The organism is Fodinibius roseus (assembly GCF_900129315.1).
Taxonomy (GTDB): Bacteria; Bacteroidota; Rhodothermia; order Balneolales; family Balneolaceae; genus Fodinibius; species Fodinibius roseus.
The window spans coordinates 1-57,671 of sequence record NZ_FQUS01000024.1 but is presented as its reverse complement, the minus strand read 5'-3'; the positions used below and the strand labels follow the sequence as shown (position 1 = coordinate 57,671).

38 protein-coding genes (1 of these 38 running past the window's edge) are annotated in these 57,671 nt (G+C 47.0%); 5 read left to right on the top strand and 33 right to left on the bottom strand.

All coding sequences use genetic code 11. The features are described from left to right. A protein-coding gene (locus BUB16_RS17675; RefSeq protein WP_073067544.1) for an esterase family protein crosses the window boundary here: on the bottom strand, positions 1-144 show its beginning. It extends 570 nt beyond the left edge of the window; the window shows 144 of its 714 coding nt (coding positions 1-144); the start codon lies at positions 142-144; its stop codon lies off the left edge, out of view. Between the two features lie 284 nt (positions 145-428). Here BUB16_RS17675 and BUB16_RS17670 point away from each other — a divergent pair, with 284 nt between their 5' ends. The 4 genes from BUB16_RS17670 (at position 429) to BUB16_RS17655 (ending at position 5,954) form a co-directional block, all read left to right on the top strand. Beyond that, positions 429-2,918, top strand: coding sequence for a serine/threonine-protein kinase (locus tag BUB16_RS17670; RefSeq protein WP_084088412.1), 2,490 nt, complete (start codon positions 429-431; stop codon positions 2,916-2,918). Between the two features lie 252 nt (positions 2,919-3,170). Then, a complete protein-coding gene (locus BUB16_RS17665; protein WP_084088411.1) occupies positions 3,171-3,632 on the top strand; it encodes a hypothetical protein in 462 nt (153 codons plus the stop codon). Positions 3,633-3,864: 232 nt separating this feature from the next. Next, complete coding sequence (locus BUB16_RS17660) at positions 3,865-4,257, top strand: (2Fe-2S) ferredoxin domain-containing protein (RefSeq protein WP_073067590.1); 393 nt, start codon at positions 3,865-3,867, stop codon at positions 4,255-4,257. Between the two features lie 11 nt (positions 4,258-4,268). After that, positions 4,269-5,954 (top strand): hypothetical protein, encoded by a 1,686-nt coding sequence (locus BUB16_RS17655; RefSeq protein WP_073067540.1) that lies wholly within the window; start codon positions 4,269-4,271, stop codon positions 5,952-5,954. 204 nt (positions 5,955-6,158) lie between these two features. On the opposite strand, the gene BUB16_RS17650 is transcribed toward BUB16_RS17655, so the two are convergent. The 32 genes from BUB16_RS17650 to BUB16_RS22305 form a co-directional block, all read right to left on the bottom strand. Next, positions 6,159-7,625 carry a sulfatase gene (locus BUB16_RS17650; RefSeq protein ID WP_073067589.1) on the bottom strand — a complete coding sequence of 489 codons (1,467 nt, stop codon included), beginning with the start codon at positions 7,623-7,625 and terminating at the stop codon, positions 6,159-6,161. 111 nt (positions 7,626-7,736) lie between these two features. Further along, complete coding sequence (locus BUB16_RS17645) at positions 7,737-8,540, bottom strand: sialate O-acetylesterase (RefSeq protein ID WP_073067538.1); 804 nt, start codon at positions 8,538-8,540, stop codon at positions 7,737-7,739. A 282-nt stretch (positions 8,541-8,822) separates the two neighbouring features. Then, positions 8,823-11,207 (bottom strand): alpha/beta hydrolase family protein, encoded by a 2,385-nt coding sequence (locus tag BUB16_RS17640; RefSeq protein ID WP_170864455.1) that lies wholly within the window; start codon positions 11,205-11,207, stop codon positions 8,823-8,825. A 180-nt stretch (positions 11,208-11,387) separates the two neighbouring features. Beyond that, a complete protein-coding gene (locus BUB16_RS17635; protein ID WP_073067536.1) occupies positions 11,388-13,118 on the bottom strand; it encodes a RagB/SusD family nutrient uptake outer membrane protein in 1,731 nt (576 codons plus the stop codon). A 24-nt stretch (positions 13,119-13,142) separates the two neighbouring features. Then, the gene (locus BUB16_RS17630) at positions 13,143-16,670 is read right to left on the bottom strand and encodes a SusC/RagA family TonB-linked outer membrane protein (protein ID WP_073067535.1); all 3,528 of its coding nucleotides are present in this window, start codon (positions 16,668-16,670) and stop codon (positions 13,143-13,145) included. A 33-nt stretch (positions 16,671-16,703) separates the two neighbouring features. Continuing rightward, positions 16,704-17,804: a FecR family protein gene (locus BUB16_RS17625; RefSeq protein ID WP_073067534.1), complete on the bottom strand. Its 1,101-nt coding sequence runs from the start codon at positions 17,802-17,804 to the stop codon at positions 16,704-16,706. Positions 17,805-18,241: 437 nt separating this feature from the next. Next, a complete protein-coding gene (locus tag BUB16_RS17620; protein WP_073067533.1) occupies positions 18,242-18,829 on the bottom strand; it encodes an RNA polymerase sigma-70 factor in 588 nt (195 codons plus the stop codon). A 308-nt stretch (positions 18,830-19,137) separates the two neighbouring features. After that, the gene (locus tag BUB16_RS17615) at positions 19,138-20,187 is read right to left on the bottom strand and encodes a dihydrodipicolinate synthase family protein (RefSeq protein WP_073067530.1); all 1,050 of its coding nucleotides are present in this window, start codon (positions 20,185-20,187) and stop codon (positions 19,138-19,140) included. 20 nt (positions 20,188-20,207) lie between these two features. Beyond that, positions 20,208-21,224, bottom strand: coding sequence for an NAD-dependent epimerase/dehydratase family protein (locus BUB16_RS17610; protein ID WP_073067528.1), 1,017 nt, complete (start codon positions 21,222-21,224; stop codon positions 20,208-20,210). Next, on the bottom strand, positions 21,221-22,447 hold the full coding sequence (locus BUB16_RS17605; RefSeq protein ID WP_073067527.1) for an Nramp family divalent metal transporter: 1,227 nt from the start codon (positions 22,445-22,447) through the stop codon (positions 21,221-21,223). Before BUB16_RS17605 ends, BUB16_RS17610 begins: the two co-directional genes overlap by 4 nt. A gap of 392 nt (positions 22,448-22,839) precedes the next feature. Beyond that, the gene (locus BUB16_RS17600; RefSeq protein ID WP_084088407.1) at positions 22,840-24,420 is read right to left on the bottom strand and encodes a PQQ-dependent sugar dehydrogenase; all 1,581 of its coding nucleotides are present in this window, start codon (positions 24,418-24,420) and stop codon (positions 22,840-22,842) included. 110 nt (positions 24,421-24,530) lie between these two features. Next, positions 24,531-25,832, bottom strand: coding sequence for an enolase C-terminal domain-like protein (locus BUB16_RS17595; protein ID WP_073067525.1), 1,302 nt, complete (start codon positions 25,830-25,832; stop codon positions 24,531-24,533). A gap of 238 nt (positions 25,833-26,070) precedes the next feature. After that, positions 26,071-27,099: a Gfo/Idh/MocA family protein gene (locus BUB16_RS17590; RefSeq protein ID WP_073067523.1), complete on the bottom strand. Its 1,029-nt coding sequence runs from the start codon at positions 27,097-27,099 to the stop codon at positions 26,071-26,073. Between the two features lie 266 nt (positions 27,100-27,365). Continuing rightward, positions 27,366-28,187, bottom strand: a complete 822-nt coding sequence (locus tag BUB16_RS17585) for a 3-keto-disaccharide hydrolase (protein WP_211483223.1) — start codon at positions 28,185-28,187, stop codon at positions 27,366-27,368. Positions 28,188-28,585: 398 nt separating this feature from the next. Next, positions 28,586-29,920 (bottom strand): Gfo/Idh/MocA family protein, encoded by a 1,335-nt coding sequence (locus BUB16_RS17580; RefSeq protein ID WP_073067521.1) that lies wholly within the window; start codon positions 29,918-29,920, stop codon positions 28,586-28,588. 191 nt (positions 29,921-30,111) lie between these two features. Next, the gene (locus tag BUB16_RS17575; RefSeq protein ID WP_073067519.1) at positions 30,112-30,912 is read right to left on the bottom strand and encodes a glucosamine-6-phosphate deaminase; all 801 of its coding nucleotides are present in this window, start codon (positions 30,910-30,912) and stop codon (positions 30,112-30,114) included. Between the two features lie 98 nt (positions 30,913-31,010). Further along, positions 31,011-32,114: an alpha/beta hydrolase family protein gene (locus tag BUB16_RS17570; protein WP_139240365.1), complete on the bottom strand. Its 1,104-nt coding sequence runs from the start codon at positions 32,112-32,114 to the stop codon at positions 31,011-31,013. 450 nt (positions 32,115-32,564) lie between these two features. Next, entirely contained in the window at positions 32,565-34,415 is a 1,851-nt protein-coding gene (locus BUB16_RS17560; protein ID WP_084088405.1) for a RagB/SusD family nutrient uptake outer membrane protein, read from the bottom strand. A 50-nt stretch (positions 34,416-34,465) separates the two neighbouring features. Next, entirely contained in the window at positions 34,466-37,576 is a 3,111-nt protein-coding gene (locus tag BUB16_RS17555) for a SusC/RagA family TonB-linked outer membrane protein (RefSeq protein ID WP_211483222.1), read from the bottom strand. A gap of 552 nt (positions 37,577-38,128) precedes the next feature. Further along, entirely contained in the window at positions 38,129-39,391 is a 1,263-nt protein-coding gene (locus BUB16_RS17550) for a BNR-4 repeat-containing protein (RefSeq protein ID WP_073067512.1), read from the bottom strand. A gap of 94 nt (positions 39,392-39,485) precedes the next feature. Further along, a complete protein-coding gene (locus BUB16_RS17545; protein ID WP_073067510.1) occupies positions 39,486-40,271 on the bottom strand; it encodes a hypothetical protein in 786 nt (261 codons plus the stop codon). 149 nt (positions 40,272-40,420) lie between these two features. Beyond that, positions 40,421-41,536, bottom strand: a complete 1,116-nt coding sequence (locus BUB16_RS17540; protein ID WP_170864454.1) for a lanthionine synthetase LanC family protein — start codon at positions 41,534-41,536, stop codon at positions 40,421-40,423. 68 nt (positions 41,537-41,604) lie between these two features. Further along, a complete protein-coding gene (locus BUB16_RS17535; RefSeq protein ID WP_073067506.1) occupies positions 41,605-42,945 on the bottom strand; it encodes an HlyD family secretion protein in 1,341 nt (446 codons plus the stop codon). 5 nt (positions 42,946-42,950) lie between these two features. Continuing rightward, positions 42,951-45,149, bottom strand: a complete 2,199-nt coding sequence (locus BUB16_RS17530; RefSeq protein WP_073067504.1) for a peptidase domain-containing ABC transporter — start codon at positions 45,147-45,149, stop codon at positions 42,951-42,953. A 19-nt stretch (positions 45,150-45,168) separates the two neighbouring features. After that, positions 45,169-46,356: a 6-bladed beta-propeller gene (locus BUB16_RS17525; protein ID WP_073067502.1), complete on the bottom strand. Its 1,188-nt coding sequence runs from the start codon at positions 46,354-46,356 to the stop codon at positions 45,169-45,171. A 263-nt stretch (positions 46,357-46,619) separates the two neighbouring features. Next, positions 46,620-46,817 carry a hypothetical protein gene (locus BUB16_RS21275; RefSeq protein WP_139240364.1) on the bottom strand — a complete coding sequence of 66 codons (198 nt, stop codon included), beginning with the start codon at positions 46,815-46,817 and terminating at the stop codon, positions 46,620-46,622. Positions 46,818-46,905: 88 nt separating this feature from the next. Beyond that, complete coding sequence (locus BUB16_RS17520; RefSeq protein WP_073067500.1) at positions 46,906-48,588, bottom strand: vitamin K epoxide reductase family protein; 1,683 nt, start codon at positions 48,586-48,588, stop codon at positions 46,906-46,908. Positions 48,589-48,824: 236 nt separating this feature from the next. Further along, positions 48,825-49,046, bottom strand: a complete 222-nt coding sequence (locus tag BUB16_RS21270; RefSeq protein ID WP_139240363.1) for a hypothetical protein — start codon at positions 49,044-49,046, stop codon at positions 48,825-48,827. A 742-nt stretch (positions 49,047-49,788) separates the two neighbouring features. After that, positions 49,789-51,411 carry a vitamin K epoxide reductase family protein gene (locus BUB16_RS17515; RefSeq protein WP_073067498.1) on the bottom strand — a complete coding sequence of 541 codons (1,623 nt, stop codon included), beginning with the start codon at positions 51,409-51,411 and terminating at the stop codon, positions 49,789-49,791. 1,305 nt (positions 51,412-52,716) lie between these two features. Beyond that, positions 52,717-53,259 (bottom strand): OmpH/Skp family outer membrane protein, encoded by a 543-nt coding sequence (locus BUB16_RS17510; RefSeq protein ID WP_073067496.1) that lies wholly within the window; start codon positions 53,257-53,259, stop codon positions 52,717-52,719. A gap of 1,342 nt (positions 53,260-54,601) precedes the next feature. Continuing rightward, positions 54,602-55,027: a helix-turn-helix domain-containing protein gene (locus BUB16_RS17495; RefSeq protein WP_073067490.1), complete on the bottom strand. Its 426-nt coding sequence runs from the start codon at positions 55,025-55,027 to the stop codon at positions 54,602-54,604. A gap of 614 nt (positions 55,028-55,641) precedes the next feature. After that, the gene (locus BUB16_RS22305) at positions 55,642-55,800 is read right to left on the bottom strand and encodes a response regulator transcription factor (RefSeq protein ID WP_434083894.1); all 159 of its coding nucleotides are present in this window, start codon (positions 55,798-55,800) and stop codon (positions 55,642-55,644) included. 962 nt (positions 55,801-56,762) lie between these two features. Here BUB16_RS22305 and BUB16_RS17485 point away from each other — a divergent pair. Then, positions 56,763-57,632 carry a glycosyltransferase family 2 protein gene (locus tag BUB16_RS17485; protein ID WP_084088403.1) on the top strand — a complete coding sequence of 290 codons (870 nt, stop codon included), beginning with the start codon at positions 56,763-56,765 and terminating at the stop codon, positions 57,630-57,632. Positions 57,633-57,671 lie beyond the last annotated feature (39 nt).

Genomic DNA, 57,671 nt, shown 5'->3' with positions numbered 1-57,671 from the left:
CACCATCCCGAACTCTCCCCATTGATGGCAGGAAGCTCCCCTGGTGGGCAGGCCGAGAACCGGGGTCCCGGACGATCCATAAATAACCAACTCCATATCTTTGCCAAGGCTGGGACTACGCCATTTTTTCACCTTTTTGTTCATTACATTCCTCTGCAGCTTAATAGGATATCTAACTATTATAGGTACGGAATATAACAGTTAGCGTTCTTTAGTGTAAATACAGATGTAAAATATCTTGCGGTATTGGTCAGGCCTTATAAAAGAGGGCTTTGAAAACCGCTGTTTTGCCAACATGCTGCATTTTTGCATTTCAACATCCTCACCTGTAGCCTATAATTGTACCGGGCCCATTTCAAAACCCCGGCATTCAGGGAGAGAAATAGGAGTTAGAAGTTGATTGCGTTTGTCTGTAACTTTATCCATCTATGTCAAACCAAGATAACCATATGGAAAGGATCCATCATTACGATATCAAGTATGAATTGGGATCGGGCCAGCACGGCACGGTTTATTACGCTACAGATACCAGGCTGATGCGTCCTGTAGTCATAAAGATTGTACACCCCAGGCGTGCTGCCGAAAAACATATCAGGAAACGCATACTCGAAGAAGCCCGTATTGCCTCCGCTATCCAGCATCCCAATATCAGTGCCATTTATGAGGTAGGGGAATATGAAAAACGTCCCTATATCGTCATGCAGTATGTGCCGGGACGCACGCTGAAGGAGCTCCTGGAAAAGGGTCCGCTGAACCTGCAGTTCGCCCTTTCCATCAGTATCCAGATTGCAGACGGACTGGCGGAAGCGCATAAAATAGGAATCCTGCATCGCGACCTGAAGCCGGCCAATATTATGGTGACCGACGGTGGACTGGTCAAAATCCTGGATTTCGGGCTGGCAAAACGAAAGGAGTCGCCGGAAACATTGCCGGTCACCCATGATCCGAATGGTAAGACCACTGCAGGAGAAGGACAAGAGCTTCAATCCTCGCGCTTTGGGACTACAGCCTATATGGCCCCGGAGCAGTTTGTTACCCTGAGAAGCAGCAAACAGTCCGATATATTTTCCCTCGGCGTCATACTCTATGAAATTATTACCGGCCGGCATCCCTTTTTGTCGTCCCGCCAGACTGATCAATCACTCATCATACACGCCATACGGTCCGGTAAGCCCACGGCTCCCACTGTGTACCGGGAGGAAGTTCCGGAAACCCTTAACAGCTTGATTCTGAAGGCTCTTGACAAACAGCCTTCCAATCGCTTTAAATCCGTTACCGAGCTGCACGAGGCCCTCAAGATGCTGATGAAAAGTATGGAGTTCGAACAAGGGATGATACCGGGTGAAAGCTCTGCCCTTCTTCCCTCACCCTCTCCACGGCAGCAGGACGGCAAGGGTAAAAAAGACGACAAGCGTACCGGTGTTTTTTCTATGCTCACCGAATTCTTTCTGCAGAAAGATGATGAAGATATCCCGGAAAATTCTATTGCCGTACTGCCCTTTAAACAGGTGGAAGGCAATGACCGAAACCGTTATTTCGGGCTGGCCATGGCGGATGCCATAGCTACGCGTCTTTCCCAAAATGCATCAGTGGCCATACGTCCCCCGGGTACCTTTTTATCCCTTTCCGACCAGTCGATTGACGATATCGAAGCGGGACACAGGTTGCAGACCGAATACGTGCTGACCGGTTCTTTTTTTACGGCTGAAGAAGGATTTACGCTCAACTGGCAACTGGTGGAGATCGCTACCAAAACCATACAGGCGGGCAATACTATTTCGGTGCCCTCTTTTGACCTCGTCAAGGTGCAGGGCGAACTGACCGACGAGATCTTTGAAACCCTCTTCAACCTCGGAAAATTGGAAGGGCGGCAGGAAAAGACATCGCTGGATAATCTCTCCATTGATCTGTCGGAACAATACCTTGAAGCACAGGCCCTGCTTTCCCGTTTTCTGTGGGGATCGAACAATCCCAAAGATCTCGGGGAAGCAAGGATTAAATTCGAGGAAGTCCTTGACCAGGCCCCGGATTTCGCCGCCGCTCACGGGGGACTCGGCCGGACACATCTGAATTATGTGACCAACGGGCTGGGGGGACCTACTCATTTCATGAAGGCCCAGCGGCACCTGGAGCGGGCGCTCGAGCTCGACCCGGACAATGTAGAGGCCAAACTACAGCGGGCCTACACCTACCTGTGGCGGGGCGAAAAAGACCAGGCCCGCCGGGATATTCAGTATTTGCTTAAACATAACGGCCGCAATTCCGAGGTTTTGCTGGGTGCCGGCATCATCATACAGCTGGACGGCCTGCACAGAGAAGCGCTGCGACTCCTGGGCCGGGCCCTGCAGAAAAACCCAGCTGCGGCCACCCAGATCTATAACCGGCGGGCCCGGCTGAACCACTACCTGGGACAGATGGATTTGGCATGGCTGGAAGTCAACAAAGGGCTCACTCTTGAGCCCGACCACTCGTTGCTTCGTACCACCGAGGGATATCTCTACTTCCGCGAGGGCGGCTATGAAAAAGCGATCCCCATTTTAGAATCAGTCATTGCGGACGATCCCAACCGGCGGGTCACCTATCCCACCCTGGCCATGTGTTATGTACGCAACGGAGAGCGGGAAAAAGCGGAAGCGCTGATTACCGACGAACTGCTGACCATCGCTTCAACCGACTGTGAAATGGCCTTCCGCCTGGCATCCTACTGTGTGGTCGACGGCAACAGCACCGAGGCGCTGCACTGGCTGCGAAAAGCGATCTACCTCGGGTACGAAAATTATCCCTGGATCGCTGAAAATCCCGTTTGGCAACCGATGCATGACGATGACGATTTTAAAGCTATTCTTTCGGACCTCAAGCGTGTTTATGAAGACAACGCCGGGCGATGGGAAAAATTCCTGGAGGAGTTCTGGGAGTAATCAAAAACAACCGCATCCACGGCTTCCGTGCAGGTGGATATATCCTCTGTTTCCTCGATACCGCAAACAACCGGCTCCGCTCCAAGCTTGCGCAAATCGACGGCCTGCTACTTTAATTGGGAAAAAGTGCGTGCTAAACGAATTATATTATGGCCATAAATTCAATTTTCTTAACTTAAGGCGGTGTTACTTATCGTGACGTTACCAATATTCTTATCCACCCAACCCATTGAACTAATAACGCTTCCGATCATGAAAAAGATACTGCTTATCCTTCTCTTCTGCGGATCTCTGCTCTCTGTCAGTCACTCTGCCTTAGCCCAGGAAACAAGAATTGGCGTCGGCGCCATACTGAATGATCCCACGGGGCTAAGTGCCAAAGCCTGGATAAGTGAGGACTTGGCTATCGACGGCGCTCTCTCTTTCAGTCTGGGGGAAGACATCTCACAAGTATACCTGCACACGAATGTCCTGGAGCACCGGGACATGGTTATCGATAATTTCCAGCTTTATTATGGACTCGGTTTGCGACTGTTATGGACCGATGTGAGTGATGATTTTGTTACCGGACTCCGTGTACCGGCAGGTACGGTCTACTCCATCGAGGATTCTGATCTCGAAGCCTTCTTTGAACTCGCTCCCATCATCGACTTCAGCCCGTATTTTCGCTTTCATTTTGCCGGGGCGCTGGGAATGCGATTATATCTTAATTAAATAGAAACTACTGTTGTAACATATACAGGAGGTGCACTGTAGCTCTCCTCCTGATAGAGGCTTTGAAAAGCCAGGAATTTTGGCCAATACAACCCCTGAACGCATTCAAAACCGCAGCATAGGAAGGCATAGTGGAGGATGTTGAATGCGCGAAAATGCAGAGATCGGCCAAAAGAATGGTTTTGCAAAGCTCTCTATAAATAAAGCATTAGCTAAAGTAATCGCTTCAAAGATGAATAGACGCCTCCGCAAAAAAGCCAAAGAACTGCATGTCGATAAAATTAATCGTCATATTTTCCTCTGTGCCGACCAGACAAAACCCAAATGCTGCAAAAAGGAGATTGGCCTGAAAGCATGGAAGTTTCTCAAAAGAAGGCTGAAAGAGTTAGAACTGGATGGGGCCGGCGGCATCTACCGTACCAAAGCCAACTGCCTGCGCATCTGTAAAAAAGGTCCCGTCGCCGTCGTTTATCCGGAAGGCATATGGTACCATTCCTGCAAACCTGAAGTGTTGGAACAGATCATCCAACAGCACCTGATCAAAGGGGAGCCGGTCAAAGAGTATATGTTTGCGGAACAGCCGCTTACCGTAAATGGTGAGCATAAAAAGCCCTCGACTGATTAAAACCTACTTCTATGCCGAAAACCAAGATAATAAACTCCGGAATGAATCCCCTGGTCAAAGGCATCCTTTATCTTATGGGGGGACTCCTGGTACTGCTGCTTATCCTTCAGATTTTTATTACTTTTTTTGCCGATGACTATCTGTCAAGCAGTCTTAAAGAGCAGGTTCGGCAATCCACCGACAGCACCTACACGCTCAGTTTCGAGAATCTCAACCTCAACGTTTTTTCGGGCTCGGCCACCATCAGCAAGGCTCGCCTGCAGGCCGACACCTCCGTATTTTCGGGCCCTTCCTCATCGTCCGGCGGTCCCCCTGACAAGCTGTTTGAGGGAACCTTTGAGGAGATTGAAGTCACAGGAATGGATCTGTTTTCTTCGCTCACGGGCGATGAACTCAGCATTGGTACTATCAGAATCAGCAGGCCTGATATATCGGCACTCAGGAATCCCCACAACACCGGGATATCGAAAGACAGCAGCCGGTCCTCTTCCCTGGATTCGACGATTCTTGCCGCAATCTCCGGCCAGTACCGGGCGATTGAGATAGGCGAACTTATTATTCAGGAAGGGTACGGAACCTTCACGCAATCCGGTGATACGATTTCATCCCTCGGTCAGCTGGATCTTTCCCTCCGTAATATCCGGGTTGATTCGGCCTCCGCACAATCCGGACGCATCTTTATCACTGATGAGATGGAGGCGGAGAGCGGGAACTTTATGCTAAAGCTGTCGGACAGCCTGAATGTGCTACGTTTTGACCGGCTTTCCATTTCTTCCGACGACGAAACCATAAGCCTGGACTCTCTGCAGCTTGTCCCCCGCTACGGAAAGCTGGAGTTTGCCCGACGACACGGCAGTACCATTGACCGCATTGCCCTTACCATTCCCGACATGCAGTTTAAAGGCCTCGATTTTTCCCGCCTTGTCGATTCTGCCCGCGTCTATGCCCGTTACGGTCACATTCAGCGTCCCGAGCTTGAGGACTACCTTAACCGCGGCATCGCCGGGGGTCCCCCCACCTCCAAGCCACTGCCGTTCATTGCCTTTCGTGATCTGAAAACGCCGGTCAAAATTGATTCCCTGCGAATTGAAGATGCCTACATTTCCTACAGCGAATATGTAGGCAACACGCCGAGGGCCGGCACGATAACCTTTGAAGAGACAGATGCTGTCTTCCGGTCGATTAGTAACTATCCCGAGGATACGAAAGAGGGTATCACAACTACGCTGGATGCCGAAAGCCGGGTAATGGGGATGAGCTTACTCGAAGCTCATTTCGAGTTTCCGATGGATACCGGGGAGGGGTTTCACAAAGTCAGCGGACAGCTGCAGTCTGTTTCAATGCCTGCCTTCAACCGCATGTTAGAACATGTTGCTTTTATACGAGTAGACCGGGGACAGCTTAATAGCCTCGAGTTCGAAATGACGCTGAACGAAAACCAATCCAGCGGTACGCTTGTAATGAACTATGAAGACTTTAAAATTTCTGTGCTCGACAAACAATCCATACAGCAGCATGGACTGCTGGAAAATCTCAAGAGCTTTGTAGCCAATAATTTCGTGGTCAGAGCCAATAATACCCCGGAAACCGGGATGCGGGCAGGACGTATTCGCTTTGAACGGGATACAACCAAATCGATATTCAACTACTGGTGGAAGAGCCTGCTGAGCGGAATAAAGAGTACCATCCGAAAATAATTTGAGCGTCGCACAGCTCCCGGCACAAACTTTATGCGTAATACGGCTGAAACCGGTTAGTAGAAACGTTATACTCCGGTGTATCATTTGGCTGAATCCGGGTGGTTTTACTACGATATTACTTATATTCATCCCCCCAAACCTGAACGCGTATCGCTCTGCCACTTCCCCGAAGGCCATTTGGGACACCAAGAACGATCCTCATTATTCACCGGTGGTATCATAGGTGACATCCAGACTTTCATCCCGGACCAGGTCGTTATCCCGCACCTCTTTTAGCTTCTGCTGCAGCCGCTCCCGGAATGCAGCCACAATATCCTCGTACTGCGGGTTCCCGGCCAGGTTGTTATACTGCTGCGGGTCGCGCTCCATATCGTACAGCTCCATACCCGATCCCGCGTCTTCATCATACTGGATATAGGCCCACTTCTCGGAGCGAAGCAGGTACGCAAATCCTCCCCCCCACCGGTGCATCGAAAAGGCGGCCTCCCGGACCTCGTGGTCCGGATCCTCCAGCGTTTGTACCAGGCTCTTGCCCTGCAGGTGCTCCGAATACTCCAGTCCCGCCATTTCCGCGACCGTGGGATACAGGTCCAGCAGCTCCACCAGCGAATGGCTGACCGCCGGCTCTTTCCCCGGGGCTTTGATGATCAGCGGCACCCGCACCGACTCCTCATGCAGGCCCACCTTCATCCAAAACCGGTGCTCGCCCAGGTGAAAGCCGTGGTCGGAGGTAAAAATCACAATCGTGTTTTCCTCGAGCCCTTCCTCCCGAAGCGCCTGCAGTACCTTCCCCAACTGGGCGTCCATATACGAAACCGCCGCGTAGTAGGCGGCAATCGCTTTTTTCTCCTGCTCGGGGCTCATCTGCCCGTTCACGCTGGTCACATAGTTGATGCCCCGCTCCGGGATATCATCCCAGTCTCCCTGAACCCTGGGCGGCAGTACCATCTCCCGGTAGGGATACGGCTCAAAATATTCCTTTGGCGCTACAAACGGCACGTGGGGACGAAAAAAGCCCACCGACAGGAAAAAGGGCTGCTCCGTTTCCGCGTACGCCCGGATCAGCTCCGAGGCCTGCTCCGCCGTGCGCCCGTCCGTATGCGGCTGTCCTTCCTCGGCTTTGACAATATTCATCAGGTTCCCTCCGTTGACTCCCTCCTCGCGCAGCACCGGGCGCCGCCCGTAGGGGTTATTCTGGACCAGCTCGCTGTCCCCCTCGGCATGAACTTCCGGGGCCGGGCTGTTGTAGCGCTCGTCCCAGGAAGCCGGGTCGTCGGCCCCGTGGCGCCCTTCCATGATATCCACCGAGCCCATATGGAAAATCTTACTGACCCGCGCGGTCCGGTAGCCGTTTTCCCGGAATAGCTGGGCCCAGGAGTTTCGGTCGGGTCCCACGTTCCGGCGGCCGCTGACGTAGCCGTAGGTGGTGGTCGCGCTCGGGTAATACCCGAACATCAGCGAGGCCCGCGAGGGCCCGCACACCGGGTACTGCGAGTAGGCCCGCGTAAACCGTGTGCCCTCGGAGGCCAGCCGGTCGATATGGGGCGTGGTCCCTAATTTATTACCGTAGGAGGAAACCGCCGTGGTGGTCAGATCGTCGGAAATAATGAACAGCACGTTGGGACGGTCCTGCCCGGGCTGCTGTTGCTGGGCCGTGGCTGTTGGCATTGATGGATGGAGGGCCAGCAGCGCTGCTGCCACCGCGAAAAAAGAAAAATGATTCATTACGCTATGTTGACCTTGGATGAATTATTATACCTGATCTCTGAACCAGCGAGTTTACTGGCTATCCTTTCCTTTGCTAATAATTTGACTTTGAATCCGCTGCATTTGCCGGGCATATCGTTCTCCCAATTTTGCTGCAGAGGGACTGTCAAAATGGGTTCCATCCCCTTTATGCACCAATCCTTCTGAAGAAGCTACGCCCGTATAGGGAATTTTGTCCGACGCTTTTGCAAGTTCCTTGTTAATATTTTCACTCGTGGTTATGAATCTTCCCAATTCACCTGCGACAAAAGGCAATTCCGGATTATTGACTTCTGTTCTAAGGCGTTCGATAAGGGTCGTTAATTTTGCAACATATTGAGACGCATTACTGGGATCTTTGTCCGATTCGCCCTGGTGCCATAATACTCCCTTTATTACGCCGGATTTCATTGCCTCTTTTATTCTGACAAGAGCGTCGTCATAGGGATGTGTTTTTGTCTTTTCATCAAATGCTCCCGGTTTCCACAGATCAATAGAGGTTCCCCCGACAGCAGTCGGAACGAGCCCGATTTTAGTTCCCGGATTCTCTTCCGCCATTTTAATTCCGAACGATAACCCAGGGCCTACTCCTATAACAGATGGCTTATCAAAATGCAATGGATGCTGGGCAACTACCCACTGATTATCCTCCTTCAGCATGAGAACCCGGGAATGCCTTTCATTTTTAAATTCTTCGGTTATCTCTCCTCTCCCCGCCATATTGGACTGGCCCATGAGAAGATAAATATGGAAGTCAGGATCTGCATTTTCTTGAGCATTTGCATAAAATGTAAAGGTTATAAAAAGAGCAATCGTAAGATAAATTTTAAGTACCATTTTGTTTAATTCCCAGAGAACACAATCATTTTAGTTATTGAGAATCATCGAGTAGATTGGGTTACCTTACGTTCACTCGCTTCATAAACAATTTCTATGCCATACAAAAAATTATCGTAGCCTTAGGTGGTGGTCGCCCTCGGTTGATACTCCAAAAATAAACGGCGCCCGCGAGGACCCACAAATCCACTGCTGCACGTAGGCCCGACTCCTTCGAGAACAACCGGTCACTATGGAAAAGTGCCTGGAAGTATCTCTACTTATAATACTAATAATTTTTATTTATTCAGAAATAAGTTGGCTCTTCGTTGGAGATTCAGGAGCGGGCCAATTCAAATATTTGTGAAGGAAACGAAAGGTTCCTTTTCCGTTGATCTCGTGCCCGCCTTTAAAAATCTCAAGCTCTGCACGCTCACTAATCCCCATCATATCATACCAGCGTTCTACCTTTCCGAACTCCGAAGCAACCATTTCATATGGGGCTACCCCATCTAAATAACCATCTTCAACCATAAAGGGGCGCGGAGCTATCATCGCTGCCATTTCTGCATGGGTAAATGTATTCCCCATGTTCCATTCATAGATCCCTATCGAATCTTCCCAATAATAAGAGTTTGAATAGTTCGTACTGACGGCCTTGTTGAGCCAATCGTTAAAATAAGCCGAGCTGACCACAACGCTGTAATCTTTCAGCACGACGGGGACCCGTAATGCCGTTCGTCCACCCCAGCTTTTACCATAGAGAGCAATACGATCCCGGTCTACATAATCACGGGATTTAAGAAAATTCAGAATTTGCTGATGTTGGGGGATAATGATGGAATACACACTCTTTTTTAAGGCTGTGGCTTTTCTAATATTAAACTGATAAGGATTATACGGAGCAAATACTACAAAGCCACGGTTTACGAGCGCATTAAGTACATGATGATAGCTTTCTACCCTGATAGAGGTTGTCGGTAATCCCCCAATGCCATGTTGCATAACGATAGCGGGTCGTTTATCATCGGGATTTATATTTTTTGGGACAGCTAAAATACCCCAGGCATTTACGTCCGGCCAAACATCCAGGGCTACCTCATATCCTTTCCAATTTTCCTTATCATAAATCTGGCGTACCCGGGGATTCAATGGCAGCAAATCTTTGTCAATTCTGCCTACCAAATGATCGTAGAATTGCTTTCGATAAGGTTCCATACTCCGATCCCAGGATTGAGGAGATGACAGATCTCCTTCTAAAAACTGATACCGTCTGCGGTCAGCCGTGGGTATCATATCCTGGATATAGTCCTCCATGTTGTAAAAAACCCGCCGATGCCGCTCCCCGGGATCCGTCGGACGATGCATCGTTACCGAATTCAATAGTTTGTCCGGTACTGAGTCGGCAGCATTAATACCCAAATGATCAATAAAAACGCGCAATGCTTCATCGGTCCCATGCCCCACGACATTGTCAATCAGCGATACGTCTGGTTGCAATGAACTTTCATTCGGGAAAAAATTATTAAGTTTTTTTATTTCACTCTTTATTTCATTCGTAGAAGGGGTCCTCAATTCTCCCGCAAGCGCAAAATCTCTCTGTCCCTTTTTTACAGGAAGAGGTTCCTTAACGCCGGGTACAGGAGCAGCTTCAATTAGCAGGCTCCTCGGAGTGATTAAACTTGCCATTTCAGCATCACCGAATTCGGTCAGTAATCCCCAAACATTTCGATACACAGGTTCACGCCAAAGCTGCTTGCGAGAACCGAAATAGCCGCTTACCCATGCCGCATCAATACGGGTATCAAGAGCAGCAGAATAAAAAGCAAGTAATCCGCCTTCTGCATACCCCATGACTCCGATTTTCTCATCGGACTTACCGGTCTTGTTTTTAACCAGCCAATCTACGGCAGCCAGCACCTTTTGGACCTCCATTCCGATGATGTGGTGTCCCATGACGTAGCTCTGCCGCCAGATCCACTCTCGATGCGTTATATTACTCCATCTGGATACCGAATAATCATCCAAATTTTGCCAGGGATGTGCAGGAATTAACTGATCCCTGCCGGAATGCTGCGTTTTCCGGTTTATGATAGTCGGGATTAACACCCGAACTCCCTTTTCAGCCATTTTGAGAGCCGTGCCCGGCCCCTCTTCTAATCCGGCATAGCCTTCCGGCGTTTCATCTGCATCGGGGATAACAACAGCTGATGCCCTAATGTCACCTTTGGGTATTAATAGCAGACCTTCGGATTTGAGTCCTTCATGAATGGTCCATTCTACCTCGTATATTCTGCTTTTTTCTGTATCGGCAATTATAACCCCATTACCCGGATCACCCTTTATTTCCAACGTCACATCAGAAATGGTATCTGTAGCTCCAATCATCCTCCGGAGATCATTCCTGTTGTGATCAACCGAGACGTTATAAGCATGTGGAGAATCAAATTGCCGATTCCAGTATTTCTCCCGGTCCCCTATTACCTCTGACGTGTATCGAGTCAAGAATCGATCAATACCCGCATTAACGCTCTCGGCCATCTTTTCTTCATATTCAACATCATAGGGTTCATCAAAAAAATCTATCCGATCGGCCTGTGCCACCGCATCCGAATAGTTCATTAACAGCAGCATACCCAAGGTTAATAACCAAGGGATACCATGTTCAGTCAACTTATACTTTTCCAATATTATGAGGTTTTTAATGGTTCATTTTTGATCCTGCCCTATTTAACAACATGTACAATCAATAAGATGGAGAGGGGATGCGCCTCTCCAGTGAGGAACTTATTAATAATGGGTAGAACTATGCGAGATAGTACTCGCACTTTCTACCCATTCTCAGAAAGCTGATTGTTCCGACAACTACTATTCCCAACCGGGATTCTGTTCCAGGTTGCCATTGCTCAGCTCAATTTCACTTCGCGATATGGGATTAAGATAATCACGGTCCAGCTTAAATCCGTATCCGCCGGGAATTCTATCCTGATAAGGGTCGAGAAATCCGTTGGCATCCACGGGGTAGGTATCGCTGTCCAGCTGAGAAGCCTTCAACCCCTTGGGCCGCTGGCCGACAATCAGTTCATCCGCCGCAGCCCAGCGTGCGATATCATCCCAGCGAAATCCTTCTGCCGCGAGCTCGACCCGGCGTTCACGCCTTATCTCATTTATGACGGGCGACAATTCTGGAAAATTCCATTCGGGGTCATTCGAAATATCTGAAAGCACCAAATTAGGCATATCCACCCGGTCTCTCAGTTTTTTGATGGAATTGTTGATATCCTGCTGGGTTAGGGTACCGAGTTCGGCCTTGGCTTCCGCAAAATTCAGCAGGACTTCCGCATACCGGTAAATAATGGAGGGGGATTCTTCAAACTGGGGCGTATGATTTTCCATACGCGGGTCATAGCCCTTTCTAATAACATAACCCACGGGATTTCTTCTATCCGTTGCGGTATTAAGTTGTTCATAAAGGTTATTATAATGCACTACGGAATCTTCATAGACCATCCACGGGGCGCCAGGGGTGGCAATGGTTTGTTCAAAGCGGGGATCGCGGTTTTGCTGTTCCCGGCTCAGATCATTATATCCCTCAAACTGGGAACTAACCGTAATCGGCTCCCCATCGACACATAAGTATACATCAGCTAACTGTTTGGTAATCCCATTTCCCTTAGGATACTCCATTGAGTAATTAATCTGTCTTCTAAAAGAACCTTCTCCCTGTCCCAACTCATTATTAAATTCCTTCCAAAACATCACCTCGTCATTCGAGGCGTAATTATACCGTTCGGTGGCAAACAGATCATAATAGTCCGTCTCAGGATTGCCGGTTGAATAGATGTCGTAAAGACCCGATTGCATAATTTCGGTCGTGGCCTCCACCACCTTGTTAAAATACTTTTCGGGCTGCGGGTTATCGACCCCAAAGGGTGTACCGTCATGGTATTTCTCCCAGGTACCCTCATAAAGAGCTACCCGGCTTTGAATCAAAAGAGCCATCCACCGGTTTACCCGCGAAGCCCCATCCGTTCTCTCGGCCGTAAGATAAGTGGCCGCAGTATCCAGATCCGCAATAATATTATCAGCCACCACATTTCGGGGGTCCCTGGATTCGTAAAGCCTGGGAGATTCGGGACCTACGGTGGTTTCCAGCCACAGGACATCACCGTAGCTTCTCAGCAGGTCAAAATAGATGAGTGCCCGAAAGAAATGGGCCTCGCCCACATATTGCCGGTACTCCTCGAAGTCCGCATTTTCTTCCACTTTCCCATAGTGGTCAAAGAAGTAATTGATATCCCGGACATCATCATAGAAAATACCTCCCCCGTCGGAAAGAACCCTGGTGCCCTCCAGCCTGCTATTGATATCATCACTGACCTGGTTATCGGTTCCAAAATCTTCCCCCCATGCGCCGTAGATTGGAAAGGAGTCATCATCATAGAATTGATTGACGTAAGCCTCCAGATCATTCGGTTTTTTAAAGTACTCCTCAGATGATATTTGATCTTTGGGCGTTCTCGTCAAAAAGCCATCATCACAGGCACTAATAAGAACGCTAAACGCGATTAAACCGATAACTGCTTGTAAATATTTCATAACTGATAGATATGGATAATGGTTCTAAAATTCTAAGTTAACACCAACCGAAAGCGTACGTGATATCGGATAAATAACGCCCGACCTGTTATATCCGCCTTCTGATGGTTCCGAGGCAATGGCTGTCTCGGGGTCCATTACTTTGGGCAGCGATTTAAGGGTGAGCAAATTCGAGCCCGCAAAATAGATCTTGGCGCGTTGAATCTGAAACCTGTTTAACAAGGTTTTGGGAACCGAATACCCGACTCTCAGGTTCCTTAACCGCAGGTACGAAGCATCGAGAACATATTTGGACTGGGTTTGATGATTTTTGGAGGTCTCCCCGCTGAAATATGGCTTGGGGAAATACGCATCCGTATTGGGTCCCAGCCGGCCGGCGGCATCTGCCGGTCGCCAGTAGTCCAGATTCTTCGATCCTTCATATATTCCTGAACCGTTGGGGGAGGAATTCAAGCCCCAGAAGATTAATGAATTTCCCGGGTGGTAGTCACGCTTGCCTACGCCCTGCCACAGCATACTGAAATCAAACCATTTCCAGTTGAATCCGGCCTGCAGGCCAATATTATACCGGGGCGTCGTATTCCCAATCACGGTCAGGTCCCCGTGATCATCCAGGGTTCTCGACCCTTCGGAGATAGCGCCGTCCCCGTCCAGGTCCACATACTTCATGTCTCCCGGACCCCAGCTGCTGTACAGTTCCGACTGGTCGGGCATCTCCTCCCCTTCGGACTGGATAATACCGCCGGTCTTATAGCCCCAGATTTCCCCGACTTCTTTCCCCTCATACCAGGTGTCAATCAACCCGTTTTCATTTTTATACTCCAGGATAGTTGTCTTATTATCCCCCAGGCTTGCCCTGACGTTATAAGAAAAATCAGGGGAAAGGCGATCGTTCCACCCCACTGCTATTTCATAGCCCCTGGTCTCCAGCGTAGCGTTATTCATTTCCGGGGCACTTGTGCCCAGTACTCCCGGGAGCGACTCCGACGGACCAATCATATCACTGGTTTTCCGGTTAAACCAGTCAAATGTTACATCGAGGCGATTGTCAAGGAACTCCGCATCGAAACCGACATTCGTGGTCGTTATGGTCTCCCACGTCAGGTTATTGCTAATGAGTCCCGGTGTGGTTGCATAGGGAGGCCGCTCACCCCCGATAATCCAGGGGGCCTCGCTTTGAACGGACACATTGGACAGGTACATATAGTTATCAACCTGCTGGTTTCCCAGGGAACCGTATGAAGCCCTGAGCTTCAGGAAATTGACATATTGTTCTACCGGTTCCCAGAAATCCTCTTCTGAAATCCGGTAGCCAACGGCACCGGATGGAAATAACCCCCACCGGTCGTCCTCGGCAAACCGGGAGGACCCGTTGTACCGGCCGCTGATTTCAAGCAAATATTTTTCATCATAATTATAATTCAAACGACCAAAAATCCCGCGGGTCGCCCAGTGAGACTGAGCATCATCAACGGAAGTCTCCCCCAAAGAGGTGCTGATGGAGGGTACTTCTGTTGTTATCAACTCACCTCCCCGGCCATATAGATTGGCGTAGGTATTATCCTCCTGCTCAAAGCCGACCAACGCCTTGAAATAATGGTTTTCGAGGCTATTTTCATAGGAAGTGCGGACGTTGAATTTCCTGTAATTGGGTTTGGCAAACGTCACCTCATGGGCGGTACCCGGCTTACCGATGTTGTCAAACTCCCCGTTTCCAAGTTCCACCATCACCGGCTGCGGATTTCGGGTATTACGGAACTGTTCCAGGTTATAATTGTAGGTAAAGGTAGTCAGCCAACCCTCCACCGGCTCGATCTCCGTGCTCAAATTCAGCCAAAAATCATTATTCTCCGTCTGATCTCTTCCCGCATCCTGCAGGTTTCGTATATGACCATGCTGTATGCTCCCGTTGATATTATACTTCGGGGTCATGGGACTGAAGTTCATCATATTCACGAAAAACCAATCTCTCTCCGCGGTCGTTATCCCTATAGGATAATCCGTTTTTGACTGGATGAATTTGCTGCTCAAATCGATACTAAGCCAATCGGTGACGTCCGTCGTAAGATTCGCCAGGAAATTGTACCGCTTGTAATAATCATAGCCGTAATTATAAATGCCATTATCTTCGTTATAGCCGGCTGACAGAAAATACTGTATATCCTCACTGCCCCCATTGACGCTGAGATTATGCTTCTGCCCGAAGGAATAGTCCTTCGTAAACTCATCGGGCCAGTCGTAATTGGCATTCCCCTCGTCTCTTCCCGCCCACAATGAGGATATGGGATTCTCCGGGTCGTACTCATACGGGAAATCCCCATTGATATAGCCTTTAATCCGCTCCATCTGCTCATCCGAATAGACGGCCGCTTCCCCCGCATTCTGTGCAGCCTGGTTAAACGCCGTTGCCCACATTAATGAACTTTGCTGGTGGGGCAGTGCGATGGGAGAATCAAACGACAAATTATTGCTGTACTGAATACGGGCATCCTCGCCGGGACTTCCCTTTTTAGTTGTTATCAGAACTACTCCAAAGGCGCCCCTGGAGCCATAAATGGCGGAGGCCGAAGCATCTTTCAGCACAGAGACGCTTTCGATATTATTGGGATTGATATTGTTGGGATTCATTTCTACCCCGTCCACCAGAATAAGGGGGGAATCATCTCCGCTGATTGATCCCATGCCCCGGATATTCCAGTCCGGCGTTGATCCCGGCTCGCCCCCGCGATACCCCATGCTAAAATTCAGGTTGGGCGAGGTACCCCGCAAAAGATCGCCCACATTGGCCTGGGCCCTGTCATCAAGGTCCTCCCCTGAAATCTCATCGATCGAGCCGGTAATATTTGCTTCCTCCTGCGTACCGTACCCAACCACAACCAGCTCGTCTCCAAGGACAGCTTCGGGCGTCAATAATATCTCTATACTTGTACGTCCCGCAATGGGCACTTCTTTCGATTGATAACCGATATAAGAAACGACCAGCGTATCCTGCAGTGACGGAACGTCTAACGAAAACTCTCCTTCCGCATCGGTTGCCGTACCGCTGGTGGTTCCCTTTATCATAATATTCACCCCCGGAAGCGTCTCCCCGGAGTTCGCATCAAGAACCTGTCCCGATACCGGTTCCACAGCAGCTGGTGCCGGCGCTTCGGGCACGTTTTTCTCCTTGATTACAACCTGACCGGAAGGAGAAGCCAGTACCTCCAGGTCCGTGCCTTCAAATAACTTCTTAAAGGCATTAATAACGGTTATGCGATTCTCCGACATATTGATGCTCTTGTCAGGCAGCTTGCCCCGGTCATATGACAATCGCACACCCGCCTGGTTGGCTAATTCAACCAGTGCCTCTTCCAGCGGAACCTCATCATAGGAGACCTTGATGGTTTTGCTATACAACCAGGTGGTGTTGCCATTGGAGGCATACCATTCAAGGGGCGCAAAATTTTCCGCATGGACCCGCTCCTCCTGCGCCCATCCCGATTGAAAAAACAGGAACATACATACGATGCCCAGCAAAAAGAATCTTCCTTTTTTCAGCTTACTAATTTGCATACGATTACACATCTTTTTGTTGTTAAATTGAACTTATTTTTTAAAAAAGGTATACGAGTTGTCCGAAGAGGAATCTTCCCGGTATTCCATTTCCAAAGACAAGGCAATAGCCTCTAATACTTCCTCCAAAGGCTGACTATCGGTAAATGACCCGGTAAACCGGCGGTCTCTCAGCTGTTCCCCGTTATCACTTTCTATCTCTATGGTGATATTATAGTACCGCTCCAACGTTCTCTTTACTCTCAAAAACTGTTGATTGGAGAAGACCAGTTTCCCCTCGGTCCATCCAAGGTGAACAGCAAGATTCTCTACTTCTGTTACCTCGGCAATGCCCGCAGGTGACAATGATCCTTGCTGGTTATGCGTAATTTCCTTCCCGTTACGTTTAGCTGTATCCTGTTTCGCTCGCAGCGCAACCTTCCCTTCCGCTACGGTTACCTCTACTTGTTCATCCTCGGAATAGGCGCGAACATCAAACTGCGTACCCAGAACTTCCGTCACCGAACGATCCGTCACAACCAGGAAGGGGCGGGCTGAGTCTGTCGCCACATTAAAGAAAGCCTGTCCCTCAAGCTCCACTCTGCGAAGAGAATCGGAAAACGTCTCCGGCGTAATCATCTTACTTCCGGCATTCAGTATAACCCGCGTGCCGTCACTGAGGCGAAGATGGGTACGCTGCCCGTGTTCGGATACGATTTCCTTATTAGTGGGAACCCGGACATCAGAAACAGGTTCTCCCCGCTCCCCGGGAACCGTAAAAAGAAGGATCACGGTAATCATCGCCGCGGCGGCGGCTACCAAACCCCATTTAAACTTGGGAGCCCTTTTATTAGCAGATACCTCTGATCCTTTCTTTTTAACCGCCTTCAAGCCGGCAATATCTTCTTCCTCCTCATCCTCTTGCTCTTCAAAGTCTCTTCCATGCCGGATATTGTACCGCAACCAGGCCGAATCCACATCCCAGTCCTCTTTTGACTCGGCCGGGGTCTCCAGCAGCTTTTCGACAAATAACATAATCTCTTCATGATCCGGATCTGAATCAATCCATTTTTGGACCTCGGCATGCTCTTCGGGACTGCTTTCCCCCTGCACGTATCGCAGAATTTTTATCCAGCTGATATCTTCCTCGTTCATCTAAAAGTTATTTCTTTTGAATGCTTCATTAGTTATTACCGGAAAAACCGGGTATACCCCTACAAACTTTTTTATTTTTTTTAAAAGTACTTGTAATGCCTTGTGCGGTTGGTTTCCGGGTAGCCTTTCAATGGCCGCAAGACCTGAAATTATTGATGTAGTAAAGACGCTGACAGGAGCCGGTGCCCAATGGAATGTTTCCTTAACAACAATACAAGGGGGTTACTGTATCAGGCAGACAGACCGGAGGCCGTTAAAACAATACCAAATACGTTGACATAAATGCGCAACAATGTTTCTCCGGAAACGGATAGGAATGAGCAATATAATTCGGATTACGGGCAATGAGTATTTACTCAGAAGGGATTGGATTACAGCCCTAAACCCACGCGCACCGATAATCCTAAAAGAATTGATTTGAGCGTCTTAAAGAGGATTCAAATGGAAATGCCTTCGGATGATATAAAATGGGACAGTTCCTGGCGGAGATGTTTTAGCGAACGGCTGATTTGTGTTTCCACGGTTTTGATAGAAATTCCCAGTACTTCTGCAATTTCCCTGTAGGTCAGATGGTCCTCCCGGCTCATCAAAAAAACATCACGGCGGCGATCCGGCAGCTTGTCAATAGCGGTCTGTACGGCTTGCTTAAACTCCTTGCCATTTATTTCTTCTTCCGGACTCACTTCCCTGCTTTCCAAAAATGTCAGATCATCGAGCTCAGCAAACGCATCCCGTTTTCGTTGATTTAAATGCTTAAAGGATTCGTTACGAACAGCGGTATACAGGTAAGCCCTTAATTTGCCATTCGCCTTGAGTCCCTTCCGGTTCTTCCAGACCTTGTGAAAAACGTTGTGGACAACATCTTCCGCCGTGGCTTTGGACTTTACATAGCGAAAGACAAATTGGCATAAGCGAGGATAATAAAACCGGTATAGCGCTTCGAACCCTTCCTTTCTTCCTTCCCGGATCTCTTCGACCCATCGGTTTTCACGATCAGTACGTTCCTCGTTTGTAGCTGATTCCATACACCCGGTCATTATTTTTTAAGCTCGGCGTGCCGATTTAGATGATCTGCCCCTTTTGCGGTTGTTTAATTAAGAGTTTTATAATTCATTAGCAAATATTTTATCCCTCGAAATTCAGGCGACTGTTTTAAAATAAAAATACATCCTGTCGGACTTACCAAATCCTACTTCGATTCCGTCAAACTTGGCCGGATTCCGATCCCTTCTTCGTTAAATTGGCCACCATTCGTCTCAAAAGAGCCCAAAATTGACTCGAATCGTCTGACTCTCCGTGCTCTCTCAGTCAGACAGGCTCCTTGTGAGAGTTGTCAGCGGCCGGACAAAAAATCTTCCACAAACTCATCGTCATTCAAATGGGGATAGCTCTCATACACCCGGTCGATCTCTTCCATCTGTCCCTCGGAAAGCGTTTCATCCGGATTCAGGCACCATCGCCCCTCTAACAGTCCCTGCCGCCGGAGTATTTCATGGATTCCGGGGATGCAGCCGTGAAAGTCGTGCTCGGCGTCAAAAATAACCGCATTGGTATCCGTCACTTCGATGCCTCTTGTCAGAAGTTCTGTAAGGTCGGCTCCTTCGTGATCTCTTTTTTCTTTAATCTCTTCCAGCAGTTCCACCGCCTTCCGGGTCCATACCGCCCAGTGTCCCAGTAGTCCCCCTACGATCGACTTCTCCCGGTATTTACCGTTGACCTTAAACCGGTAGGTGGTTAACAGGTCCGGAATGATATTGTCATCATTGCCGGTGTACAGGGCAATATCCTTATATCTGGAGGAAGCACAAACCGCTCGTACCACATCCAGGGTCTGATACCGGTTGAACGGAGCCATTTTAATAGCATGGACAGTGGGAATTTCAGCAAAGTCCCGCCAAAAGTCATAACTGAGCACCTGTCCCCCTACCGCCGGCTGCAGGTAAAATCCAAACAGGGGAATCTTTTCCCCCACTTTTTCCGCTCTTTTTATCAACTCCAGCTCGGAGTACTCCGAAAGTCCGCCCATGCTCAATAATCCCATGTCGTACCCGAGAGAAGAGGCCAGTTCCGCCTCCCCGATCGCCTGGCGGGTGGGTCCCACAATACCCGCAACCTTCACAAAGGGGCGGTCTAACGAAGCGTTATCCACCTCTTCTGAACCGAGACGCAATACCGGCTCAAACAGGTCAATGTCCTTGTCCCGGATTTCAAACTGCGTGGAATGCACGCCCACGGCGACACCACCGGCGCCACTGGCGATATAATAGCGGGTCAGCAACCGTTGTCGTTCTTCGTCTAATTCGCGGTTGGCGTTCAGGGCCAGTGGATGGGCCGGAATGACCGTACCCTCATGTAATAATTCTTTTATCTCTTTCTTCAACATCTGTCTATCTCTGTCTTATCTTAGAATTTACCTGATCGCACCTGAAAGTGTGTCGGTTTGTCAATTGTTTTTTGATCCCGCTGGACCCACTCTGCCGTCCATTCTATGATCTGGTTCAGGGAAACCGAGGGATAACCGAAAAGTTTATGGGAATGAGAAGCATTGTTCAGCAGGGAAGTCGGCTGTTCTTCATTCACAAACTCCGGTTCCTGTTCGAATATTCTGCCAAACTGGTGGGCGACCGACCGGACCGATATGGTTTCCGGACCGGTCACATTCAGTAGCTTGGGGGGCGTTTTACAGTGCAAAAGCGACCGCAGGGCGATTTCATTGGCGTCCCCCTGCCAAATGACATTCATATGACCGTTTCGCAGGTCAATAGGTTCTTGTTGGTAGACTGCTTTTGCTATTTCCAGGAGGTTTCCATATCGCATTTCCACCGCATAATTGAGGCGGAAAAAAAGCATCGGGATGTCATAACGATGTGAAAAATGTTCGAAAACCCGTTCTCTGCCCAGACAGGACTGGGCGTATTCTCCGACGGGGCCCGGGTCCGTTTGTTCTGTTGCGCCTCCCGAACCGTAGGGAACAAACGGATAAATATTTCCTGAAGAGAAGGCAACTATATTTGAGTTTTTGAACTTTTCCGCCACGCGTCCGGGCAGGTAGGCGTTCATGGCCCACGTCAGGTGCTCATTCCCTGAAGTCCCGAATTTCTTGCCCACCAGGTACAGTACATTCCCGGGCTCGGGAAGAGCCTGCAATTCCTCTTCGTTCAGCAAATCCGCTGCAATGGTTTCAATGCCGTAATCATCCAACTCCTCACGCTGCCCGGGGTCCGAAAAACGGGAGACGCCGATGACTTTCTGATCGCTTCCGCATGCCTTGAATGCACGGGTCGCGAGTTTCGCCATACTGGGCCCCATTTTACCTCCGACCCCCAGTATCATGATATCACCTTCAATCTTCTTAACGTCTTTTATTAACCGATCTGAAGGTTTCGATAACCGATCTTCCAATTCTTCTAAAGATTTCATAAAAATAAATTTTTAAAGTTTCCGAATGCTAATCCGAATAATACGAGTAATCCGATGATACCCAGAAGGTTGTCGAATTTTTTGTTTACCAAAGCTCCCATGAGATCCTTGTCGTTTGCCAGAATAAAAATTCCGGCCCCGATAAAAGGTACAATAAAAATAGTGATTCCCTGGGCAAAAACAATGAGCTCGAGCGGGAGTTTTCCGAATATGATGGCGATGGTGGCCCCGGCAATCATAATTAGCGAAATACAAATCCTGACCGGCTTGCTGCTCAGATCACTGCCCAGTGACAAGGCATCCGCAAGCAGCGTCCCCCCGATGGTAGCATTGCCTATAAGCGAGGAGAACGAGGCCCCAAACAGTCCCAGCATGAACAGTGATACCGCCCAGTTTCCAAAAAGGGGCTGAAGGGCCAAACCCATATCCGAGGCCGAATTGACCTCGATTCCCTGGGGATACAAGATAGCGCCGCTTCCCACCAGTATCATCGCCGAAATACATCCCAGAATAAAGATGCCCGAGAAGCTCTCCTTGACTACTTTTTTGACTTCTCCGCTCTTCCAGCCCTTTTCCTGCACCAGGTAGGACTGGTAAAAGGCCCCCACAATAGAAAAACTGGATGCCACCAGTGCCACCACCAGCAACAGCGATCCCGCCGGTATGGAGGGTACGGCTCCCTGCACGACCTGCGTAACATCCGGCTGGGTAATGATCAGGGTCAACAGGAAGGATACCAGCATGATGCCCACCATGAGAATCATCACTTTTTCCAATACCTTGTAAAAGGACTTGAAAAACAGCAGCAGGATACCACAGACGAGGACCAATAAAATCCAGGGGACGGTGGAGGTTCCGAGCGGTTCCGCAAATGCCACGCCGGCTGCAACGGCATTACCCGCCTGAAAAGAAACCGTTACCAGGAAGATCCCCACGCCTGTAAATAATGAGGCCCACTTTCCCCACCTCTTCTTAAAACTTTGCAGCAGTGAGTGTTCGGTAGCAATCCCAATCCGGGCGCCCATGCCCGTAAAAGCCATCATCAGGATGGTGGATATTATGATTACCCACAGGAGCTCGTATTCATAGATGGCTCCCAGCTTGGAGGTGATGGTCAAACTACCCGGACCGAAAACCAGGGCGGCGGTAATGATACCCGGACCTAAATAAGCCAGCCATTTTTTCGTAATGGTGCTGACATCCTTATCGTTGTCATTTGTCATAATGTACTCAACTGATCTATTGCCGAATTCCTACGTTTGGGCCAGTTTCTGCCGGAAGCCGATATCATTTTGCTGCCTTACTATTTTCGCTTGCCCGAATGCAGTCGATCCGAGAGCAACGCGTGCTTTTTCAACCCCGAACCGTTCTGGGTATGCTTTCAGAAGTAAGCCTTAATATATTACACTTATCGGTTTATTCAAGCGCTTTCTGATACCCGAATATCCTCCGGTGTCTTGTTTACTAATACACATAAATACTCCGGGAGTATTATAAAAATATAATTTCAGTTCTTTATGCATTTGCTCTCTTTATACTCCATTTACCTGAAAATCAACCTGCCTTACCCACGAAAAACTAATCGCAGAGGTGGCTAAAATACAGAATTCAAACGCTACTGCTCATCCTCCGGTAACCGATTCCGAACTTCTTCCACTTCCCCGGGGGTAATTTCGGATACGTCATTTCCCAGCTCGGTTCGGATATAGGTCAGTATACGGGCAATTTCCGAATCACTTAAAAAGTCGAAAGCCGGCATCGACTCGGCGTATTCCCGGTCGTCCTCCGCCGCAGGTTCCACCTTGCCGGTCAATACGGTCCGGATCAAGGCCTCCTTGTCGCCCGTAACGGCCGACGATCCCTTCAGAGGCGGGAAAGTCCCGTGAATACCTCCGCCGGCCGGCATGTGGCAGGATGCACAATGCTTCTGATATATCAGGGCTCCTTCGGACAGATTTTCGGAGAAGGAGGCCAGGGAATCCGACACCATTTCTTCCAGAGATTTAATCCCCTCTATCTTCTCGTCCTCAGAAATCTTGAAAAGCCTCAGAATGCGATCATCTTTGGGCATTGGGAAATTTTCCTGTTCTTTCCAATCCCGATTACTGGTGGCAACGTATACGTCCCCCGACGGCGAAACAGTTACATCCCGTAATCTGCCGAATACCTTTTCCAGGTAAAGCCGGTCCCCCTCAATAGCCGTTCCTTCCCCGGACAGCGGCAGGACATGCAGCGTGGCGTCTTTTAATGTAGATAAGATCAGCGAATGCTGCCATTCCGGTATATTAGCTGACCCGTAATAATCTATGCCCGCCGGGGCAATGGTGGGAGTCCACGCCTTCAGCGGTTCTGTAATGGATGAATCGGCACAAAACGCCTGTTCGTCCGCCCTGTCACAAAATCCTTCGACATCGGGCCACCCATAATTTCTGCCTTCTTTGATTACGTTTATTTCATCGTCCGTTGCCACTCCATGTTCGGAGGTATACAACAGTCCCCGGTCGCCGTACGTCAATCCCTGCTGATTTCGAAATCCCCAAGCCCACACCGGACTGCCGGGAAAGGGGTTATCTTCGGGGACAGTGCCATCCACATTTAGCCGGAGAATCTTACCGCCCAATGAACGGATATCCTGGGCATTCTCTTCGTTACCGGCCTCCCCGGTGGCAACCATTACTTTTCCCCCGGGAGAAATCTTCAGCCTGGAGCCGTTATGCCCTTTCCCCCCCGGAATCTCCAGCAGCTGTTCAGCCTCGCTCAGCGTGTCCGGACCGACGGTATAGCGTACGAGGTTCAGGGTAATCCGCTCACCCTCTTCCCCTTCCCTGGTATTGTACAGCAGGAAGATATACGGAACGTTTTGCTGGTCAGGATGAATGTCCATTCCCAGCAAGCCCGGCGTGGTTCTCAGGTACACATCCTGCAGCTTCAGCATTTCAATCATCTCCCCGGTCCGGGGATTCAGCTTACTGACGATCCCCTTTTGCTCGGACATCCATATCCAGCCGTCCGGCCCCCACGTAATTTCCCAGGGAACCTCCAGGCCCGAAGCAATGGTACTAACCCCGACCGTTGTAGAATCCAGGGTAAAATAGGTTTCAGCCTTGGATTCCAGGGAAGGAACTTCGTCAGTCCCCCCGCAACCCCATAACAAAGCCAGCGTCAGAACGGTAAAAAAACGGCCACAAGTTCTCATAAATATCCGTTGCCAGAGTCTTTCAAAACCCTGAATATTAACATTAAAAATAACATCCGCATTCTCTGTTTTTTTAACCTCCAGTCAATATAACGGGAAAGGGTCTTCTGCTATCTACCTGGAGAAACCAATTGCTCATAGTGTTTGGATGATTTAAAAATACCGCCACTCTCCCTGTAGAAGTGCCTGTTTAACTCAAAAGTACCATCCGTGACTTTCGTCCATGGAGCATGTCCCGACGGATGATAATCCCGCATGGATTCCCAGTTCTGATAATTCATGTCGCCGTTTGTTTCCATGACCCCCATATTCAGTCCCGGAAAGGGGTGCAAATGAGCGGCCAGCAGTTTATGCCAGTCAACCAAAATAGGATTCACAGTCAGATCTGAACACACGCAGGGAATATCCTCTTCATAGGCCAACCTGGCAATCTTGAGAGAGATGCTCAGGGTCTTGGCGATCCCTTTCAGGACCAGGACCTGGTAGCCCTGTTCAATGCGCTCTTTGGCATCCGCTACATTATGAACACTGTCATCGGCAGCGATGGGGACCCCTACCCCGGATACATCCTGACTGTTATCTTCGCTCAGGGGCTCCTCCACAAATAAAATACGATCCAGGGCCCCTATTTCCTCCGCATGATCGATAAGCCGCTCCAGTGTCTTTCTTTTCTCATACCGGCCATTGGCATCCATCGTGTATATGATGTTACCGTCGGGCGTCTGGGAAGTCGATTTGTCTTTAAGGGCATTATGAATTTGAGACAGGCGGTCCATATCCTTGCGCAGCATCTCCTCCTGGCTGCCCGGCTGACCCGTTTTAATTTTGATAATAAAGTAGCCCCGGTCCACCGCATCTTCTATCGCCTCCAGCGACATGCCATAGGAAACCTGAAACATAATTCCTATGCGGTCATTGTGATACGATAGCGCCGGTTTAAAAGGTTCCGGGATCATGGTCCCGAAAGTGGCCCGGTTGTTTTCTTCCGCATACAGCAGCCATGCGGCGTTGTCCAGACCGATCAGGGCATTCAATATGAAATTTTCGTTGACATCTTCCTTCCCTGTTATCCGGCGGGCTTCTTTTCTGAGCTCGGGAAGCAAGGAATCAATCAGCGCTACCGGGGTTGCAAAAGAAACAGACCTGCTCATTTGCAGCGCCCGTTCCGTCAGCGCATACATCAAGGCATTACTGCCGGCTTCAGACCAGGAGGCAAACAGATCCATATCCCCGTAGAGTACGCTCTGGGTCCCCAACCCCACTTTGGTGTGCCCGTTTTCCGATGTTAACCTGACGACCGTCTGCCACAATTCCGAAAGATAACCGCCCTTGAAACCAAACGGGATTTTTAGCTTTTCCCGCTCAAAGTTCGATCGCGTTTCAGCAATTCTTATTTCATTTTTATTGCTCATAACTCAAATAGTCCCTTTTCCTTTACTTCAAGAGAGCTTTGAAAAAAACAGGAATTTTGTTCAAGGTCGAGGCTCCGGGGAGGTTGGAATCGCAGCATTGATTATATGTGAGAATTTCAACCGACCAATAACGCCGACATCGGGCAAAAGAGCAGGTTTACAAAGCCCTCTTTAAAATTTAAAAGTATTTCTATCTCTCTGCGAGGGATATACCACATCCAATGCGTATTATTTGGCCTTACGCATTTTCTCTTGCTTTTGCCATCACATCGTCTAAGGTTACCGGTTCCCCCCCTCTGCGTTTGCTTTCGTCGGCAGCCTCCATAAACGCATATATTTCCAGCGTCTCTTCTCGGCTTATCGGCGGCTGGCCCGTCTTAAAAAATTCCACGATTTCGACCAGCAGCGGCCGGTAGCCATTATAGGGACCGATTTCAACTTCGCCCTCCTCTCCGAAGGCTCTGCCGCCGTAACTGTGCTTCCCGGACCGGCGTCCCCGGAACGTCCCGATACGCCCGTCTTCCCAGGTCCCGACCACCACGTCGGTATCATCGCTGTGTACGCGGACCACGCTTTCGCAGCCGGTCTGCATAACAGTAAACAGGATCTCCACTCCATGAATGCCGTACCAAAACAGATCCGGGTGGGTCTCTTCCAGGCTGGCGGGACTGTAGGTATCGGCGCCCGTCACTTTGCCTATCGCTTCTCCGTTTCTGATTGCATAGGCGTTCTCCATATACCGTAGGGAAGAGGAAGAAAAGGTCGGTACGTCATATCGCTCCGCAGCGTCATAGATGGCGATGGCATCGGACAGCGATCCGGCCACGGGCTTATCGATGAATACAGGCTTGCCCGCTTCAAAGACGGGCAGAGCCTGCTCGAGGTGCCGGTTCCCGTCATTGGTTTCCAACAACACCACATCCACCCTGTCCAGCAACGCATCAATGGAATCGACGATTTCCACGCCCATTTCCTTCATCTGCTCGGTATAGTCCGGTATTCTGCTGTAGCTCGACTCTATTTTCAAACTCCCTTTCGGATAAGCGGCCACCACCGGAAACCCGGCCAGTTCGGGCGCCACTTCCGGATCGTTCAGCGCTTTGGCGAAGGCCGTACTGTGGGAGGTATCCAGTCCGATAATACCCACTTTCGTTTCTTCGGCGGGTCTCGGCCGGCTAAATAAGGCGGCCGGGCTTTGCAAACTCATGCCCAACCCTGCTGTTGCGGCTAACTTTATGAAATTTCGACGATTTACTGATCTGTCCATAGATAGAAATTATGTTTAGAAATTTAGTTTGTCACGATACGAAGTTATTCCAGGCAGCTTACACATTTACTCCCACAGCTGGTTTGGCCATCCGATACAGGTCTTATCATCTGTCAATTCGTCTGACCACAACATCTTCCGGCGCAGGCAAAACAACGCATAAGGGAAGACCTCAGGAGTAGTTTTTTTATCAGCCACTATGACCGTCTCCCAAAGATACAGGCCAATATTGCGATATTGAGATTTTATTTTACGGCATTGAGATTTTACTGACTTTCCCCGGAATCAATTTCCCTGATCTTGATATTCCGAAAAGCAACCTCGTGACCGTGGTCCTGCAGGAGAATATGTCCCTCTGACGCTTCTCCAAAATTTTCATGCTCGCTGTACTTGCTTTCGGCAACGAGATTCCGGAACTCTTCACTTCCCCGGGTATATTCCACCACTTTCTTTCCGTTCAGCCAGTGCTCCACGTGATCTCCCTCCGCGACGATACGGGCTTTGTTGAATTCCCCGATAGGATTGACTTCCTTGTTCTCGGCCCTGTACAGTTCATACACGGAAGCCAGCGTCCATGTACCTTCGACATCGGGTCGGCTGTCATCGATAAGCTGGTACTCCAGGCCTACGGCCGATCCCTCGGGTTCGGGATAGATCTCCTTGACAAAATATTTGATCCCGCTGTTGGCTCCTTCGGTCAGTTTAAATTCAAGCGAAAATTCAAAGTCTGAGTACTGGTTTTCGGTGATGATATCTCCACCAAACTCAGCTTCTCCCCCGCCGGAAGCAACTACTTTGAGCAGACCGTCTTCCACTTTCCACCCTTTTTCAGGGAAGTTTTCTTTATAAACGCCCCTCCACCCGTCGGTGGTTTTTCCGTCAAAAAGAAGCACCCATCCTTCCTGCTGTTCTTCGCTGGTCAACGTATTGATCTGCGACTGTCCGGTCGGACTTTTCTGCTCCTGCTGATCCGATTCCCCGCCTGACGCTTCTGAAGAAGCCTCATCGGAGCTGCAGCCAGCCGCTGTGAACAGCAGTAGCAAAATCATAACACCCAGGTGCTGAGAGATATTTCTATCAATATTCAAAAAACAATTCCAATTTTTCATATATTCAATAAGTACTTTAAAATTTATTAATAATTGTTATAACTGATTGCAAGGTTTCCGGTTACGAAAATTTATAAGGAGCCGTGTAATCATATGATCGGCCCACCCGGCACCCCGGGCCACAACCATAAGCATCCCGCTACTCAATCCGGTCAGCAGCGTGGGATGCGCCCTGTAGCATCGGGATCATCCTTCCTGCGGGTCACACTGCGGGCTGCGAATAGAGCCCGCTGTTATCTGAACCTCACATTTAAACGCATCTCCCGGTCTCCAAGTCACCTTCAGGTGTCCCGGGATCGGTTTTTCGATCCATTGCACTTACCACTACATTACCATTGTCAACGCAGTGAAACGCCGGCGCGAGTGCTCCAGCCCAATTAAACAGTGGGCTCCCATCCCGGCTCATATTCCCGGCCCCACAGCTTCATCGCTTCCTCGTCGTTCACAATCTTGCCGGTGCCGGTATCGCAATTGAGCGTTCGGCCCGTACGGTGGGCGATATTGCCCAGCTGGCAGAGCACGACACTTTTGTTGGCATCTTCGATGGGAGAGTTCAGGCTGCTACCCTCACGGATCGCATCCCGGAAATTCCCCAGGTGGGCAGCATCCAGATCGAATCCGGGTCCCGTCGTGTCCAGGGCGTCATCCCCTTCCACCGTAACCTTCTCCAATTCATTGCCATTATTGTCAAATCGGGAATACCCGTTGCCGTGAATGACCAGGCTTCCGTCGGTACCATGGAAGGAGGCTCCCACAGAGCTTCCCTCGATAGGTTGACCGTTACAGCTTCTCCCCTCCCAGGATATGGATTTTCCATCCGCAAAATCGTAGGAAGTCAGCTGCGTATCCGGAGTCTCCCAGTCATCGTCATAGGCATAGCGTCCCCCATTGGAGCTTACCTGCTCGGGGTAATCCACCTCAAGTCCCCATCGACACAAATCAATAAAGTGGGTGCCGTTGTTGAGAATTTCCCCTGTTCCCCAATGCCAGAACCAGTGCCAGTTGTAGTGGATCAGGTTATCCTTGTACTCCCTGCGCGGGGCGGGGCCCTGCCAGAGCTCAAAATCCAGTCCCGACGGTACCGGGGCCGTCTTACCGTGACCGATGGATCCCCGGGTATTGGCATACCAGGCGCGGGCAAAATAAGCATCACCTATGGCGCCCTCCTTCACTTCCTGTATCCCCTGTACTACGTTGGACCAGGAACGGCGCTGGTTCCCCATCTGTACGACTTTGTCGTATTTACGGGCAGCTTCCACCAGCAGTTCTCCTTCGCGGGGATTATGGCTGCACGGCTTTTCCACGTAGACATGCTTGCCCGCCTTCATTGCTAAAATGGAGGCCGGGGCATGCCAGTGGTCGGGTGCGGCAATGACCAGGGCATCCAGATCCTTGTCATCCAAAATACGCCGGAAATCCTTGACTTCCTGCGGTCTTTTTTCCTGTCCCCCCGCCTCTACCGCTTTCATGCCGTTTTGGATAGCCTCATCATCCACGTCGCAAATATACGCTACCTCAGCGCCCGGCAGAGCGGCAAAGCCTTCCGCCAGGGCAGCTCCCCGGCTGTTGGTGCCCATCACTCCTACAAGAACTTTTTCATTGGGTGATCCGCCGGCAAAAACCTGTGGTGCCCCGGCACCTGCAATTCCCACGCCTAATCCCAGGGCTGACATTTTTTTCAAAAAATCTCTTCGCTTTATTTTGTTATCCATAATATGTGTTGATTTATTTATGAGTATAGTCTTTTAGAAACCTTTGCAAAACCGTTTTATTGCTCGATCTCTACATTTTCAATAGGTCAAAATCCTCCTGTACAAGCGACACGCTGCGGTTTTAAAACCAATCGGCCTTTGGTGTTGAAAAAACCCACTTCCAAAACCTCCTGCTGAATGGCATCTTTATGCTACCCCTGCTCATCCTCATCTTCTTTCAACCCCTCAGCCGAGTTTTCATCCAAAAAGAGGATGGTATTCGGGTGTCTTCTTAGCACAGAAGCCGGGCAATCCGTCGTAATGGGACCGTACAGAGCGTCCCGCACGGCCTGCGCCTTCCGGCTGTCGGGCACCACGCAGCTGATGACATTGCTGTCCATAATAGCCGGAATGGTCAGCGAAAGGGCCTGTTTAGGTACATCTTCGATACTGTCAAACCATCCCTCTCCCACCTGCTGATTGCGGGATTTGTCATCCAGCTCTACGATCTTTACCAAATGGGGATCATCAAAATCCGCTATGGGAGGATCATTAAAAGCAATATGGCCATTTTCTCCGATTCCGATACATGCGACATCAATGGGATGATTCTTCAGCAGCTGCTCATACCGGTCGATCTCTTCCTCGATGTCCTCCGCATCCCCCTGCAGGAAATAAGCCTCTTTCGGCTGCACTTCATCAATAATGCGTTCATGCAGGTATTTGCGAAAGCTGGCCTTGTGACTGGGGCTCAGCCCGATGTATTCATCCAGGTGAAAGGTCGTTATCTTCGACCAGTCCACCGACTCCATATTTTTAAAAGCATCCAGGAAGCTGAACTGAGAAGCTCCCGTTGCCAGCATCAGGTTCACCTGCCCCTTCTGCTCAATGACGGATTGTATATTCTCAGCTACGAACTCGGCCGCGGCCTCACCCATGGTTTCCCTGGAATCGTATGCCTGAACGGTTAGTGAATCAACTCTGGTTTTTTGTATAAGATGGTTTTGTGCCATAGAATAACGTGTTTATGCCCTGCTAACTTTTTAATAGTTAAGAACGTATGCTTTTGATTATACAAATAAAAAATATTTTCCCACAAACTTAAAATTACTTACACATAGTTTAACATCCATTGATAACTTCGAAGCTCGGCAACCTGGGGCACACTGTGTCCCTCTTCGTGATTGAACAGCCCTGTGCTACAGGGTTTGCCATATAACTCGTAGACCGACAGTGCCTCTTCAATAAACGGCCAGCTCTTGCTGCCGTCGGCACTGTCCCCGCCCACCAGCAAAAAAGGCCGCGGGGCGATAAGCCCCAGCAGTTCATGGTGATCATGCCCGAAATCCCGAATTTGCTCACTTAAATACCATGGTGCATCCCAGTTGGAGAAGCCGGTACTGATGCCCCCTTCACTGCTCACGGCCGCCTTTACCCGTTCATCGAAAGCCGCCAGGTAAAGCGCCTCCTTCGCCCCCAGGGAGTGTCCCATCACCCCAAGCCTGTTCCCGTCCACCATGGACAGATGCTGCAGCACATCGAGTCCCCGGGAGGCGTCAAACAGCATTTTTGCCATGCCTTTGGCGTCCGGGTGACGTTTGTTAAACTGTTCAGCCTGCTCTTCGTAGGAACGGCCCCCTTTATCCACCCATAGAAAATTCATGGGACTGAACGTCACGCAGCCGAGCTGGGCAAGCTTCAGGCCAAAAGCTTTTTCGGGCGCACCCCGCACGCCGGCCGGTTGCTCAATGGTGTTGTCCGTGGTCGAATGGAGGGTTAAGACCCCGGGCAGCGGTCCGTCATGATACCGGGGCTTAATCAGATAGCCCTGTACGATCATACCCGGCTCTCCCTCATATTCCACCAGCTGTCTGATCACCCCGGTCGGGCGATCTTCTTCAATGACCTCCGATTGCGGAGGATCGGGATTCCCCGGCAGCGGTCCGATAAAATTGAGCCAGCGCTCCCTGATCAGGGCACGCTTTTGTTTCCAGTCCGCCAGCGATTCGATCGCCCGGCCTTCCGCGTCCACCCGCAGAGGTGAGAGTTGGGGATTGCTTCCGGATACCCCCTTATGGGGCTGCTGAATCTCTTTCAGCCAGGGAACCTCGCGGGCCCGGCTTCTTTCGGGTCGTTCGCTGCCAGCCGCATGCGGAGCTATACAGCCGGTGAGGGCCGCCGAAGCAGATAGCCGCATAAAATCGCGTCTTAACATATTGTCCGTTTGCTTTTTCCGGAATCTGGGAAAACACCGACTCCTTTATTACCGTCCAAATTAAAGAAACCTTTGCAAAACCGCTGTTTTGCCTATTATCTATATTTTTCACGATTTCAAAATCCGCATGCATCGTCTATACACTGCGGTTTTAAAATCACACTGGCTTGGGGATTGAACACCTCCTCCAATTTTTCAAGGGCTTCTTGAATATAGATAAAATATGAACTTTTACAGGAATCATTTAACACCTGCTCGTTCGACGAATCGAAACTTTCATAGCATATCACCCCTGCCATGCTCCGCTAAACGCCATAACATCGCCAGTCAGCAAACCGTCAATTAATATGTAATAATCATAATAATCCATAGCGCAGGAATGAATTCCCGCGCTGTGGATTGGATATCGGACCGGGCACTATTTAATAAGCTATTCGGAAGCTCTTGGTCCTACCAGGTTTCCGCTTCAATTGTTTCAAGCGGAGGCTCGTTATTCTCAGAGCCGGGGTAGCCCGGATTCTGGTTAACTCTTCCCTGGGTATTGGACTCAATCATATTATCGGCAACCGGCCACAGGAAGTTATGAGGATTGATATGGGGGTGAATACCACCGACAATCTCCACTTGATCTCCGATGGGATACGGAATCCCGATCGAAATACTGGTCCCGCTCTCGGGGTGTTCCGGATAATAAAAATTACGGGATATTACCCGGTCGTACCACCAGTTATCCTGGTGAATCGATTCCATGTCATAGCCGCCTCTGCCCAGCTTGGCCATCGTAAAGGAGACGCGTGCCAGCTCGTTCTGCTGCATGCCCTCGGCAAACAGTTCTCGAACCCGCTCGTCAAAAATGTAGTCGATGGTGACGTCCCCGGCCGAAATAAGGGGGGCTTCCGCCCGCGCCCTGATCTTATTGATATCGTCAGCGGCGGCCTGCAGGTTATCCAGCCAGTAGTTGGCCTCGGCCCTGATCAGATAGGTCTCCGCCAGGCGAAACAGGTACCAGTCCCCGTTTCCGCCATAGGGACGCGCATCCGTGCTCTCCTCCGGGACGTAGGTCTTATAGAACGGCATGGCGTACATGGAGGTAATCACTCTGCCGCGCGCCCCCGTCGTATATTCGATGGTCCACTGCTCGCCGTAATTGACCGATTCGGGGTTGTTGTATCGCATCTCATGCACATCCACCCAGTTAATATCCGCTCTGCGCAGGTCGGGGGTATCTTCCCACGTATACCCATCTTCTTCCCAGGCGCGATACTGCAGGAACTCGGTCAGTGCGATATCCGGATTGCCCCGTCCGAGGGTGTCGTACATCGGGCCGGCGTCAATCATTCCGGCGTTGCCTTCGCTGTCGCGGTGGCGAGAGTGCCACCAGTCGGGGTGAAACGTCCGCATCGTAAACATTCCGGCATCGTCCCGGGCACCTACCGGGGCCTCGTACCGGTCCACAATAGCCAGGATCGTTTCCGTATTGGCCGAACTGTTTTTGTTCATCGGCCGGTGCAGGTCCCAGATAACATTGCGCTTGGGGTCATCCGCATCCTGGCCGAACCGCTCGGTCATCAGGGCATAGGGACCATTGATCACTTCGCTTGCCGCGTCTATAGCCTTCTGAAACTCCAGGTTGGCCAGGTAAATTTTGGACAACAGGTGATATCCGGCGCCCCTGCTGACCGCACCCGGGATAGCCTCCTCCGGGAGATGTTGCACCGCAAACTCCATATCCGACTGAATTTTGTCCAATATGGCTTCCCGCGTATGTGTCTGGAAGTCCAGTTTGGCTTCCTGTATCTCATTTCCCACAAAGGGAACGTCCCCGTAACTGTGTACCAGCCGGTTGTACCAGTAGGAGCGGTGCCACAGGGCTTCGGCCAGTATCTCGTTTCGCCGCTGCTGGTCATCCCACTCGATATCATCGATTCTGGAGATGACCACGTTGGCATCTTTGATATAGGTGTAGACATCATTGATCATGCTCGCCTGCTGGAAAAAGCCCACATAGGTACTGGGACTCCCGTTAAGGTGATCCTTGTCCATTGCCCAGATACCGATTCCCGCTTCCGTGGCGTCCCACTGTCCGATAAAAAGGGCGCTGCCGCGTCCCCCGGTAAATTCGGCGTCAGCAAGGGTCTTTCGCATGGTTACCAGCTGGGCCTGGAAACCCGCTTCATTGGTATAGGTATTCTCCGGCGCAAAGAAGGATTGCGGCTCAGGCTCCAGGAAGCTGTCTGAACACGATATCAAGATCAGAGAGCCGATCATCAATACTAAAGTGTGTGTTATAATCCGTTTCATAATGTTTTTACTTTAAATCGTTTGAATTCACGCTGCATTTTTCAATTTCGTTACAAGGACAGGTTCAGCCCGATTGTGAAGGTACGCGGCATGGGTATATTGTTTCCATTATTATCCCATGACTCGGGATCCCATCCGGGCCAGTTGTCAAAGCTGTGGAGATTTCGTATGGAGCCGAAAAATCGAAGATTCTGCAGCTGCAATCGCTGGATAATATGCTGAGGCAATGAATATCCCAGGGTGACGTCCTGAATGCGTACAAAGGAGGCTTTTTTATACATCATGATGCCCCCGCCGAACGGATCGTCGGTCAGCGAGGTCCGCGGCCATTCATTCGACCGGTTCTCTTTTGTCCAATAAGGCGTGGGCGGCGTGTTCCGCCGGTCATACGTCGAATGCGAGTGGATCGCATCTTCAAACGGAAGTTTATGCCCCAGGTTAGCACGAATAAAGACCGAAGCGGAAAAGTTTTTATACGATACGTCATTCCGGAACCCGAACCGGTATCGCGGCTCGGTATAACCGATGAAACGCTTGTCGTCCTGCGATTGATACGTTCCGTCATCATTGACGTCAACGGCTTTGATATCACCCGGACTCAGGTTGTATTCTTCGGCTGCTTCCGCCTCTTCCACCTGCCACATGCCCTGAATATCATAGTCCCAGATCACGTCGATGGACTTACCCGGGAACCAGTTGTTGGAATAGTCCGGAAGCTCTCCCTCGTATTGCTGTCCCTCTAACGTATAGGTCCCGGTGTCCCCGAACAGCGACTTGATCTCATTGCGGTTCAGGGAAAAATTCAGGTTCGATTGCCAGTTCAGATCTCCGGAGCTGATATTCACCGTATTTACGGTAAACTCGAACCCCTTGTTGCCCAACTCCCCGATATTGGTAGTCACCCCGTCAAAACCGGTAAGCAGCGGCAGCGTCCGGTCAACCAGCAGGCTCTCCGTCGTCATGTCATAATAGTCGAGGCTACCGCTGATGCGGCCGTCCATGATCCCGAAATCCAGGCCTACATTAAAGGACTCGGTTTCTTCCCAGCGCAATCCTGGATTGGCCAGGGAGCTGGTTTGGACCCCCACCTGCACCTGGGATCCGTCGTAATACAGGTTCGTACCCAGTTGGGCAAGAGAGGAGTAGGTCCCAATGCTCCGGTTACCGTTTTGTCCGTAGGATAACCTTACCTTCAGGTTGCTGATCAAATCGGAAGTAAAGAAATCCTCCTCAGAAATCTGCCACGCAAAGGCGCCGCCCGGAAACACCGCCCTGGGGTTCTGCTGGCCAAAAGCGGAATAGCCGTCTCGTCGTACGGAGGCCGTAAACAGGTATTTATCCATCAGCGTGTAGTTCAGCCGGGCCAGCATCCCCTCCCCGGTCGTTTTAACATCCTCCGTTTGCAGGAAAGGGTTGGTTCCGTACTGCAGTCCGCCGTATCCGAGGTTTGCGGAGGGACGAAATCCGGTATTACGCTGAAAGCTTTCCCATGATTGGTTCTCTTCCACCTCATGCACCAGCGTCACGTTGAAATCGTGCACGCCATACTCTTTTTGCCAGGTCAGCATATTGGTGAGCATCCAGTCGAAGCGAGTCTCGTCCTCCCGGTCCGCGCGTCCCCCGGAAACGATCTCTCCGCCGGTCCGCGTATTCTCTCCCCAAAATTGATAGTCTTTAAACGTCCGGTAGCGGGGCTGGAAAGTCACCCGGTGCGTAAAACCGTACGGAAGCGCAACTTCCAGAAACGGGGACGCAAAGAGGTTGTTTATTTTCCGTTTTCGCTCTGCATTGATCGTATTGAGTGCGGGATTGGTCACAATATAACCGTGCGGATACCACTCCACATTCCCCTGTTCGTCATACAGACGGGAAAAAGGACTCATCAGATGCGGATCACCGGCAGGGATCGTACTCTCGTCGCGGTCCGAATACTCCGCATTAATACCCGCGCTTAACCAGTCGGTTACCTGGAAATCCACATTCAGTCTTGTCCGTATCGCCTCGAACTGATCGCCAAGCCTGACGCCTTCATTATCCACCCGGCCGATCGACCAGTAGTACTGCACATCATCGGAACCGCCGGAAATACTTAAATTCGCATCCTGCTGAAAGCCGGTCGGGTAAATATAATCCGCCCAGTCAAACGTGTCGCCCGCCAGGTACTGCTCTCGCTCGAGCGGAAAGAAGTTCATCCGGCTCATCCACTCCTCCTGGTTGTCCGAAAGAGGATTTTCATTGAGCGAACGCCACTCATCGGTGCTGACCCCTTCTGGCAAATTATCGGGCCGCGACCAGTAGTGGTCCGGCTGACTCAATCCCTGCGAGCGGTAATAGTCCTGCCTGAACGAAATATATTCCTCGGGTCCCCGGTACTTGTAATGATCGGTGGTGGTCTCCGTCAACCCGAATTTGGTACTGAATTCGATCGTGGGCTTGCCCGACTGTCCCCGTGTCGTGGTAATCATGACAACACCGTTGGCAGCTCGTGCCCCATATACCGCGGCCGAACTGGCATCTTTCAGAACGTCAATGGATTCAATGTCATTGGGATTAATATTCCGCAAATCGCCCCGGTAGATGACCCCGTCCAGCACAATCAACGGATCCGTATCAGCCGTCAAAGAATTTGGTCCCCTGATTTGGAAGCTCGTCTCGCCACTGGCCGTTGCACCCTGACTGGCGTTAAAGCCGGCAATTGTACCGGTCAGCATATCAGAAACATTGGTTATTCCCTGATCCCGGAATTTCTCACCGTCTACGCGGTCCACGGACCCGGTCAGGTCCTGCCGTTCCCTCGTCCCGTATCCGACCACGATAACTTCATCCAGCCTTCCCATGTCCAGCTGAAGGCTTACATCGATGACTTCCTGTTCTCCGACCGTGATTTCCTGGGACCGGTATCCCACAAAAGAAAATCGCAACACGGTCTCAGGTCCCGATACCTCCAGGCTGTATTCCCCGTCAAGATTCGTTGCCGTCCCCTGCGTACTTCCCGGGACAGTTACGTTCACGCCCGGGAGCGTTTCCCCGGTTTCAGCATCGGTCACCGTTCCCGTAACCGTCTGCTGTGCATATGCAGAACCTGCCAGTCCCAACAACATCAGACCGGCTGCAAACATACATAGGATCCTGTTGATCACCTTTTTGTAGAAATGTTTCATATTGATATAACTATTATAGGTTTGTCTTATAGTTGTATTTGTGCAGGGTTCCCCTGAAGATGTACTGCTGACATTCCCCTATAGGTTGAGTTCCTATACTCTTTAAATGCCCTGATTGTATTGTGCATTTAGCCTGCAAAGAATACTAAAAGTGTCAAGCAACGCCTAAGTATAAACAATAAGAAACTAAGGATGCCCTAAAGAATAAGCACATTAAAATACCTTAGTTTCCTTATGTTATATAATTAATACACATAACTTCGTATAAAGTATTATAAAATAATTAATAAAAGAAATAATAAATAAGAATTACCGATAAATACAGGAGATAGGAAAAAGGAATCCCGCAAACAGAAGGAATTATCGTGTTAATATTTATCTAACGTAAGAAAACCAGGAATGCTTTTAAAAAGAGTTAATGACTAAGTCTCTGTAGGCTCCCCTGAACATTGACTATGCAAATGCCCTCCATAATCTCCCCTTGTCCCCCGCCCATCATTCATTCAGTCAAAAGCAGATAACCGGGTCTCATCAGAAAACGAGAAACCCTTTCTAATCCTCCCGCTCCCGAACAATCCCCAATACGTCCAGATCATAATCCGTATAGGTCGTATACCGGCCATTGAGCCACAGGACGGCCTCGTAGCGTTCATTGCTTACGACGACGGGACGGATATTATCCTGGTCGGAATTTTCCGTGACGGGGGTCCACTCCCAGCTCGCCCCCCGGTCGCTGGTGGTGCCCCGGAATATTTCATAGCGGCGGGGACCCCCGGGATTCAGCTCCTCCCCGGTCGCCGGGTCCACATCCGCGGAGATATACACCACATTCGGGTCGTCCGGGTGCAGGGTAATCAGTCCCGTGTATTCATTCTCCCCCGGGTACAGCCGGCTGCCGGCATAGGCAATCTCATGCTCCTGCCACTGCTCCCCGTCCCAGCGAGCATAATGATACCGGTGATCGAATCCCGCTTTGTCCGTCTGTTCTCGTTCGCCAAGTGCAATAGGATCTTTGGTCACCGAAAAAGCAACATACGGGCGGCCCTCCCCATCCAGCTCAATGTCGCTGGTCCAGGCCACATCCGCCCGGGTGGTGGAATCCCCGTCGAACACCGTGGTGAAATCGTAGGGTTTCAGGTCCGTGGACTCCTTCCCGCTCAGCGGGCCGAGAGCCTGCCCGCCGGACCCATATACCTGCTCGCCATCGGTGTACCCGTGGTAGATACTGTTGTTGTAATTGCGTGGATGGGCTTCTGTCATGATAAAATGGATACGGGACCAATTATCAGAAGCATATTGTATATAAGGGCGGCCCGGATGCGCCAGCAGCTGTCCCCCGTACCGCCAGGATTCTCCCTCATCCTCCGATACCATGTAATTAGGGTTCCATCCAATCCCCCGGTGAAAATTATAGATCTTTCCTTCCTTGCATAAATGATACACATTTGAATAAGTGGTTCCACCCTTAGTATTCGCTGTTTGTTCTAGTCCCCACTCGCTGATATCGCCCGGGCTGGATGAGATACGATACCGCATTTTGGTATCCACCCCGTGACCGGCATAGACGGTCAGGTACCGACCGTCCGGCCGCTTGAGCAGCACGCCCACATTGTGGTCGTCCGGCTGAAAGGTGGTATCATTCAGCACGACGGTCTGCTTTTCCCCGGTGGCTATATTATAGCTGGAGACGGTATTCGCTCCCTCCGAGGTCACCCCGGAAAATAGCAGCTGATCCCCGTCCAGTAGGACCCGCTCATCTTGGAACCAGCACCAGCTTGAATTATTGCTTAAAAGTATAATCCTTTTTTTAATCACTTTTCACCTGAGTTGAAATAATATCCTATCATCCCAAAATTTTCTTTCCAGTCCTCTTTCAACCGCTGTGTTTCTATAAAATTAGATTGACGATCTAATTATCTCCCCACGTTTTAACTTCCTCTTCCAGTTCGCCTTTTGACATTGTATAAATACGAAGGACTTCCGAAAACTTAATATCATCTTGGCGGGGCGAATGAAACTTACTGCTTATTCCTCTCCCATGGGTAAGATGAAATAAAGGGCCGGAAACTCGTTTATATCGGTGTCCCAATATTTTCCATCTGTTTATTCGCTCTCCATCCGCTCTTCCCCAGCCGTAAAAATATTCATTTTCAATCCCGGATTGTACGTATTTGTCTCTATTGGCAAAAAATCCACCCCCGACAGGATTGGGAGCATACAGTTCTTTCATTTTTCCTTTGTTATCCTTCAGGATTCTAAGATCTCTTGTCTTAAAATATAATTCTCGTATAATATGGGTCGTATCCAAAGCCTTATCTTTATAGGGAGAAACAAAATCTGCTTCATCTTGGCGCAGCCATTCCACTGACATCATTATTTGTCCCGGATCTATAATTACATCTGTATCCCAAACTGCAAGATAGGGAGTACGGCAGTTTTCAACCGCCTTGTTGATGTATTTTGTCTGATGTAAAATAGGGTCATAATCTTCCACAAAATGATAGGACACTTTTTGAGGCAGAAGCTTACGAACTATACTATTATTATAATTTGCAGCTTCCAACACGTAAATATTTGTATCAAAATGATGGGATATAAAATCAATAACCATTAATATATTCTCCAAACGCTCGATGGAGTCAACCTTTAACCGAAATAGAAAAGTGACATCTTGTAAATCTGTTTTATTGTCCATGATTAGTTACCAGTTTGATCTTGATTGTGTAAATTCATATGGTCTTTTGACAGAATATTTAAAAAACTATAAAATCTATCATTCTGTGCCTATAGAACAATCTTACTATATAGAGTTATTGCTTCTAAAGTGAGATTCTTTAGTTATGTTTAAAATGGCAGACTGGGTTTTTCAAAGCCTTCTAACAATGTTAACAGATGTAATCCTACCCCTGTAAGTCCATAAAACAACAAGCCTAAGCTTCTGCTTTCTATTTCATTTTGTTCAATTTTTTCCCAATATTCAGAATAAATAATCTTTTCTATCAGCTGCTCACGATTAAATAACAATCGATCTACCTGGATTAACTGATGCAATTGCCGGCTTACTAAATCCACACCCGCGGCTCCATGCATTAGATGAAGGCTTTTATCTCTTAATTCTTCTTCCAAAATTTCATCCATTGCTATATTCTGTTTTAACAGAGTAGCATGATTTTGCCACTCTGGCAGATCAATCTGTTGTAGAATACTTTCTATTCCGAGCAACAGATATAGTCGATTACTCGACAACCGAGGATAAAGTGATAAAACTACAGGAGAAAGATGATCTATTATATGGTTTATTTTATAACTATAAATGTCCATTTCTCTGACTTTGCCAAGCAGTATCAGGCAAAGGGGAAGATCCCAGGAAACATCGAACATCAATGGCTCCTGAACACTATATTTTCTCTCTTCCACCCTTTCTCCAATGTGATTTACAAGTCTGATTAACAACCTTCTAAAGACAAATGTACTTGGGTCTTCTGTTTGAATATCCTGCTTTGACAAGCGCGATAGAACATATAACAGAGATCCCATAGCTCCTTCCAAGATTCCTATTGGCAGCTGGTCATTGGCAACTATATGCCGATATATTCTATTGTCTGTCTTTGAAAAAATATCATCAGTATCTGTGTTGACAAATCCATTTTGAGCCAAATACTCAATCCCCAACGCTATTCCGGCTAATCCATCTTCAAAATTTACTGGAATACCATTCCTGCTTAGTCCCTCATAAACCTCATCAAATAGTCGCTGGGCTAATTGATGATGTTTTTTACTACCAGTTACTTTGGCAAAGTGAAAGAAGTAGATGCTTATCCCCAATTTTCCATTAAGTAACCCCATGTTGTTCATGGCAGGGGCAGCCTGCATCAATATGTCATTAATGACCTTGGTTTTTTCAATAACCATATCCCTTTTTATCGGATCCCCTGTATCTTTTATCAGCTCGATATCCATTTGCCTCATTTTTTGATGTAAATTTTAACCTACTGTTGTTATTCTTACACTCAACAAGTTAGCCTTTATTATTTCAGTTGACTCATAATGTTGTTATATACCCGCTCCAACAACCGCATGTCCTGAGTGATGATCTCTGCCTGTCCCCGCATCCCGTCAGTCGGAGTCAGCTCTCTGCCGTAGTTGGTGGAGAATCCCTCAGGAAAGCGGACTTTAGCAAAAAAAACGCTATCTCTGACTGGGATACTGGAAAGGTAATCAATTCGCCCGGGGACCGAACCGAACTCCTGATGCGGGTAGCCGCTAAAACGAATCAGCACCCGCTGATCTTCTCGGATCTTTCCGAAAGAGTTCTGAGAAACCGTCATTTCTCCAAAAAATTGTGTGTTCTCAGGCTGGATATAAAAGATCTCTTGTCCAGTCCTGAGCGTCTGATTTTCCTGTAGAATCCCGGCGTAGATTATCTGCCCGGAGACCGGCGCTTCCAATAGATATTGTTCCTTCCATTCCTCTATAGTACTTTTCAGGGTGTTTAGTGCCTGTAGGAATATAGCTTGCTGTTCAGCAATCTGCTTTTCAAGCTCCATCAATTGCTGTTGCTTGGCTGTTTGATCGGCTTTATTGCTGATGATTGCAGACTCAGTCTGCTGCAGAGGCAAGCGGCGGCCAAGCAGATTGCTTTCGACCTTCGCCATCTCCGCAGGAGCTGCCAGTCCTTTATCTGCCAACGTTTTTTGCCTGTTGTATTCCTGCTGGGCCAGTTGGTAGTCTTCCTCCTGAATTTGCTTCTGTTCTCTGAGTCTTTCCAGAAGTTGACGGGTATATTCCATTTCCTGCTCCAAGATATCCTGTTTCTGATGGTAAAAACCACCAGGCAGGTACGAAACAAACTCACGCCATGTTTGCTCAAAGCTCTGAAAATCGTTCTGCAGTTCTCCAAGGTCCGAATAACCATCTAAATGAACCGCCCTAAACTGATGTAACTGTCCATCAATAAGCCAAGTGCGCATGCTGTTGACCTGCGCAGAAAGTTCCATTATTTGCCGGTGACTGGCGGTACTTTCCAACCAGGCCAAGACCTCTCCCTCTTCCACATGACGGTCATTTTCTATTAGCAACCGGACCAGTTTACCATTTATTTTACTTTCAAGTGTTTTGGGAGCATCAATGGCCGTTACTCGTATGGGAGCGTTAATAGCTTCCGGGTATTTTATCGCCCAGGCCGACAGCAAAACCAGCATCAACACTCCGAAAAAGGCAGTAATTCCCCATCTCACCAGCCAGTGCGGTGGACGGCCGATGATCTCCTGCACCTCAGCGCTACGGACGTCCAATTCAGACCAATCAGTATGCTCCGACGCTTCCGGATCTCCGTTTGTACTTGGATTATTTATTGTCAGTTCTTCCATTTGGACTACGAGCCTAACTCCAATTGATTCTCCACCAGATCGAAATACGCCCCCTCTGAATGGATCAGTTCACTGTGGGTTCCCTGTTCAGTTATTATTCCATCATCAAGTACTACAATATTATCGGCGTTCTTCACTGTACTGAGGCGGTGGGCTACAACGACTACTGTTCGGTTTTTAAAAAAATGCTGCAAGTTTTTCATAATCTTCCGTTCATTATTGGCATCCAAGGCGTTAGTGGCTTCGTCAAAAAAGATAAACTCGGGCTCTTTATAGACTGCACGAGCGATGAGAATCCGCTGCTTTTGACCCTCGCTGACGCCGTTACCTTCCGATCCGATTTTGGTATTGTATCCCAGAGGGAGAGAATCTATGAAATCCCTGATATTTGCAACCGTAACAGCCTCCTCCAGCTTTTCCAGGTCCGGCTGCTCCTTACCTACGGCAATATTACTGGCGATGTCGTCAGAAAACAGATATCCATCTTGCATGACCACACCACAGTGCCGCCGCCAGGCGCGATGGCTGATTAGATCCAAGTTGCGTTTACCCAGCAGTATCTTTCCCTTATCGGGATCATAAAACTTGAGCAGCAGTTTCAGCAGCGTGGTCTTTCCGCATCCACTCATGCCGACCAGCGCCGTGGTCTTTCCCTCCGGAATCTGCAGGTTTATATTCTTTAATACCGGCTCATTGCCTGCTCCCGGATATGTGAAAGTCAGATTGTCTATTGTGAGATCTCTGGTTTCTGGCAGCTGGTGGGTTAGGGTTTTCTTCACCGGTTCTTCATCTTTCTGCTTATGGACCTCGTTCAGCCGCTCCATACTCAGATAGGCATCCTGGGTCGATCGAACAAAACCGATAAGCTGCTCGACCGGGCTGTTGAGCTGTCCGATGATATATTGAATGGCCATCATCGCTCCTAAGGTAAGCTGGCCCTGTACCACTGCCACAGCTGCCAGGAAAGTAATTCCGATATTCTTGCCCTCATTAATAAAAAAGGCTCCTCCCTGTTGATATTGTTCCAGAGAAAGGTTTCTTATTTTATAGCGGAACAGCCGGGCCTGCAGCCGCTCCCACTCCCAGCGTTTTTGGCGTTCACAGGTGTTAAGCTTAATGGACTGCATACCCTGAATGAGTTGAATAATCTTACTTTGATCGCTGGAGGAGATACCGAACCGCTGGTAGTCCAGTTCCCTGCGTTTCTTCAGGAATAACAGCACCCACCCCACATACAGGGTGCTGGCGACCAGAAATACCACAAAAATAAGCATGTGATAGTAGGCCAGTACTAAGGAAAACACCAATAAATTCATAATAGAAAACAAGGTGCTGAGAGTCTGATTTGTCAGGAAGTCCTGGATCCGTCGGTGATCCTCCATCCGCTGCATAATGTCGCCCGTCATCTTCGTATCAAAAAATGCCATCGGCAACTTCATCAGTTTGATCAGAAAATCAGACAAGATAGAAATATTGATACGTGTGCTCATATGCAGCAGAATCCACGAACGGATAAACTCCACCCCCGTGCGACCCGCAAAGAGCATGATCTGTGCGACCAGAATAATGTAGATAAAATTCAGATCGCGGGTTTGGATTCCAATGTCTACCACCGCTTGGGTAAGAAATGGGAAAATAAGCTGCAGGATGCTGCCGGCCGCCAGCCCCAACGCCAGTTGAAATAACAGGTCTTTGTATGGCATGACATACCGGGCCAGCAGGCTGAAACTTATTTGTCCCGATTTTTCATCATCCAACTCATAAAATTTGGGTGTGGTGTGCAACAAAAGCGCAATACCGGTACGTTCACCATTCGACTTTGCATTCAACCAATGTTGCAGAAAGTCATTTTTTGATAAGGCTACCTTTCCCTTGGCCGGATCGGCTATATATACTTTGCCACGCTTAATCCGATACACCACCACGAAGTGCTCCTGATCCCAGTACACGATACAGGGTAGCGGAGCCTGCTTCTTCAGCTGCTGCCAGGTAATCTTGGCGCCCACCGTACGGAAACCGATGCTTTCAGCCGCTTCGCTGATGCCCAGCAGGGATACGCCCTCGCGATTGATACCGCTCCGGTTACGTAGTGTTTCCATCGTATAGCTTCGCCCGTAATGGCGGGCCACCATACGCAAGCAGGTGGGGCCGCAGTCCATGGCATCGTACTGACGGTAGGTTTTGAAAGTACTCGCAAAAAACATGTTAACGTATATAGCTATTTTAATTCATTTCGATCCGGTACCGTATAATCTGCTGCAGGCCGGTTTCCTCAACGGTTTCACGTGTGTACATGTATCCATTTTTAATCTCTTCTATGGGTTCTTTTCGCGACCAACTAAATTTTGCTAATAGTTCCCCGGTATTTTCAAGCACCCACCATTCATAAACATGCATATCTTCTACCGTCGTGGCGATCCATAGCCGGTCTTGATCGTCGATTTTCATTTCTGTAAGAACCGGCCAGGTTCGGGGAAGATCCATGGATTCCATGTTCCTGATATATAGATCACGAATTCCGGCTTCAATAGCGGATTCTCTTGTCAAAGGTATTTTCTTATGTGGATAATAAAACGCATCCTGATATGCTCCATCAGGACTATAAATTTTGATTAAAAAATAATCTGGTCCAGCCCAGTAAATACTATTGTCACTTGAAAGGACGGTCAATGCGTTTCCAAAAAAGGGTTTCAGGTGTAAACCTAATAACGCTTCCGAATTGGGCCAGGCAAATAGCGTACGTGTAGCTTTCTTTAAATCAATCAGTTTCTTGGATACTATTTTCCCAGTATTTCCTAAGAGGTAACACAAGCCTTTTGTTTCAAAATTTTGCCATTTTATTTTTTTTGGAGAACTATCTAAGATAAATTCGGCAACATAGGTATTATTATTCCTCACATATAATTTGTCTATCGAGGGATAAGCTCTCTGTAGTGCCTGATACTTCCCTCTATTTTGGGCAAGTAAAATTGTTTTATCGCCAGCCAGTGTATCGAGCATAAATATACTTACTTTTTGTTGCTTAGAGTCAAAGGCGTATAAACGATTCTTACGGATTTGCAAACTTTTGATAAAACCAAATTCACTTGGCCCCTTGCCTTCTCTTCCAAATTGCGCTATAAACTGACCATCGGGTTGAAAGACATGAATTGCCTGGTTTTGTACGTCGACAATAAAAACCCGCCCCAAACTATCCACGGCTATATCACCCATACTTCCAATTAAAACCTTTTTAGAATCGCCATAAACAGTATTTTTCTTGAACGATATAACTTCTCTGGGTTTTTCGTTCGCCGAATAGACAGTTAGATTTTTCAGTTTCTGAAGCCGTTTGGGGAGTTGGTCCTTTTCTTGAAGTGAACATCCCCAAATAACGATGATTATAAAAAGTAGAAGAAACCATTGTTTCATATGATGTCCGAATGATATGATTAGTCAAACCCTACTGGACCAACGTTTTGAATATTTCCATCTAACAAAACAGGAATTTAAGTCTTAGGTAAATTCTTTTTATACCATTAAAGTGCTGTATAGTTTTTCAGATCTTAAGCAGTAATCTCATAAAACTTTTAATAACCCTCATCCACTGCAGTGGATGAGGGTTACAGATTGAGTAACTACTTATATTAGACTTTGCTATGAATAGCTATATAAAATTATAGCATGATGTGTGATTAAGGAAATTGAGCACATCCCTCGCAAGAGCCAATATCCGCGCAAATATCAGTGCATTCAGTTAAAGTTGCATGATAACAAGGCCATGTATTACCACCAGTGTTACAATATATATTACCACTTCCCGCCATCAGTCTTTTCATTTCCGAACGATCAAGCGGGTCAAAATTGGTAAAATTAAAGCTTTCTTTCTTCATAACGGTCTCCGTTTAGTTAACAGTTTGGGCTTGTGTTATCCGCGGGAAATCGATCGAAATACCGACCCAGCAGTGGGGACAAACCATATCAACCCCTGTTGTCCCCACCAGTAACAGTCGGGACAATTTTTTTATTTGGTTCCAATATCTTTTGTCTTATTTCTTGTCGTTTTATCTGATCAGTAAGACAGGGCAAAATGCCCATTAGATCCTCTATGCTATACTGTTTCGGCAGCTGATAACTATTAATAAAAAAAGCAGGCGTAGCTGAAATATCCTCCCGTTCCATCCATTGGGCATGCTGGTCTTCCAGCTGATCGCTGCTTCCGTTATTTCTTTTGTCCATATCCACATCCACAGGATATTGCCTGCTGAATTCCTCCAGATCCTTTAGTTTATACCAATCCCGGATCAAGTGTTCGGTGCGCTCCGATGCATCCGGTTTTCCATGGATATATTGTTGCCAATATCCCAACAAAGCTATGCCAGGTTTAACATCTCTGTTATTCCCGCCCCCACCCGTCCGCAATCGAATAGTCAGATTTACATTATAAGAATATACAGATACCAGTTGCAGGGCTTTTTCAAATCCTTCCTTACAGGGTCCACAGCCCAAGCTAGCAGCCATGAGAATTTTTATTGTGGCATCAGGATTTCCAATGAATAGCTCCTGCTCAAATGGCGTAGTATCAACGCGCTTTCCCCGGCGAAGCAAATGCATAAAAACTTCCGGAGAATTTTTGATACGGTTAGCCACGATTTCAGCCTGTTCGGACCGGTTATCGACCTTGACCTTGTGTTTCAACAGCAACACAGCACTGCCAACAGCCCCAAAAAGTAGCAGCGCAACAGCAATGGGGATGGGAGTAGGATATCCGGTTCCTGCCAGACTATCATAATACAAATAGCCGAAAAACCCTGCCTGGATAGTTAGGATCACATCCACAACCAGGCACAACCGGCACCAAGTTTTTGCCTCAACCGCCTGGTACCAAAGCGAATAGCCGATGATGGGAATGGTAAGTACACTTAATACAGCTAATATCCATAAAAAAGAAGCTTCTCCTAGCGGGAATAAGAACCCAATTGCAAGGAGCTGAAAGAGAAAATAGCTGGCCGTGGCATCCGAAAAGGATACCTTATCTCCGAACAGCCGGGCTGCCTCTGAGTTCAACAGTGCATCACAGTTGGTCTTTTTCCCAGCCCGGCAAAAGGCTTCAACCGGTTTGTAGCTGATGCCCACATCTTTAGCAATGAACAGATATCCAACAACCGTACCAGCAAGAGCTGTAAGTGATAGCGACGTATATACCCAAGTGAATGAGGGTAGTATATTCAGGAAGATAAGTCCGCCTACGGCCACAACCAGCACAACCGTTAGTAAGCGGAGAAAACGATCCTGCGAGCGCTGCCGGTTGTTTTCCTCATCGGTAATCGTGTCAGTCGGTTCGGCCTTCAGTACAATGGCGGGCCTTTCGGTCTCTGTGTTATCCGGGGCCTGCGTACCATTGCCAAGTAAATCCTGCTCGTCTCTGACGATCTTTGGTTCTCCGCCGTTTTCATCAGGCCAGAGTAGGTAAGGATATTCTATATTGTTAAGATATTCTTTTTCTATGCGTGCTGTTTTATAACGGATCCCCAGCCGCTGCAGCGTATCGGCAATGCTTAGCATCGAAGGATAATCCGGGTGGGAGGCAATGAGCTTCTCGCAATAATTTCTGGAGATGGGAAGGTTGATATCCTTCAGGTATTTTGAAACTAGATGCTCCATAACGCAAGCCAAATGAGTTATTTTTAATTTTCCCGATGGCTCCCTATCACTATCAACCAAGCAATGTTTAAACGGGGTATTTCATCTATCCCCTCAAAAACCATAAACCACCATCTGTTTAGCAGGTTGTCTATTTTTTTCGCTATTGTCAATACCTCCAAAGGGGGGTTGTTTTACACCCAAAGGAGTAGTATTTTACCTCTTGCGTTTACTTTATTTGGGCTAAATCATTGCCTTTAAACCAGTTGCCTCTTTTTTTCAATAGCCCACCACATCAAAGCATTCGGCCCTCTCAACCCCAATTCACCGCAGATATTTTGACGACGGGTTTTCACCGTCGAAGGGGCAATACCGGTATATACACCTTTCGTCTTTGCATTTAACCAATGTTTCAGAAAATATTTTTTCGGGAAGGTCACTTTTTCCTTTGGCCGGATCAGCAAGATAGACTTTGCCACGCTTATTACGATACATAACGTGAGTGACCACTATGAAAAACTAAATTGTCCAACAAAGACCGATTTATGGAGAGTGCTATTTACAAGAACATCGAGCACAGTATGAGCTAAACCAAAAAGCCAAAGTTCGCTCCGACCTTGTAGATACATACCAGCGGCTTATCTGCGATCCACTGGTCGTTGACCCGCCAGATGGATTATAAATAGTCGTGGTTTATCTTGTCCTTGTCGAAGGAGCTCTTCAAACGATGTCCACCATTCAGGGCTCCTTGTTGATGTAGCAATGAGCTCGTTGAATGGGATTCTGATGAGCACTACGGCCATGATCGCGATCAGCAAGCTAAACTTTTTTGTAGTGCTCCACCAGAATATTGTTGGTTAAACACATATTTCATAAGAGTTTATCAGTGTAGATAAACTCCAAAAAATATTAAGTGCTCAACTGCAAAGAAAATTGCACATTGATTGAGTCTGACAGCCATGACATGACCCATTTAAACATTGGCAACAAACAGCCCAGTCTGCACAATAACAAATACAGTTTTCACCACTTCCCGCCAAAATACTTTTCATTTCATTGCGACTAAGTGCGGTTTCGAAGTTTTTTTTCTTCATAATATTTACCTTTGATTTTTGTTAAAACCTGTTTTGCCATTAGTGGCGAGGCACAGATCTTGTTTAAGGGCCTCTGTCTCCCAAGCAAGTAAACAACCTTATAGCCACATTTGGCCAATTGCTGCTTTTATTGTGATGCAAGATTTTGCAAGCATGATTTCTCTTTATTTTGGAATAGCTCAACCACACTTGGAATTAATGCCATCATGTCCGCTATATTATAATTTGCAGGTAATTTATAACCATTAATAAAAAATGTAGGTGTTGCATAGATTTGTTCCTGCCTAAACCATTCTGTATGTTTGACTACAAAATTTTCATTTACTTTATTCCCAACACTATTATCTAATTGATAATGATTCATAAATTTTTCTATATCCATTCCGTTATACCAATCGTGTAACAACTTATTGATTTGAGATGATTCATCAGCTTCACCATAAATATTATTTAACCAATATTGAAAAATATATCTGGCTGCTCGGTTATCATCTTGTCTAGATTGTAGTCGAATAATTATGCATGCCTTCTCTGGATAAGCGGCTACCAATTGTTTCGCTTTTTCATGCTGTATCTTGCATGGTTTACAGTACAAATCACTTGCTACGATTATTTTTAAAGGCGCATTCGGATCACCCACGAAAAGCTCCTTATCATCAAAAGAGGATATTTCCACTCTCTTTTCCTGAAAAAGTAAGTGAGAAAATACAGTAATGGAGTTTTTAATTCGTTTGGCTTTTATTCCTGCTTGAATAGATTCCTCGTCTTTCATTATATTTGCTTTTATTAAAAGAAGAAATGAGGATATAACTGTAAATAGCATTATAGACACTAAAAATATCTGCAGATTTCCATCTCCCATCTGGATGATGCCCTCATAATACAAATATGAAAATATACCGACTTGAAAAGCGAGAATCATATCTACAATGATACACAACCGACACCACGAGCTTGCCCTTATAAACTGATAATATATCGAATACCCGATTATTGGGATTGAAAGTGTACTGAATATAGATAACACCCATAAAAAAGACGCAGCCCCATTAGTATTAAGTAATGGAATCAACAATCCCACAACAATTAGCTGGAATACAAAGAAGCTTACGGCTGCATCTGAGAATCTTATCCTACCAAATAGTTTAGCATCTTCTGACTTAAGTATTTCATCACAATTTGAATTTTTTCCTGCTTTGCAAAAAGCTTCCACTACCTCATAATTTATGCCAAGATCCTTAGCGATTAGCAAATAGCCAACAAGAATACCACCCATAGTAGTGATGAGTAATAGTACATGGATCCAAGAGAAAAAATTGATGTTTGCTGAAAAAATAAGTGCTATGGCGGCTGAAATAAAAATCGCTGATTGAATTTTAAGAAAAGTCTCTTTAGAACGCCACTTTTCATTTTCTTTGTCAGCAATGACACCAGTGGATTCTACTTTTAATATTATAAATTGACAATACACTGACTCGGTTTCAACAGCAGATGTTAGTTCTTTCTGGTTCTTTATTAAATTTAATTCTGCTCCTTTTTTGTCAAGTTGGAGCAAGTATGGAAACACCAGGTCTGTGATATTTTTTTTCTCAACCCTTACGATTTTATGATTGATCCCAAGCCTTTCTAATACATCAGATATACTTAATAACGAAGGATATTCTGGATGTGATAAAAGGAGCTCAACAAAAAAATTATGAGATAGGGGGATTTTCAAGTAGTCTAAGTATTTATATACTATTCTTTCCATAAATTAAAAGTTTTAAATAACAGTTAACAGGGAAAAGAACTCCTATAAAATCAACTAAATTTATTAATGATTATTTTCAATTTTTTCTTCATTTTTTTAACCTCGTAATTGTTTTTATCTTCACTCCATAGAATAATATCCTATAGTTGATATAAAATATATCGAAGTAGCCCACTCAGTGTATCTTACCTAGGTAGTCGCTCCTTAAAAACTCCAAAGAATCGAGAGAATTAATTATTATTCCTATGATTGATTTTTGTGGATAACGTTTGCTGAAAATCTTATGAATTTTGCCATGTTTTCAGTACCTCGAGACCAACCGCAATGGGATTAGCTAGAGACGGAGTCGACTCGCTGTGAGGTGGTCCAGGCGCCAGGCCCATCCGTTCCGGTTGATAATAAGACTATTGCTGTGGACAGACGAAAGACCACACAGATGAGAGCCTGCTGGGAATGTGGGTATAGAATTCATACTGACATTTTTGGGTATGAACACCTTTCAATGGTGGCTTCCGGCGGTTTCCAGCGATCTATCACTGGTCGCTAGGGTCCGAGAGAATCCAGCGGATTTTTGGATGGTCGGTATGGGGAAGAGCCCATGAGCAAACCCTGTTTGTGGCTCCACGGTACAGGTGATCAACCTCACATTTCCCACTGAGACCAAGCTATATGGAATAGTGATACAGCGACGGCGAAAGGTTAAGTGGAATCGCTCGTGGAGTGGAAGTCACTCTCAAGCAAACATCTAACCCAATCTATCCTCTGCCGAAAAAAGACCTTTGTGAAACGTAGTTAGCTAGGTTTGCTGGAGGTGCTGGACGGGCAGGTCTGACATCTCTATTAACTTTCAGGTTGTAGTGGAAGTCATTATGGCCAAATGCAAGGCCTATGATTTGATAATCTTCAGTTCAAGCGGGAAATGAGCGCAACAAAGAAGTGCCGGTTACCAAATGCATAGTCTTTGAAACGATTATTGGGCACCTGAAAAATGACTGACTACAAACTGGGGCGAAGCTACCTGAGAGAGGTTGACGGGGTCCAGTTGAACCTGTAGCTGTGAATGCTTCAGCAGTGGCTAGCTCAAAATTATGCTCCAGCTTTTTTAGTAACCTCGAGGAAGGATAAACTTACTTAAACCGAATTTTTAAAGAGCGACTAATTATTCAGCTTTTTTTCATAACTTAAGATACTAGCTATATCTTTTGTAAATAAAATTTTTGGAAAATAATAGAATAAAAGCGGGTAGATAGATAAACAGATGGAACCTTAATCTACTTATTACCGCTTAATTCCTATATTCTAATTTTAGATTCCAAGTTCCTGCATCACTAAATTAGAAATATTGTATTTCTTTTGCGCCTCTTCTGAAGCATATAGAATTACCACATCATTTGTAGTCCTTATATTGAAAACATACATTAATCCCTGTTCAGCAGCAACTTTACTAATCGCCTGCTGTATCTGTTGTAACAATGGACCTATCAGCTCTTCTTGCTTTTGTTGAATTACTTGTGCTAATTGCGTTTGATATTGTTGTAATTCTTCCTGTAATTGGCCTAAATGTGCCTCTTCTTTCTTTTTTACATCATCAGATACTACAGCCATTTTTTGCTGATATTCCGTTACTCGCTGTTGGAAATCAGACTGTTTTTTTTCTAACTGCTCACGCTTTTGATCTATAAAGTTTTGTATGCGTTGCTGTACTGCTTTCATCTCAGGCATTTTGTTTAAAATAGCTCGACGGTCCACATAGCCAAATTTTAATTGCTGTTGCGCATGAGCTTTAAATACATTAGTAAATGTAACCAAGGAAAAACAGGCTGCTGCAACTAGTATGTTTTTTACCATAACATATCCAATATTTTTTAATGCAAAGTAAATATATTTTTAACCACTGCCAGCTATCCAATTAATCGATCCATCTTTTAAAAAGATGGATATAGGAAAAGTTCTGAAAGAATCCCTGTCGTCGCTTTTTTAATTCTTCTTTTTTCTCTTCAGGACCTTGATATTTCACATATCTTCTTATCACGTCCTCGTTCAATTTGACCCTCTTCACAAAATAACCTCAGACCCAAAAACGATTACCTTAGTAGTCTTACCCTCATCTAGCTCCTTGAGCTAAATCTACCAGTATACAATACCGGTATTAGGGCATCTACAAGAGTGATATTCACATTTATAAACGAGATGAGATCGTTTATTGTTACTTTCCCTGAAAGGAAATTAATTTGGGCATAACTCATAAGTACATCACCTCCCGCTAAGAAGACGGATCTTTAAGATGGCTAAATTATATATTTAATATTATATATTCAACTTTAACAGTTGATTATTAAGGGTTTTAAAAAATCATGAACAATCGAGCAGTTTTGAAAATTGCTCGCTAAGTCTACATTTAGCACAAGCTGTCTCAAAGACTTGAGATGTTTCGCCAGTGAGAGAATCGTCATGCTTCCTATCAGAATGATCTGTCTGTCGTCAACAGTCACCTGCAACTTGCTGACAAGCGACATAAAAAAGTTCCATATGATCCTAGAGTCGGCTTGCCAGCCATTGCATCTGATCATCTCCACAGCCTAGACGGTGACTTTTCGGCGTGCCTGTTTATATCGATTATATCGATTTTTTTCCTGTGCACACTGCTCTTTTAGTAACCTCAATGGCAAGTTTTTTTTAATAAATGCTCACACATAACTAGAACTTTGGCTATTCTGAAAAAATCTACCCAACAGGGGTCTAGTTTTCTCATTAGTTATGATTTCAATCGATCTAAATCACGTTATAAAATGCTAGCTTCATTGATCTTCGTATTGTATTGGTGTTTACCTCATTAGGTACCACTCTAATTTACTGTAGAAAGAATTTTCTAACTTCTAACAGATTTACCGACTTCATACGGGAGATATATAGAACAATGGTAGCCGCATCAATCCCTCTTTTAGTAATTAGGGCAACATACTTGAAAATGCTCAACCACTCTATGTTATCCAAATAACACTCAGCGAGGTTAGTTCGAATATGAGTCAACCAACCTACTCCAAATATTTCTTGCAAATGGGAATGTTACGCCACCTCAAATTTTGATACAATTTATTTCTTCTTTCAATCCTTGCATACATAACCCTTAGGCTTTTAGTACAGCATTACAAACTTTAATTTGAAATTATAAAAAGTAGGAAGTTTTTTTTCAATTTCTTCTTTGTTTTTCTAGTTCTTGGTTCCTCCATGCTCCTGGCGGCAATCCTATTTTTTTTGTGAACAGTGTTGTAAATGCGGATATTCGTTCGTACCCTACAGCAAAACCAATTTCACTTATAGAAACATCTTTTAATTGATTATCTGACAATAGTCGTTTAGCTGCTTCAATACGGTGGGAGGTAATATAGCTTGCCGGAGGTAATCCCATACTAAGCCTGAAACGGGTTGAGAAGTTGCGCTGCGGGATCTTACATGCCTCCCTCATACCGCTTACGTGACAGTCGGGATGAAACAAATGTTCATGCAAATATACTGCTGCTCGATGTACATCGAATTGTTCTTCAGGAACAGAAGTTGACAATTCATTGCGGTACGTTTCCAGAACCTGTCTGATTCGTTTTACTTCCTTTATCATCGTTCGATTATCCTTATAAAATTATATAACAGAATGTTGCTGAATAATTTCTTTCCTTCATTGACCAATCATCCAAGATGAAGTAATATGGGGAAAAGGATATTTGCTGAAGCCTTCAGCACTCCAAAAAAATTCCTGCTCGCCTCTGACAATCTTTGGCTTCCCGCCGATTTCATCCGACCAGAACAGATAGGGATATTCTATATTAGGGAGATATTCCATTTCTATACGAGCTGCTTTGTGACGAACCCCCAATTCGCTGCAGCATATCGGCATTGCTTAACATCGAAAGATAGTCGGGGTGGGAGGCAATGAGCTTCTCGCAATATTTTCTGGAGATGGGAAGATTTATATCCTTCAGGTATTTTGAATACTAGACGTTCCATAACAAACGACAAATAAGTTATTTTTTTAACTTTTCCCGATGGCTCCCTATCACTATCAACCAAGCAATATTAATGTTTAAGATGGTATTTCATCCATCCCCTCTTACTGTTTAGCAGGTTGGCTATTTTTTTTGTCTTTATCAATACTCTGAAAGAGGGATTATTTTACTCCCAAAGGAGTAGTTTTTTACCTCTTGCTCTTACTCTATTTGGGCTAAATCATTGCCTTTAAATCAGTTGCCTCTTTTTTTCAATGGCCCACTGCATCAAAGCATTCGGCCCCCTCAACCCCAATTCGCCGCAGATATTTCGACGGTGGGTTTTCACCGTTGAAGGGGCAATACCCAACTCGGAGGCAATCTGCCTGCTGGTCTGACCCTGCGCAATCCGTACAACAATCTCGACTTGCCTGGGTGTAAGAATTTTATATGCTTCTTTGGCGTCGGTTATTTCTTTTTTTTTTATCTCTCATAACCCGGTTGTTTTAGTTTAGTAAAACAAGATGAGATCTGCTCTCTTGTTTTACTATTTCCGTTTAGACTCAGAAGAGAAAATGACCGTCAGAGTTACAACAGAATGACTGGGAGAAACTTCTCTATTTTGTCCGCGGCAATTTTTACAGCAACTTCTCTTGGTTTCTTGAATCCCTTTGTATTTATATGCATCTCTGTTTCCCCTTTTCAACTTGATTTATACCTTGAGATATTAGAACCGTTCTGCGATAGCGGTAAAGCCGTCAGCTAATAGCTCTTAATACCCATTCAATCGCTCAATGCACTTATAGCCTTATTTTAAATAAAATAAAGAGAAGGATGAAGGAAATATCACAGTTTGAAAAGTACTCCCCTCTTTATCAGTAATGAATAATAAAAACAATTATCATAACGAGTATAGTAATTGTTTATTCTTAAAAATATCAATAATATTACAAATTTATATATAGGAAGTTTTGTGAATCCAATCGCACATATTTATTTTAGATAAATAAATACAACATCACATTTGAAAGTAGATTAATAAATATTTATCGATATTGCAAAATATTAATTAAAATTATATGATACACAAAGGAACAGCATATACATACTTATTTTATAAGTAAAGAGATATTTTATTAATTTACAATAAATTAATACTTACTGTCCACTGTTCGAATTATCTTTCACAACTTTTCTTATTTCATAAGAAACTATAAATTTCTATTCCTAAATATTATTGATCCTACGGGTTTTCAAAGCCTTCATGTTATATCTTCAAACTACATAAAATTTGGAGTGAGAAACTATGATGGAGATATAGAAGTTCAGTGAGTCCTACTGTCAAAAATTAAATTACTATCGATCAGTAAAATGACTACTAAAACAAATGATTTTTTGGATATATCTGTAATTACTCCCGTATATAATGCCGAAAAATTTATAGAAAGAGCCGTTGGAAGTGCCTTATCCCAACCTGAAACAGGGGAAGTTATTCTTATTGAAGATGGCTCTGAAGATGATTCCTATAGAGTATGCCAATCCCTTAATGAAAAATATGAGAAAGTATATCTCTATACACATAAGGGACATGTCAATAAAGGAGCCGGCGCTACACGCAATCTTGGAATTAAAAAATCCCATTTTGATTATATAGCATTTCTTGACGCTGACGATTTTTTTCTTGAAAATAGGTTTAAAGAGGCTATGCAACTTCTGCAGTCCACTCCCGGTGCCGATGGTGTTTATGAAGCCATTGGTGTTCATTTTGAAAGCCCATCAGCAAAAAAGATATGGATTAATGAAAAAAACAGAGGGTTAATTACAACTATTGAGGGTGGCATTGCTCCTGATGAATTATTCTGGAAACAATATCCAATAGGTTCAAAAGGTCACACGTCATTGGATGGCTTGACGATAAAAAAGAGTTCTTTAGAAAAAGTTGGTATGTTCAATTCTAATTTAAGATTACATCAGGATACAGAGCTATTTATGCGATTAGCTATGGCTTGCAATCTATATCCCGGGAGTATTACTAAACCCGTAGCTATGAGGGGGGTTCATTCTAACAATCGAATAACAAAGACTCGACCAATGGAAGAAAGGATTATAAACATTAGAAAGATGCTGAAATCGACATATGAATGGGCTAAAGAGAAAGGTTATACAAATGAAGCTGCGAGGTTAAGGGAGTGTAAGCTGAACTCTGTCTGGTTTGTTTTATTCATCAGTGTTCCGGGTTAAATCAAGTGGAAGCCGATCTCCAAATTTAATCGCCAGCTG

What these genes read in the sequence shown, in the direction of transcription:
- BUB16_RS17670 (WP_084088412.1), top strand. Translation starts at nt 429, where the DNA reads ATGTCAAACCAAGATAACCATATGGAAAGGATCCATCATTACGATATC.
- BUB16_RS17665 (WP_084088411.1), top strand. Translation starts at nt 3,171, where the DNA reads ATGAAAAAGATACTGCTTATCCTTCTCTTCTGCGGATCTCTGCTCTCT.
- BUB16_RS17660 (WP_073067590.1), top strand. Translation starts at nt 3,865, where the DNA reads ATGAATAGACGCCTCCGCAAAAAAGCCAAAGAACTGCATGTCGATAAA.
- BUB16_RS17655 (WP_073067540.1), top strand. Translation starts at nt 4,269, where the DNA reads ATGCCGAAAACCAAGATAATAAACTCCGGAATGAATCCCCTGGTCAAA.
- BUB16_RS17650 (WP_073067589.1), bottom strand. Translation starts at nt 7,625, where the DNA reads ATGCCAACAGCCACGGCCCAGCAACAGCAGCCCGGGCAGGACCGTCCC.
- BUB16_RS17645 (WP_073067538.1), bottom strand. Translation starts at nt 8,540, where the DNA reads ATGGTACTTAAAATTTATCTTACGATTGCTCTTTTTATAACCTTTACA.
- BUB16_RS17635 (WP_073067536.1), bottom strand. Translation starts at nt 13,118, where the DNA reads ATGAAATATTTACAAGCAGTTATCGGTTTAATCGCGTTTAGCGTTCTT.
- BUB16_RS17630 (WP_073067535.1), bottom strand. Translation starts at nt 16,670, where the DNA reads ATGCAAATTAGTAAGCTGAAAAAAGGAAGATTCTTTTTGCTGGGCATC.
- BUB16_RS17625 (WP_073067534.1), bottom strand. Translation starts at nt 17,804, where the DNA reads ATGAACGAGGAAGATATCAGCTGGATAAAAATTCTGCGATACGTGCAG.
- BUB16_RS17620 (WP_073067533.1), bottom strand. Translation starts at nt 18,829, where the DNA reads ATGGAATCAGCTACAAACGAGGAACGTACTGATCGTGAAAACCGATGG.
- BUB16_RS17615 (WP_073067530.1), bottom strand. Translation starts at nt 20,187, where the DNA reads ATGTTGAAGAAAGAGATAAAAGAATTATTACATGAGGGTACGGTCATT.
- BUB16_RS17610 (WP_073067528.1), bottom strand. Translation starts at nt 21,224, where the DNA reads ATGAAATCTTTAGAAGAATTGGAAGATCGGTTATCGAAACCTTCAGAT.
- BUB16_RS17605 (WP_073067527.1), bottom strand. Translation starts at nt 22,447, where the DNA reads ATGACAAATGACAACGATAAGGATGTCAGCACCATTACGAAAAAATGG.
- BUB16_RS17600 (WP_084088407.1), bottom strand. Translation starts at nt 24,420, where the DNA reads ATGAGAACTTGTGGCCGTTTTTTTACCGTTCTGACGCTGGCTTTGTTA.
- BUB16_RS17595 (WP_073067525.1), bottom strand. Translation starts at nt 25,832, where the DNA reads ATGAGCAATAAAAATGAAATAAGAATTGCTGAAACGCGATCGAACTTT.
- BUB16_RS17590 (WP_073067523.1), bottom strand. Translation starts at nt 27,099, where the DNA reads ATGGACAGATCAGTAAATCGTCGAAATTTCATAAAGTTAGCCGCAACA.
- BUB16_RS17580 (WP_073067521.1), bottom strand. Translation starts at nt 29,920, where the DNA reads ATGGATAACAAAATAAAGCGAAGAGATTTTTTGAAAAAAATGTCAGCC.
- BUB16_RS17575 (WP_073067519.1), bottom strand. Translation starts at nt 30,912, where the DNA reads ATGGCACAAAACCATCTTATACAAAAAACCAGAGTTGATTCACTAACC.
- BUB16_RS17570 (WP_139240365.1), bottom strand. Translation starts at nt 32,114, where the DNA reads ATGTTAAGACGCGATTTTATGCGGCTATCTGCTTCGGCGGCCCTCACC.
- BUB16_RS17560 (WP_084088405.1), bottom strand. Translation starts at nt 34,415, where the DNA reads ATGAAACGGATTATAACACACACTTTAGTATTGATGATCGGCTCTCTG.
- BUB16_RS17555 (WP_211483222.1), bottom strand. Translation starts at nt 37,576, where the DNA reads ATGAAACATTTCTACAAAAAGGTGATCAACAGGATCCTATGTATGTTT.
- BUB16_RS17545 (WP_073067510.1), bottom strand. Translation starts at nt 40,271, where the DNA reads ATGGACAATAAAACAGATTTACAAGATGTCACTTTTCTATTTCGGTTA.
- BUB16_RS17540 (WP_170864454.1), bottom strand. Translation starts at nt 41,536, where the DNA reads ATGGATATCGAGCTGATAAAAGATACAGGGGATCCGATAAAAAGGGAT.
- BUB16_RS17535 (WP_073067506.1), bottom strand. Translation starts at nt 42,945, where the DNA reads ATGGAAGAACTGACAATAAATAATCCAAGTACAAACGGAGATCCGGAA.
- BUB16_RS17530 (WP_073067504.1), bottom strand. Translation starts at nt 45,149, where the DNA reads ATGTTTTTTGCGAGTACTTTCAAAACCTACCGTCAGTACGATGCCATG.
- BUB16_RS17525 (WP_073067502.1), bottom strand. Translation starts at nt 46,356, where the DNA reads ATGAAACAATGGTTTCTTCTACTTTTTATAATCATCGTTATTTGGGGA.
- BUB16_RS21275 (WP_139240364.1), bottom strand. Translation starts at nt 46,817, where the DNA reads ATGAAGAAAGAAAGCTTTAATTTTACCAATTTTGACCCGCTTGATCGT.
- BUB16_RS17520 (WP_073067500.1), bottom strand. Translation starts at nt 48,588, where the DNA reads ATGGAGCATCTAGTTTCAAAATACCTGAAGGATATCAACCTTCCCATC.
- BUB16_RS17515 (WP_073067498.1), bottom strand. Translation starts at nt 51,411, where the DNA reads ATGGAAAGAATAGTATATAAATACTTAGACTACTTGAAAATCCCCCTA.
- BUB16_RS17510 (WP_073067496.1), bottom strand. Translation starts at nt 53,259, where the DNA reads ATGGTAAAAAACATACTAGTTGCAGCAGCCTGTTTTTCCTTGGTTACA.
- BUB16_RS17495 (WP_073067490.1), bottom strand. Translation starts at nt 55,027, where the DNA reads ATGATAAAGGAAGTAAAACGAATCAGACAGGTTCTGGAAACGTACCGC.
- BUB16_RS17485 (WP_084088403.1), top strand. Translation starts at nt 56,763, where the DNA reads ATGACTACTAAAACAAATGATTTTTTGGATATATCTGTAATTACTCCC.